Annotated in this window: 54 protein-coding genes (2 of these 54 only partly in view); 28 read left to right on the forward strand and 26 right to left on the reverse strand. The window is 48.8% G+C overall.

The window, feature by feature from the left end:
• Window positions 1–2,248: the 5' portion of a TonB-dependent receptor gene (locus tag AC2YIT_RS18645; protein WP_430845341.1), read on the reverse strand. Its footprint begins 1,106 nt before the window's first position; the window shows 2,248 of its 3,354 coding nt (coding positions 1–2,248); its start codon is at window positions 2,246–2,248; its stop codon lies off the left edge, out of view.
• A gap of 497 nt (window positions 2,249–2,745) precedes the next feature.
• On the opposite strand from AC2YIT_RS18645, the gene AC2YIT_RS18650 reads away from it, so the two are divergent.
• On the forward strand, window positions 2,746–3,522 hold the full coding sequence (locus AC2YIT_RS18650) for an alpha/beta fold hydrolase (RefSeq protein ID WP_487280146.1): 777 nt from the start codon (window positions 2,746–2,748) through the stop codon (window positions 3,520–3,522).
• Here the strand turns inward: AC2YIT_RS18650 and AC2YIT_RS18655 are convergent.
• The gene (locus AC2YIT_RS18655) at window positions 3,515–3,946 is read right to left on the reverse strand and encodes a hypothetical protein (protein WP_430845339.1); all 432 of its coding nucleotides are present in this window, start codon (window positions 3,944–3,946) and stop codon (window positions 3,515–3,517) included. The two genes, AC2YIT_RS18650 and AC2YIT_RS18655, sit on opposite strands and share 8 nt — an antisense overlap.
• A gap of 80 nt (window positions 3,947–4,026) precedes the next feature.
• On the opposite strand from AC2YIT_RS18655, the gene AC2YIT_RS18660 reads away from it, so the two are divergent.
• The 5 genes from AC2YIT_RS18660 (at window position 4,027) to AC2YIT_RS18680 (ending at window position 8,054) form a co-directional block, all read left to right on the forward strand.
• The gene (locus tag AC2YIT_RS18660; protein ID WP_487280147.1) at window positions 4,027–4,731 is read left to right on the forward strand and encodes an SAM-dependent methyltransferase; all 705 of its coding nucleotides are present in this window, start codon (window positions 4,027–4,029) and stop codon (window positions 4,729–4,731) included.
• Between the two features lie 90 nt (window positions 4,732–4,821).
• Complete coding sequence (locus AC2YIT_RS18665; protein ID WP_487280148.1) at window positions 4,822–5,517, forward strand: hypothetical protein; 696 nt, start codon at window positions 4,822–4,824, stop codon at window positions 5,515–5,517.
• A gap of 50 nt (window positions 5,518–5,567) precedes the next feature.
• Complete coding sequence (locus tag AC2YIT_RS18670; protein WP_487280149.1) at window positions 5,568–6,206, forward strand: MBL fold metallo-hydrolase; 639 nt, start codon at window positions 5,568–5,570, stop codon at window positions 6,204–6,206.
• A 5-nt stretch (window positions 6,207–6,211) separates the two neighbouring features.
• Window positions 6,212–6,916, forward strand: coding sequence for a CDP-diacylglycerol--serine O-phosphatidyltransferase (pssA, locus tag AC2YIT_RS18675; RefSeq protein ID WP_487280150.1), 705 nt, complete (start codon window positions 6,212–6,214; stop codon window positions 6,914–6,916).
• Window positions 6,917–7,052: 136 nt separating this feature from the next.
• The gene (locus tag AC2YIT_RS18680; RefSeq protein ID WP_430845334.1) at window positions 7,053–8,054 is read left to right on the forward strand and encodes a 3-oxoacyl-ACP synthase III family protein; all 1,002 of its coding nucleotides are present in this window, start codon (window positions 7,053–7,055) and stop codon (window positions 8,052–8,054) included.
• A 9-nt stretch (window positions 8,055–8,063) separates the two neighbouring features.
• Here AC2YIT_RS18680 and AC2YIT_RS18685 read toward each other — a convergent pair whose 3' ends face one another.
• Entirely contained in the window at window positions 8,064–8,423 is a 360-nt protein-coding gene (locus AC2YIT_RS18685; protein WP_223401342.1) for a CoA-binding protein, read from the reverse strand.
• Between the two features lie 163 nt (window positions 8,424–8,586).
• On the opposite strand from AC2YIT_RS18685, the gene AC2YIT_RS18690 reads away from it, so the two are divergent.
• A complete protein-coding gene (locus AC2YIT_RS18690; protein WP_291199099.1) occupies window positions 8,587–9,159 on the forward strand; it encodes an NUMOD4 domain-containing protein in 573 nt (190 codons plus the stop codon).
• Between the two features lie 9 nt (window positions 9,160–9,168).
• Here the strand turns inward: AC2YIT_RS18690 and AC2YIT_RS18695 are convergent, their stop codons facing one another.
• On the reverse strand, window positions 9,169–9,468 hold the full coding sequence (locus tag AC2YIT_RS18695; protein ID WP_430845333.1) for a HesB/IscA family protein: 300 nt from the start codon (window positions 9,466–9,468) through the stop codon (window positions 9,169–9,171).
• Window positions 9,469–9,611: 143 nt separating this feature from the next.
• On the opposite strand from AC2YIT_RS18695, the gene AC2YIT_RS18700 reads away from it, so the two are divergent.
• Window positions 9,612–10,130, forward strand: a complete 519-nt coding sequence (locus tag AC2YIT_RS18700) for a DUF7935 family protein (RefSeq protein ID WP_487280151.1) — start codon at window positions 9,612–9,614, stop codon at window positions 10,128–10,130.
• A 130-nt stretch (window positions 10,131–10,260) separates the two neighbouring features.
• Window positions 10,261–12,669, forward strand: a complete 2,409-nt coding sequence (locus AC2YIT_RS18705; RefSeq protein ID WP_487280152.1) for an endonuclease MutS2 — start codon at window positions 10,261–10,263, stop codon at window positions 12,667–12,669.
• Window positions 12,670–12,742: 73 nt separating this feature from the next.
• On the opposite strand, the gene AC2YIT_RS18710 is transcribed toward AC2YIT_RS18705, so the two are convergent.
• A complete protein-coding gene (locus tag AC2YIT_RS18710) occupies window positions 12,743–13,978 on the reverse strand; it encodes an MFS transporter (RefSeq protein WP_487280153.1) in 1,236 nt (411 codons plus the stop codon).
• 241 nt (window positions 13,979–14,219) lie between these two features.
• Between AC2YIT_RS18710 and AC2YIT_RS18715 the strand changes: the two genes are divergently transcribed.
• From AC2YIT_RS18715 to AC2YIT_RS18735, 5 genes are all read left to right on the forward strand, one after another.
• Entirely contained in the window at window positions 14,220–15,347 is a 1,128-nt protein-coding gene (locus AC2YIT_RS18715) for a Gfo/Idh/MocA family protein (RefSeq protein ID WP_430845367.1), read from the forward strand.
• An 84-nt stretch (window positions 15,348–15,431) separates the two neighbouring features.
• Entirely contained in the window at window positions 15,432–16,577 is a 1,146-nt protein-coding gene (locus tag AC2YIT_RS18720; protein WP_487280154.1) for a Gfo/Idh/MocA family protein, read from the forward strand.
• 67 nt (window positions 16,578–16,644) lie between these two features.
• A complete protein-coding gene (locus tag AC2YIT_RS18725) occupies window positions 16,645–17,007 on the forward strand; it encodes a four helix bundle protein (protein WP_430845328.1) in 363 nt (120 codons plus the stop codon).
• 68 nt (window positions 17,008–17,075) lie between these two features.
• Complete coding sequence (locus AC2YIT_RS18730; protein ID WP_430845327.1) at window positions 17,076–18,128, forward strand: sugar phosphate isomerase/epimerase family protein; 1,053 nt, start codon at window positions 17,076–17,078, stop codon at window positions 18,126–18,128.
• An 84-nt stretch (window positions 18,129–18,212) separates the two neighbouring features.
• Window positions 18,213–21,620 carry a ThuA domain-containing protein gene (locus AC2YIT_RS18735; protein WP_487280155.1) on the forward strand — a complete coding sequence of 1,136 codons (3,408 nt, stop codon included), beginning with the start codon at window positions 18,213–18,215 and terminating at the stop codon, window positions 21,618–21,620.
• Between the two features lie 78 nt (window positions 21,621–21,698).
• On the opposite strand, the gene AC2YIT_RS18740 is transcribed toward AC2YIT_RS18735, so the two are convergent.
• From AC2YIT_RS18740 to AC2YIT_RS18765, 6 genes are all read right to left on the reverse strand, one after another.
• A complete protein-coding gene (locus AC2YIT_RS18740; protein WP_487280156.1) occupies window positions 21,699–23,300 on the reverse strand; it encodes a tail fiber domain-containing protein in 1,602 nt (533 codons plus the stop codon).
• A gap of 234 nt (window positions 23,301–23,534) precedes the next feature.
• On the reverse strand, window positions 23,535–24,956 hold the full coding sequence (locus tag AC2YIT_RS18745; RefSeq protein ID WP_430845323.1) for a tail fiber domain-containing protein: 1,422 nt from the start codon (window positions 24,954–24,956) through the stop codon (window positions 23,535–23,537).
• Between the two features lie 224 nt (window positions 24,957–25,180).
• A complete protein-coding gene (locus tag AC2YIT_RS18750) occupies window positions 25,181–25,981 on the reverse strand; it encodes a TIGR02757 family protein (protein ID WP_487280157.1) in 801 nt (266 codons plus the stop codon).
• On the reverse strand, window positions 25,968–26,180 hold the full coding sequence (locus AC2YIT_RS18755) for a hypothetical protein (RefSeq protein WP_353721444.1): 213 nt from the start codon (window positions 26,178–26,180) through the stop codon (window positions 25,968–25,970). The genes AC2YIT_RS18750 and AC2YIT_RS18755 overlap by 14 nt, the downstream gene beginning before the upstream one ends.
• 15 nt (window positions 26,181–26,195) lie before the next feature.
• Window positions 26,196–27,185: a LysM peptidoglycan-binding domain-containing protein gene (locus AC2YIT_RS18760; protein WP_487280158.1), complete on the reverse strand. Its 990-nt coding sequence runs from the start codon at window positions 27,183–27,185 to the stop codon at window positions 26,196–26,198.
• 3 nt (window positions 27,186–27,188) lie between these two features.
• Window positions 27,189–27,977 (reverse strand): DUF4905 domain-containing protein, encoded by a 789-nt coding sequence (locus AC2YIT_RS18765; protein WP_430845318.1) that lies wholly within the window; start codon window positions 27,975–27,977, stop codon window positions 27,189–27,191.
• A gap of 45 nt (window positions 27,978–28,022) precedes the next feature.
• Between AC2YIT_RS18765 and kdsB the strand changes: the two genes are divergently transcribed.
• Both kdsB and porX read left to right on the forward strand, forming a co-directional pair.
• Window positions 28,023–28,766: a 3-deoxy-manno-octulosonate cytidylyltransferase gene (gene kdsB, locus AC2YIT_RS18770; protein WP_430845366.1), complete on the forward strand. Its 744-nt coding sequence runs from the start codon at window positions 28,023–28,025 to the stop codon at window positions 28,764–28,766.
• 163 nt (window positions 28,767–28,929) lie between these two features.
• A complete protein-coding gene (porX, locus tag AC2YIT_RS18775) occupies window positions 28,930–30,495 on the forward strand; it encodes a T9SS response regulator signal transducer PorX (RefSeq protein WP_430845316.1) in 1,566 nt (521 codons plus the stop codon).
• 63 nt (window positions 30,496–30,558) lie between these two features.
• On the opposite strand, the gene AC2YIT_RS18780 is transcribed toward porX, so the two are convergent.
• Both AC2YIT_RS18780 and fsa read right to left on the reverse strand, forming a co-directional pair.
• Window positions 30,559–31,242 (reverse strand): cell division ATP-binding protein FtsE, encoded by a 684-nt coding sequence (locus AC2YIT_RS18780; RefSeq protein ID WP_487280159.1) that lies wholly within the window; start codon window positions 31,240–31,242, stop codon window positions 30,559–30,561.
• Between the two features lie 150 nt (window positions 31,243–31,392).
• Window positions 31,393–32,049: a fructose-6-phosphate aldolase gene (fsa, locus tag AC2YIT_RS18785; protein ID WP_430845312.1), complete on the reverse strand. Its 657-nt coding sequence runs from the start codon at window positions 32,047–32,049 to the stop codon at window positions 31,393–31,395.
• Window positions 32,050–32,336: 287 nt separating this feature from the next.
• On the opposite strand from fsa, the gene AC2YIT_RS18790 reads away from it, so the two are divergent.
• Complete coding sequence (locus AC2YIT_RS18790; RefSeq protein WP_487280160.1) at window positions 32,337–33,038, forward strand: tetratricopeptide repeat protein; 702 nt, start codon at window positions 32,337–32,339, stop codon at window positions 33,036–33,038.
• Between the two features lie 97 nt (window positions 33,039–33,135).
• The gene (locus tag AC2YIT_RS18795; protein WP_430845308.1) at window positions 33,136–33,465 is read left to right on the forward strand and encodes a transmembrane 220 family protein; all 330 of its coding nucleotides are present in this window, start codon (window positions 33,136–33,138) and stop codon (window positions 33,463–33,465) included.
• Here the strand turns inward: AC2YIT_RS18795 and AC2YIT_RS18800 are convergent, their stop codons facing one another.
• A complete protein-coding gene (locus AC2YIT_RS18800; protein WP_487280161.1) occupies window positions 33,466–34,233 on the reverse strand; it encodes a biotin--[acetyl-CoA-carboxylase] ligase in 768 nt (255 codons plus the stop codon).
• 45 nt (window positions 34,234–34,278) lie between these two features.
• On the opposite strand from AC2YIT_RS18800, the gene rsfS reads away from it, so the two are divergent.
• The 3 genes from rsfS (at window position 34,279) to AC2YIT_RS18815 (ending at window position 37,847) form a co-directional block, all read left to right on the forward strand.
• On the forward strand, window positions 34,279–34,662 hold the full coding sequence (gene rsfS / locus AC2YIT_RS18805) for a ribosome silencing factor (protein WP_015814482.1): 384 nt from the start codon (window positions 34,279–34,281) through the stop codon (window positions 34,660–34,662).
• 72 nt (window positions 34,663–34,734) lie between these two features.
• On the forward strand, window positions 34,735–36,792 hold the full coding sequence (gene ftsH / locus AC2YIT_RS18810; protein WP_430845303.1) for an ATP-dependent zinc metalloprotease FtsH: 2,058 nt from the start codon (window positions 34,735–34,737) through the stop codon (window positions 36,790–36,792).
• Window positions 36,793–36,899: 107 nt separating this feature from the next.
• Window positions 36,900–37,847: an aldose 1-epimerase gene (locus tag AC2YIT_RS18815; RefSeq protein ID WP_430845301.1), complete on the forward strand. Its 948-nt coding sequence runs from the start codon at window positions 36,900–36,902 to the stop codon at window positions 37,845–37,847.
• Here the strand turns inward: AC2YIT_RS18815 and AC2YIT_RS18820 are convergent.
• The 6 genes from AC2YIT_RS18820 to AC2YIT_RS18845 all read right to left on the reverse strand — a co-directional run bounded on the left by AC2YIT_RS18820 (window position 37,788) and on the right by AC2YIT_RS18845 (window position 43,289).
• A complete protein-coding gene (locus AC2YIT_RS18820; RefSeq protein WP_430845299.1) occupies window positions 37,788–38,969 on the reverse strand; it encodes a nucleotidyltransferase domain-containing protein in 1,182 nt (393 codons plus the stop codon). The two genes, AC2YIT_RS18815 and AC2YIT_RS18820, sit on opposite strands and share 60 nt — an antisense overlap.
• Before the next feature lies 1 nt (window position 38,970).
• Entirely contained in the window at window positions 38,971–39,888 is a 918-nt protein-coding gene (locus AC2YIT_RS18825) for a serine kinase (RefSeq protein WP_430845297.1), read from the reverse strand.
• A gap of 21 nt (window positions 39,889–39,909) precedes the next feature.
• Window positions 39,910–40,350, reverse strand: coding sequence for a lasso peptide biosynthesis B2 protein (locus tag AC2YIT_RS18830; RefSeq protein ID WP_487280162.1), 441 nt, complete (start codon window positions 40,348–40,350; stop codon window positions 39,910–39,912).
• A gap of 3 nt (window positions 40,351–40,353) precedes the next feature.
• Window positions 40,354–40,620, reverse strand: coding sequence for a PqqD family protein (locus AC2YIT_RS18835; RefSeq protein ID WP_487280163.1), 267 nt, complete (start codon window positions 40,618–40,620; stop codon window positions 40,354–40,356).
• A gap of 62 nt (window positions 40,621–40,682) precedes the next feature.
• Complete coding sequence (amaB, locus tag AC2YIT_RS18840; protein ID WP_487280164.1) at window positions 40,683–42,221, reverse strand: L-piperidine-6-carboxylate dehydrogenase; 1,539 nt, start codon at window positions 42,219–42,221, stop codon at window positions 40,683–40,685.
• A gap of 6 nt (window positions 42,222–42,227) precedes the next feature.
• The gene (locus tag AC2YIT_RS18845; protein ID WP_487280165.1) at window positions 42,228–43,289 is read right to left on the reverse strand and encodes a saccharopine dehydrogenase family protein; all 1,062 of its coding nucleotides are present in this window, start codon (window positions 43,287–43,289) and stop codon (window positions 42,228–42,230) included.
• A 112-nt stretch (window positions 43,290–43,401) separates the two neighbouring features.
• Here AC2YIT_RS18845 and AC2YIT_RS18850 point away from each other — a divergent pair, with 112 nt between their 5' ends.
• Window positions 43,402–44,616, forward strand: a complete 1,215-nt coding sequence (locus AC2YIT_RS18850) for a BaiN/RdsA family NAD(P)/FAD-dependent oxidoreductase (RefSeq protein WP_487280166.1) — start codon at window positions 43,402–43,404, stop codon at window positions 44,614–44,616.
• Here AC2YIT_RS18850 and uvrC read toward each other — a convergent pair.
• Genes uvrC through porW form a run of 4 tightly spaced genes read right to left on the reverse strand, consistent with a single transcriptional unit; the run spans window position 44,613 to window position 52,105 of the window.
• Window positions 44,613–46,424 (reverse strand): excinuclease ABC subunit UvrC, encoded by a 1,812-nt coding sequence (gene uvrC / locus AC2YIT_RS18855; protein ID WP_430845287.1) that lies wholly within the window; start codon window positions 46,422–46,424, stop codon window positions 44,613–44,615. The two genes, AC2YIT_RS18850 and uvrC, sit on opposite strands and share 4 nt — an antisense overlap.
• Before the next feature lie 16 nt (window positions 46,425–46,440).
• Window positions 46,441–47,583: a glycerate kinase gene (locus AC2YIT_RS18860; RefSeq protein ID WP_487280167.1), complete on the reverse strand. Its 1,143-nt coding sequence runs from the start codon at window positions 47,581–47,583 to the stop codon at window positions 46,441–46,443.
• A gap of 19 nt (window positions 47,584–47,602) precedes the next feature.
• Window positions 47,603–49,900 (reverse strand): transglycosylase domain-containing protein, encoded by a 2,298-nt coding sequence (locus AC2YIT_RS18865; RefSeq protein ID WP_487280168.1) that lies wholly within the window; start codon window positions 49,898–49,900, stop codon window positions 47,603–47,605.
• 51 nt (window positions 49,901–49,951) lie between these two features.
• The gene (gene porW, locus AC2YIT_RS18870) at window positions 49,952–52,105 is read right to left on the reverse strand and encodes a type IX secretion system periplasmic lipoprotein PorW/SprE (RefSeq protein WP_487280169.1); all 2,154 of its coding nucleotides are present in this window, start codon (window positions 52,103–52,105) and stop codon (window positions 49,952–49,954) included.
• Between the two features lie 178 nt (window positions 52,106–52,283).
• Here porW and AC2YIT_RS18875 point away from each other — a divergent pair, with 178 nt between their 5' ends.
• The 6 genes from AC2YIT_RS18875 (at window position 52,284) to atpH (ending at window position 55,528) form a co-directional block, all read left to right on the forward strand.
• Entirely contained in the window at window positions 52,284–52,511 is a 228-nt protein-coding gene (locus AC2YIT_RS18875; RefSeq protein WP_487280170.1) for an AtpZ/AtpI family protein, read from the forward strand.
• A gap of 23 nt (window positions 52,512–52,534) precedes the next feature.
• Window positions 52,535–52,894 carry a hypothetical protein gene (locus AC2YIT_RS18880; RefSeq protein ID WP_430845279.1) on the forward strand — a complete coding sequence of 120 codons (360 nt, stop codon included), beginning with the start codon at window positions 52,535–52,537 and terminating at the stop codon, window positions 52,892–52,894.
• A gap of 24 nt (window positions 52,895–52,918) precedes the next feature.
• A complete protein-coding gene (gene atpB, locus AC2YIT_RS18885) occupies window positions 52,919–54,013 on the forward strand; it encodes a F0F1 ATP synthase subunit A (protein ID WP_430845277.1) in 1,095 nt (364 codons plus the stop codon).
• Window positions 54,014–54,057: 44 nt separating this feature from the next.
• Window positions 54,058–54,321: an ATP synthase F0 subunit C gene (atpE, locus tag AC2YIT_RS18890; protein WP_090150806.1), complete on the forward strand. Its 264-nt coding sequence runs from the start codon at window positions 54,058–54,060 to the stop codon at window positions 54,319–54,321.
• 152 nt (window positions 54,322–54,473) lie between these two features.
• Window positions 54,474–54,968, forward strand: a complete 495-nt coding sequence (atpF, locus tag AC2YIT_RS18895; RefSeq protein ID WP_430845275.1) for a F0F1 ATP synthase subunit B — start codon at window positions 54,474–54,476, stop codon at window positions 54,966–54,968.
• Window positions 54,969–54,991: 23 nt separating this feature from the next.
• Window positions 54,992–55,528: an ATP synthase F1 subunit delta gene (gene atpH / locus AC2YIT_RS18900; RefSeq protein ID WP_223401308.1), complete on the forward strand. Its 537-nt coding sequence runs from the start codon at window positions 54,992–54,994 to the stop codon at window positions 55,526–55,528.
• A gap of 59 nt (window positions 55,529–55,587) precedes the next feature.
• Here atpH and AC2YIT_RS18905 read toward each other — a convergent pair whose 3' ends face one another.
• The gene (locus tag AC2YIT_RS18905; protein WP_487280171.1) at window positions 55,588–56,475 is read right to left on the reverse strand and encodes a sugar phosphate isomerase/epimerase family protein; all 888 of its coding nucleotides are present in this window, start codon (window positions 56,473–56,475) and stop codon (window positions 55,588–55,590) included.
• Window positions 56,476–56,506: 31 nt separating this feature from the next.
• A protein-coding gene (locus tag AC2YIT_RS18910) for a carboxylesterase family protein (protein WP_487280172.1) crosses the window boundary here: on the reverse strand, window positions 56,507–57,671 show its 3' portion. 527 nt of this gene lie beyond the right edge of the window; 1,165 of the gene's 1,692 nt are visible here — the last part of the coding sequence; its start codon lies off the right edge, out of view; the stop codon is at window positions 56,507–56,509.

Consider the following 57,671-nt stretch of genomic DNA (forward strand, 5'->3'; position numbering starts at 1 on the left):
TGTTGCTTTTCCAGATTTGCGGGAATTTCAGGTCTTCATCCGATGCATTCACCTGGTAGCCTTTAAGTGGTGTTGTAGTGTTCGTCGGATTGTAGCGCGATGGATCGAGTGTGAAAGGATATGCGGTAGTATTGTTTCCTACAATCGTTGCAGAGTTCACCCCATTATTACCCAACTGGTTCGAAATCAACACATAAGGAATACGGGAAAGGAACAAACCGGTTCCACCGCGGACCTGTGTGGTACGGTCGCCTTTTACGTCCCAGTTGAAGCCTACCCGTGGCGAAAGGTAAATGCGTGATTTTGGAACATTACCTGTATTCACATTGTAAGGGTCACCATTCGGCGATCTGAATACAATGGTATCCACTACAGCATTGTAATACTGTTTGGAAGTGTTAGGCATATTGATGTAGTCCGCGCGAAGGCCGGCAGTCAGCTTGAAGTTTGGCGTGACCTGGAACTCATCCTGCGCATACAAGCTGATCGTTTGCGTTTTGAATGTCTGCCATGGAGCAGCGCCGCCTGGAAGCAATGAGTAGCGGTAGTTGAAACGAACTACGGTGTCAGGAGCGGTCGTCAGGTTAGGATTAGCCAGGTATGCATTCGCTGCATTCTTGAAATCCTGGATAGATTTGAATACCCAAACACCATTTGAAGTCGGGAAAAACAAGTTGTTCGACTTGAAGTGCTCGTATGACGCGCCTACTGTGAATGTATGCTTTCCTGCGAAATAAGTCAGGTTGTCTGTAATGTTGAAAGTCGCGTAATCCAGACGGTTGTTAGGTGTAAATGGATCCGAACCGATAGTGGTGTAAGTCGATCCGTCTTTCTGGATTTCGATCGTCGGGAAGATCGGTGCTTTGTATTTACGGTCTTCGATTTGCTTGTTGAAGGTACCGATCAGGTTGTTGGCAAATTTACCGCCGAAGTTCGAGTTCAACTCCGCTACGAATGAACGGGTGTTGTCCTGGATAATATAGCCGGTGTTTTGCGGGGAAATCGCCGAAAGCGAGTTTGTCCGGTTACCGAAACCTGCCGTGTTGGAGCTGTTCGACTGGCTGATCAGCACGTCCGAATCCGAATCGTGGTGCGAGTAACGCAATGTCAGCTTGTGCTTGTCGCTGATGTTATAATCGATGCGACCGAGGAATTTCTTGCTTTTGTTCTCATTATTAAAGCCGTCCAATGCACCCACATTGTAGTTGAACTTCTCTTGCATAAAAGAAGCCAGGTCCTGCATATCCGCCAATGTGGTGCGGGAAACGTTTCCACCCGATTGGCCGCGGTTCAGAACGAAGTCCAAAGCAGGGCTTGAACGTTTTACAAACTCGCCATTTACGAAGAAGAACAATTTGTTCTTGATAATCGGACCGCCCAGACGGAAACCGGTTGTTTTTTCGTTGAATTCGGCAACCTTGAATTCAGTACCGTCGATTTTCTTTCCTGCCAGGCTCTTGTTCTTAAAGAAGTGGAAAACCGAACCCGAGAATTCGTTAGTACCTGAACGAGTTACAGCATTGATACCCGCACCCGCGAAGCCCGACTGGCGTACGTCATAAGGAGCGATGTTGATCTGTACCTCTTCGATTGCGTCCAGGGAGATCGCCGTTGAACCCGTACGACCACCTGCCTGCGCTTCGTTACCGAGACCGAAACCGTTGTTGAACACGGAACCGTCGATGGTGAAGTTGTTATAGCGGCTGTCCTGCCCGCCGAATGAGCGGCCATTGCTGTAAGCATTGTACTTGGTGATGTCGTTCAGCGTACGTCCGAGCGTAGGCAGGCTCGTAATGAGGCCTTTGTTGAAAGTAGTGGCGGCACCGGTACGGTCGGAGCTGAAAATGTCGCTTCCCGCACCGGTAACAATCACTTCTGCAAGGTCTGTGCTGCCATCTTTCAGTTCGAAGTTGACGTTGGCAGCGGTACCGAGGTTAGCGAAAATGTTTTCCTGAGATTGTTCATTAAATCCTACAAAAGAAACGGTCACTTTATAAGGACCTCCCACGCGCACCGCGGGGATCGTGTAAAGCCCTTGCTCGTTAGTTACCGAGCCATATTTTGTTCCTGACGGTTCGTGGACCGCTACGACCGTGGCGCCTGGGAGCACCTCGCCTTTGCCGTCTGCAACACGTCCCGTAATCGCTGATGAAGTAACCTGGGCTTGTGCTGTCGGCCCCAATAGAGAGAATAGAAATGCGGTAACCGCGAGGCACACCGCCCGGAAGAGTAAACTTTTCCCGTTCATAAATTTGGTGATTTGGTTTGTAAGAATACTAGCGGATTCATTCAAGGAGGATGAATAATTGATGCAAAATAATAGCTTTTTATATTCACAAACAAAAGGCTAAATCCTACTAAAATGCAATACTAGTCTTCATAACTCTCTGATCTATTGAAATAATGCAGATTCCTGCACCAATACTTCAATATTTTTCATTTTATCAAATCATTAACAAATCCGGAGAAGGGCCAAAGGCTTTTGAAGAGCGGATTGGAGACAGAAAAAAGATTTTTTATCTAGGAAACCAGCAATTATTGTACCATGAGATAACCCGCGTTTAACAAATTGTTAAATTTTAGAAAGGCCGGATTTTTTTTTCCATACCGGAATTCCTTGCAACCTTTGTATGATTATGGCTGTCGGCCTTCGGCCTTCGGCTTTCAGCTTTCGGCTGTTTGCCTGTTGAAATAAATAGCTGACAGCCGAAAGCCGACAGCCGAAGTACTACATTGAACTAAACTATGCAACTCAATTTCAAACAAATAGGTGAAACGGGCAAACCTCTGATCATCCTCCATGGCGTTTTCGGTTTTCTCGACAACTGGCTTACCATTGGAAAAACGCTTTCAGAACAAGGTTACCGCGTTTACCTCGTCGACCAGCGCAATCACGGACGCTCCCCGCACGAAGGCCCGCTCAACTTTCCGACGCTTGCGGCTGATTTAAAGGAGTTTCTCGACCAGCAAAATATCGAATCTCCGATCCTGATCGGGCATTCGATGGGTGGAAAAACGGTAATGGAATATGCAGTGACCTATCCCGGGACATTCGATGCCCTGGTGGTCGTCGACATCGGGCCCAAAGCCTACCCCATTCACCATACCAAGATCCTGAAAGGCCTGAATGCGATACCGATTGATGAGATCGAAAGCCGCAACCAGGCCGATGAAATACTGAGTGAATACGAGCCGCTACTGGGCGTGCGGCAGTTTTTGCTGAAAAACCTTTACAGAAAGGACGAGGGCGGGTTCGCATGGCGCTTCAACTTGCCGTTGCTCACGACCGACATGGCCAATGTCGGCGCACAAATTAAATCCAATGCGCCGGTAGAGACACCGACGCTATTTATGCGGGGAAGCAATTCCAATTATATTCTGGATGAAGATCTGGAAGGTATCCTCGACCTGTTTCCCAATGCACAACTGAAAACGATCGAGGGCGCAGGGCACTGGGTGCAGGCTGAGCAGCCGAAAGCGTTTGTCAGCACCTTGCTGGAATTTCTAAATAGCGCTATCTGACGTATTTCATCCTGGGCGAGTTGCACGTGCCTATAATAAGCTGATCATCACTGATCGATATTTCCCAGGTGGGGCAGGTAATGCAGTTCAGCAGTTCGCATTGGGGATTATTGGGCAACGCGGTTGCGGGTTTCACATCGAGGAGGGTACCATTGATAATCATCGTGGCGGGTGCGCAGCATCGGGGCGTTCCGTTGGCGTTGAGCACCACACCGTCAGCACGAAATATCAACGAATCAGATTTGGCAGCTTCAATCGGCTCCCAGGTACTTTTATTATCGAGTGAAGATCTTTCCACTTCGATAGAATGCCAAATGCCTGACACCGTCGTGAAAGCGGAATTAGGCGAAAGGTCATTGAAGCTATCCTTTTTACAAGACAATAACCACACCAGGACCAGGGGTATGTATAATAGTCTTTTCATACTTATTAAATAATTTTATTTACTCCGTAGATTCACAATCAGGACTTTTGGTTGGAAAGGATTGAAAAATTGAGACACCTATGAACGATTCCGGGATTTCCCTGTACTTAATCCCCACAATACTGGCGGAAGGCACCCAAAACGACGCGCTCGCTCCCCAGGTCAGGGATGCCGTGCAGCATCTGGATGTTTTCTTCGTGGAAAATATCCGCACTGCCCGGCGCTTCATCAGCAGCCTGAAACTTGGCAAAGTAATCGACGAGCTGACATTCATCGAATTGAACAAGGATACGCCCGAAACGGAAACCGTTGCATCACTGCGAACCCTTTCAAAAAGCGCCGGTGTTATATCGGAAGCGGGTTGCCCGGGCGTAGCCGACCCCGGTGCAGTGGCAGTCCGCATTGCGCACGAGTTGGGGATACGAGTAGTGCCGCTGGTTGGGCCGTCGTCCATTCTGCTGGCTTTGATGGCTTCCGGGATGAGCGGGCAATCGTTCGCATTTCACGGTTACCTACCCATTGATAAAGTGCAACGCAAGAAGGCATTGCAAACTCTTGAAAGAAACGCAAGGCAATTTCAGCAGACGCAGATATTCATGGAAACCCCTTTCCGTAACAACCAGCTGCTGGAAGCGGTGATCGAAGCTTGCTCGCCCGACCTGGCATTATGCATCGCCGCCAACGTCACCGCACCGGACGAGCTGATCAAGACCATGTCCGTCAGGAAATGGAAGGCACAAAAGCCTGATCTGCATAAAATTCCAGCTATTTTCCTCATCGGATAGGCTTTTGGTGAACACTCTTTTAATTTTGCCAGTTACAACGCAGAAAGATTTTCCCGGGTCTTTCGTTCTTTTTGCAAACTGTTATTCATCTTGAAAAAATATATTCTGATAGCCATCCTGGCCGTAGCCGGACTCTGGGGTTGTAATGAAGACAGCCTAGATGCGAACATTACCGTCGATTCCAATTTCCAGTCAGGAACGGCAGGGGAAAATGGCTGGACGGCCGAATATGCAGGATATGCATCAACCGCCGACTCTTCCCAACTGGATACGGTAGCTGCTACGGCGCTGCTCCCAAGGGGCCTCGACACTACGCAATATGGTTTCCGGATCCTGTCGAGGTATTCGAAAGGCAATATGTTCAGTTATATCAAAAAGCGTGTAACGGGTTTTAAACCTAACAAGCCTTATGAAATGACACTTCAAGTCGACCTGGCAACCAAGTATACCGCAAGCGCCATTGTCGACAAGGTGACGTTCAAATCGGGGGTATCCACAAATGAGCCTGTGACTAAGAAACTGACTTCCGGTATATACGCGTTCAATCTGGACAAAGGTACTGGCACACAAGTGGGCAAGGATGTGCTGCTCAGCGGGAGCATTGCAAGTACTAACCCCGACACCCGGTATTATACATTATTAAGGTATTCCAATGACGGGCAGCCCGTTACTGTAACCACCAACAACCAGGGCGAGCTATGGTTTTATGCGGGAACCGATTCGGATTACAAGGATACCACCATATTTTACTTCGACCGCATTATAGCACGGTTCAAAGAACTGTAAAGTGTTTTGTAAATTCGCGCCCATTCATTAACCCACATATCCCTACCGGAATGGTACAGGTACAGACATTTGTCTTCAATCCGTTTTCTGAAAATACCTATCTCCTATACGACGAAACAGGCGAGGCGATCATCGTCGATCCGGGCTGCTACGACCGATCGGAAGTAAATGAGCTCACGGATTTTGTGCAACAACACGGTCTGAAACCCGTGCAGATCGTGAACACCCACGCGCATATCGACCATGTGTTGGGCATCGCAGCGCTCAAAAGAAAGTATGGCATCCCATTTGTGCTACATAAGCTGGATGAGCCGCTTTTGAAGGCAGTCAAGACTTATGCTTCCAATTATGGTTTTTCAGCATTTGAAGAGCCGGAGATCGACGGTTTTATCAAGGAGGGCGAAACCATTGAATTTGGCAATACATCCCTGAAAATCATATTCGTACCCGGCCACGCGCCTGGCCACGTCGCGTTGGTGAACGATGCCGGAAAATTCGTCATCGGCGGCGATGTGCTGTTCCGCATGAGTATCGGACGTACCGACCTTCCTGGCGGCGACCATGCTACACTGCTGCGGAGTATCCGGGAGCAAATGTTTACATTACCCGACAATTATACCGTGTACGCCGGCCATATGGAGCCCACCACCATTGGTTTTGAGAAAAGAAACAATCCCTTCTTCAAATAGCGCCTATGATCCGTCGCAACATCCCCAATGCCCTCACCTGCGGCAATTTGCTTTGCGGCTGCATTGGCGTGGTGGAAGCATTCCACAACAACCTGCTGCTTTCCTGCGTACTCATTGGCGTCGCATTGATATTCGACTTTCTGGACGGTTTTATCGCCCGTTTATTGAGAGTCACCTCCCCTATCGGCCGCGACCTCGACTCGCTGGCCGACGTAGTTACATTCGGTGTACTACCGTCGATTATTATGTATCAGCTGCTCATGCAGAGCATTCCCGACTTGTTCGGTATCTGGAAGGCCTATGCCGCATTCATCATCGCGATTTTCTCGGCGATCCGCCTGGCGAAGTTCAACAATGATCCACGCCAGTCCGATTCCTTCATAGGAGTGCCCACGCCTGCCAATGCGATGCTCATCGCTTCTTTGCCTTTGATTGTCCATACAGAGAGCGAGATGTGGAAGAACATCATTATCAATACGAATAACCTGCTCATATTAAGTGCGGTAATGTCGTACGCGCTGGTTATGGAACTTCCGCTGATAGCGCTCAAATTCAAAAATTTCGGATGGCAGGGCAATGAGGCACGTTTCATTTTGATCGGCGCCACCGTGATGCTGCTGGCTACGTTAAAATTCCTCGCTATCCCGGCGATACTGGTCGTCTACGTGCTTCTTTCGATAGCCGCTAACGTCAGGAAAAAGCAGGCGTGAATTGGTACCGAAGACTTTTTTTTGCATTTTTGCGGTCTTTACCGGCAACGTATGTTGCTTATTATTATCATTTTAGCATTAAATACCGTTCTTATCTACCTTTAACCCTCGGTAGTTTTGAACCATCCCCAATAGCATGGCATTCTCCCGCATTACAGGTTTAGGCTTTTACGTTCCCGACAATATCATCACCAACGATGACCTTACCCAATGGATGGAAACTTCCGATGAATGGATCCGCGAGCGGACGGGCATTCAGGAGCGTCGGTATTTCGAATACGGGAAAGATACCAATTACAGCATGGCAGCCGCAGCGTCCCGACAGGCGTTGGACAGGGCCGGACTTACGCCGAATGACATAGATGTGATCGTGTACGCTACTATCACTCCCGATTACTTTTTCCCGGGCTCCGCGTTTCTGATGCAGCGCGAACTGGGTATGGACGGAAAGCCGGTGATCGATATCCGCGAACAATGCTCGGGATTTGTGTATGCACTTTCTATTGCCGATCAATTCATCAAATCGGGGATGTACAAAACAGCATTGGTGGTCGGTTCGGAAATTCAGTCGTCGTGGATCGACAAGAGCACGGCGGGGCGTAATACAGCGGTTATTTTTGGGGACGGAGCCGGAGCTGCGGTGGTTTCCGCCACGGATGATCCCCAACATTGTATATTATCTACACACCTGCATGCCGACGGCCGGTTTGCTGAAGAGCTCTTTGTGAAAGATCCAGGCAGCAGCCGAGAAGGTCGTCCGGTGAGCCCGGAGGTGATCGAAGCAGGCGGGCATAATGTATATATGAATGGTAATGCCGTTTTCAAACATGCGATCGTACGTTTTGGCGAGGTGATCCAGGAGGCTTTGGAGGCTAATGGCTATACGGCCGGCGATATTGATCTACTGGTTCCGCACCAGGCGAATATCCGGATCAGCGATTACGTTCGCCAGCAACTTGGGCTCGCCGAATCACAGGTTATCAATAACTTACAACGTTACGGGAACACCACGGCTGCCTCTATTCCCATTGCTTTAACGGAAGCATGGGAAACCGGCAAAGTGAAAGAAGGCGACCTGATTTGCCTTGCAGCATTCGGGAGTGGATTTACATGGGCGTCGGCGCTGATCAGATGGTAAGGTACCCGGCTAGAATTGTCCGGTCGACAGCATTACCAAAGTGCACCCCTCTATTGGTATGATATTTTTATCGATTAAAATATCCTTAAATTCAGGATTCTCTGTACCAGGGTTGAAGATAACGCGTTTAGGATTTAGAGAAACGATGTAATCGTAGTATTCAGGTTGGTGGCTCGGATTGATATACAATGTGACGGTATCTACGTCTTTCCAGTCAGTTTTGTCTGTGTTGATTTCCTCTCCTAATGCAAAACCTTTCCTGCGTCCGATGAGTAAAATGGGATGACCATAGTGCCTGAGTTTCTGTGCCGCCAGGTAAGCGTATCTGGAAGGATTGGAAGTCGCTCCTATGATGAGTGTACGTTTCATGCCAAAATCAATTTAATAAACAAATAATGGCTGCAAAGCGGTATCCGCAACAGCCACACACACTTTTGAAACACCAAAAGATCGTTCCCGATTCCCGGTAAGGGGCCGGAAGGCATGATCAACCATACAACGTTAAGAAACTATAATAATAGCTTTTATCAAAATGAATGAATCAAATGTAAGCCGGAGCTTCTGGAATGAAAAGTGGGCAAAAATTATATTCGACGAGATCGAGAACGCTCCCCATTACGAAGTATCCAACTATGGCAGGTTGAAAAGTTTCCAGAACAACCCAAAGGAAGGCGTTGTAATTAAGGGATCTGTCATTCAGGGATATAGATCATTGAATATCCGCGTAGCGGGTGGCAAGACCATCAACCGCTATGTACACAAACTTGTTGCCGAGCATTTCGTGGAAAAACCGGACGCCGATCATAACTTCGTGATCCATCTGGACTTCGATAAGCAGAATAACCATTACGAGAACCTGAAATGGGTTACAAAAGCGGAAATGATCGACCATAACCGTGAGAACCCCGCATTCATCAACCGGGTGATCCCCCGCCGTACCAAAAATTACAAGCTGACGGAAAGCAAGGTGCGGATTATCAAGAAGCTTTTGAAAAACGATAATAACCGCTTAAAAATGATCGCAAAACAATTTGGAATTACGCATACCCAGCTCAATCGCATCCGGTCAGGCGAGAACTGGAAGCATGTAACCGTTGAAGATTGATCAAAGCACTTATTTGAGTTTTTCAGCGGCGGAAACCGTATAACCGCTGCCGTTCGCCCCCTCTTCAAAGTCCACCGACACGCCGATCACGTACATTAGATGGCGCTTGTCTATCAATACCTTAATTCCCTCGATAAGGTATGTCTGGTCATGCTCTGTGGCTGTGTCGAACCCAAGCAGAAAAGATCCGCTGCACGCACCCCCTCTTAACCCTACCCGGAGCCCATAAGTGTCGGGGATTTTGTTGGCTTCCAATGTCGATCTGATTTCCAGCCTTGCTGCTTCGGTCAATTGAATCGGGTTATCCATTCCTGCTCGTTGTTCTTGATTGCGATAAATCAGTTAACGCAAACTGACGCTGTTCCATTCGCGTTTTGAAATAAATATCCGCCAAATGCGGCTAATCCTTTAATTTTGTGCCTCATTTTGGCACAAAATTACAATTTCACACCATGGAATATATTTGGATATTGACAATTCTGGTACTCGGGGGCGTCGTGACATTCGGCATGTACCTCACCATTACGACCGTCGCTAACAAGATATTTGAGAAACAGCGGTGGGATATCCGGAGCAAAAACATCGAAATCACATTGCCCCTGCGCTTGCAGGCGTACGAGCGAATGTGCCTGTTTCTGGAACGTATTACCCCTAATAACTTGTTGCTTCGATTGGTGCCTTCGGCGACAAGCGCGCTGGAACTGCAACAGATCATCCTGCACGAGATCCGGGAGGAATACAATCACAATGTGGCGCAGCAGCTCTATGTGAGTACCCATGCCTGGGAGCAAATCGTGAATGCGATGAATGAAACTGTGGCAATTGTGAATCAGGCTGCGGCAGAAGTCAGCGCTGAATCCCCCGCAGCCGACCTTGCCAAAAAAGTTTTTTCGCACGTGATCGAGAAAGAAGCTCAACCCTCGACGCACGCGTTGAAGGTTTTGAAGGAGGAGATCCGAAACGTTTTTTAGAACGGCAGTCGGCTACTCAGGATCCAAAAATATACATTAACTAACAGTGCTGACGGCTGATTTCCGACAGCCGATTGCCATTCAATTACAATGCTGACGGCCGATTGCCGACAGCCGATAGCCATTAAAAATGCTTTACCCCAATACATTAGAACAAAAACTGGGATTCGATAAGCTGAGAGAACGATTGAAGGAGCTTTGTATCAGCTCTTTGGGTCAGAGCTATGTCGAAAAAATCCGGTTTTCTGAAAATTTCGGCATGGTCGAGAAGCTCGTGAGCCAAACCGCCGAAATGCAGCGCATTCTCGAACTGGGTGAGAATTTTCCTTCCCAGAACTACATTGACGCGACGCCTTATTTAAAGCGCGCTTCTATTGAAGGAATGCTGCTCACGCAGCCCGAGTTTTCGGACCTGAAAGTCTCATTGCTGACGATCCGCCTCTGCCTGCGCTTTTTCGAAAGCCAGGAGGCAGATGCATTTCCTATTTTGGGGGAATATGCCAAAACGATCAAAGTTGAAAAGGCCGTTACCGACGCTATCGACCGCATTATCGATGATCGCGGGCAAATCCGTGATTCGGCTTCGCCTGAACTCGCACGCATTCGCAAGCGACTGATCTCCGAACAGGCTGGTATCCGTAAAAAGCTCGATACCATTTTGAAATCGGCCAGGAGCAATGGATGGATTGGTGATGATGTCTCATTGACTGTCCGTAATGGCCGTATGGTAATTCCCGTGGCTGCCGAGCACAAACGGAAGCTACGCGGGTTTATTCACGACGAATCTGCGACAGGCCAGACCGTGTTCATTGAACCAACGGATGTTTTTGAATCCAATAATGAAATCCGCGAGCTCGAATATGAAGAGCGCCGGGAGATCAACCGCATTCTGCTCGAACTGACGGCCTATATTCGCCCGTTCGTACCTGATCTGCAAAAGGCCTACGGTTTCCTGGGGCTGATGGATTTCCTGCGTGCCAAAGCAAGATTAGCGGGTGAAATAGGGGCCATTAACCCGCCGTTTGAAAACCGCCAGTTCATCGACTGGCGCGAGGCGCGGCACCCTCTGCTGCATTTGTCGTTCCAAAAGCAAGGGAAAAAAGTAATCCCTCTCAACATCGAATTGCAGGAAAAACAGCGCATTCTGATCGTTTCCGGGCCTAATGCGGGTGGTAAGTCCGTCGCATTGAAAACCGTCGGGCTGATTCAGTATATGTTCCAATGCGGATTGCTGGTACCAATGCTCGAAGGCTCATCCATGGGCTTCTTCCAAAATATCTTCATCGATATCGGCGACGAACAATCATTGGAAAACGACTTAAGTACTTATAGCTCGCATTTGACCAACATGCGGCATTTTTTGTCGATGGCGAACAAAAGGACGTTGTTCCTGATCGACGAGTTCGGTACCGGAACGGAACCCGGTCTCGGCGGGGCCATCGCGGAAGCCATTCTCGAAAACCTGACCAAATCGGGCGCTTTCGGAATGATCAATACGCATTACACTAATTTGAAAGTGCTTGCGGATAAAACCGAGGGACTGGTAAATGGAGCCATGCGCTTTGATGGTGAGCATCTGGAACCGCTCTATCAGCTCGAAATCGGCCGTCCTGGCAGTTCGTTTGCATTTGAAATCGCCTCCAAAATCGGATTACCGAAGGCGGTGGTGGCCCGTGCGAAAGAGAAGTTAGGTACGCAGCAGGTAAACTTTGAAAAACTGTTGAAAGAACTCGATATCGAACGGCGCGTATTTGCGGAGAAAAACATTGAAATAGGGATTAAGGAGCGTAAACTGACGAAGCAGGTCGCTGATTATACTGCATTGAAGGAGAAGCTCGAAAACAACGAGAAGAAGATCGTCAATGAGGCCAAGCAGAAGGCAAAAAACCTGCTTTCGGACGCCAATCAGCTGATTGAAAACACCATCAGAGAAATAAAAGAGAATAAGGCTGAAAAGGAAAAGACCAAAACAGCACGGACAACGCTTGAAAATTTTGGCAAAAACAACCTGAAACTGGCGGAGGTAACCGAAGCGCAGCCCATAGAAGAAGAATACGAACCGGAAGGCGGCGACATTACGCCAGGCAGCTACGTGCGTATCAGCGGGCAAACGGCCATCGGGGAGGTACTTTCGATCAAAGGCAAGGACGCTGAAATTCGCATCGGCGACCTGAAATCGAATGTGAAACTGAACCGCCTCGAAAAAGTCTCACGCAAGGCTTACCGGGCCGCTACCGGTGAAAAAGGGCTGAAAACGACTTCCAAAGGCGTGGATATGAACGAGCGGATGCTCAATTTCAGTTTTAACCTCGATATGCGCGGCAAACGCGGTGAGGAAGCGCTGGGATTGGTCGATCAGTTTATGGACAATGCCATCATGCTCGGCTATGATGAGCTACGCATTGTGCATGGCAAGGGTGATGGCATCCTGCGTACGCTCGTGCGCAACCACCTGCGCGGTTACAAGCAGGTAGCGGGTATGTACGACGAGCACGCAGACCGCGGCGGTGCGGGCGTGACGATCGTGAAGCTCAGATAATGTCTTCTGAAATACCACTAATGCAAAACGGGCGCCTTATAAGCGCCCGTTTTGCATTGATATATCAGCCAAATCAGTGAACTGCTGCCGAAGAAGTGGTTACCGTTTTACGTCCTTTCATCCAGAAATACAGGATACCGAACGCGACGATCAGCACCGCCGGGAACATCACCATCGTGCTTAATGTGGCCTGGCCCGCCGCCAGTTCCATTTCATCACCGCTAAGGCCCTGCGCGATCTTTTCAGCCTTGGCATCGTCCAGCCATTTACCGATCACCGGTTGCCAGATAGCTGTCGAGAACATTCCGATACCACCGACAATCGACATCCCTAACGCGCCGCTCAAAGGCACGTTTTGCGCCACGAAACCAATCATGGTCGGCCAGAACAACGCCACACCCATTGCGAAGATCACAGCTGCCGCATAAGCCGCAGGACCAGTGACTGTGCTGAACAAGTAAATACCCGCTGCTGCGAGGATTGATGAGCCCCACAGGATACCGGTTTGGCCAATTGCAGCCACAATCGGGTGTGCGAAGAAACGTGTGATCGCCATCAAACCTGTCACCAATGCGAGGATCAGCATCGGGCTTGCACCGCTTTTGCTCATGATCAAGCCTGTCCATTGTTGTGGACCGAATTCACTGATTGCAGTGAAGGCCATACAAACGAAGATGAAGAGGAACAATGGTGTGAACATCGCCTTCACGTTTTCACCGAGTGAAGTTACACCGTCCACGTGTGGTTTAGGGAATGTTTGTCCCCAGAAAAGAAATGCATAGATCACAGTCGGGATAAGGATCACCCAGATCTGCGCCTGCCAGCCGAGGTTGGCGTCAGTCATGAATTTCGAGATCAACGAACCGACTACGATACCACCGGGGAACCACATATGGAAGCGGTTGAGCATTTTGCTCATCTGCAAACCTTCGTAAGAATCAGCGATCATAGGGTTACAAGCAGCTTCGGTACAGCCATTACCTACTCCGATCAGGAACGTGGAGATCAGAAGACCGGTGTAACCGCCCGAGTAAATCGTCATGATAATACCAATCGCGTGACAAACGAACGCAACCTGCATGATCGTTTTCGGACCGATGGTGTGATACACGAGCCCTCCGATGATCATCGCGAGCGGGAACCCGAAGAACCACATCGAGTTGATAAAGCCCAGTTGTTCGGCCGTGAGGTTGAACTCGGTGCCCAGCTGGGGCAGAATCCCTGCACGGATACTGAATGAGAATGCAGTGGTTATGAGCGCAAAACAACTTGCATTGAAGAGCCTGCCGCTGTTAACTGATTGGGACATGTGACTAAATGGGTTTGATTATTTGAATTAGATGATTGATTTCGGGATACTATTTTTATTCAAAGATTTCACAAAAAAAACAAACTCCGGGGAATTCTACTGCATTTCGCTATTCCTTAGCAATGTTTTTTATGTCTTAAATTTATATTTGTAGGAAGTAAGAGTCTTTCCAAAGGCACTTTCTTATCTGTATAATTATTACAAAAACCTTAAACCAACTGGAATGTCAAGAAAGATCAGAATGGGCATGGTAGGCGGCTCCCTGGATGCATTTATTGGTGGGGTCCATCGCCGTGCAGCGATCATGGATGGAGAAATTGAGCTGGTTTGCGGAGTTTTCAGCTCCGATCCTGCCAAATCTAAGGAAACCGGAAAAGCGCTATATCTGCCTGAAAACAGGGTTTATAACGACTTTGAGGAGATGATCCTGAAAGAAAAGCAACTGCCGGAAGGGGAACGCATGGATTTTGTTTCCATTGTTACACCCAACCATATGCACGCTGCACCTACGAAGCTTGCGCTGGAAAATGGCTTCCACGTCGTATGTGATAAACCGATTACACTCAATACCGAAGAAGCAGAAGAGATAGTGGCTGTGGTTGAAAAAACCGGTCTGGTCTTCTGCCTCACGCATAACTACACCGGATACCCTATGGTAAAGGAGGCGCGCCAGATGATCGCCTCGGGCGCCATTGGAGAAGTCAGGAAGGTAATTGTGGAATATCCGCAGGGCTGGTTGGCCACACTGGTGGAAGTTACCGGCAACAAACAGGCTGCATGGCGTACCGATCCGAAGCGCTCGGGAGCTGCGGGAGGCCTGGGCGATATCGGTACCCACGCCGAAAACCTGGCCGAATACATCACCGGACTCAAAATAACCCAAGTTTGTGCCGACCTTACAATATTTGTGGAAGGCCGTTTGCTGGATGATGATGCCAATATTCTACTTCGCTTCAACAACGGCGCCAAAGGCATTCTACAAAACAGCCAGATCGCCAACGGTGAGGAAAATGACCTCAACATCCGTGTGTACGGCGAAACCGGCGGCCTGCAATGGAAGCAAATGGAGCCTAATACGCTGATTCACAAAACCAATCAGGGCACACGCATCATCCGTACGGGCGTGGGCACCCTGTCCAAAGCCGCGCAGGTGCACACCCGCATCCCGGCCGGTCACCCCGAGGGCTATTTCGAGGCCTTCGCCAATCTCTACCGCAACTTCGCCATTCATGTAAGGGCCTACTGGGAAGGCAAAAAGGCCGATCCGGTGTACGACTTCCCTACTGCACAGGATGGGCTTAGAGGTATGAAGTTCATCGACGCCGTCATTGCTTCGAACAAGACGGAGACGAAATGGACCGATTTCTGATCCTGAATACTCAATCAATTACTGTACATCTCAATTTAACCCGCGAGAGCGGACTGTTTTTCACCAATCATTCCATACCCATTTATGAACAAAATCAAAGTTGGCGTTGTCGGAACAGGCTTCATTGGCCCCGCACACATTGAAGCACTGAGACGTCTTCCTAATGTAGAAGTTGCCGCACTTTGCGAAGTGACCGCAGAACTGGCCAAGGAAAAAGCTGACGCGCTTGGCATTGCACGTTTCTACACGTTCGATGAACTGTTGAAACAGGATGACATTCAGGCTGTCCACATTTGTACGCCTAACTTCCTGCACTACTCACAGTCGAAAGCGGCATTGCTCGCCGGAAAACACGTGATTTGTGAAAAACCATTGGCAAAAGACCTCGCAGAAGCGGAAGAACTCGTAGAACTGGCTGCAAAAACAGGTCTCGTGAATGCCGTTCACTTCAACCTGCGTTACTACCCGCTGGCACGCCAGATGAAATCGATGCGCGAAAAAGGTGAACTGGGTGAGATTTATTCATTCATCGGTTCATATCTGCAAGACTGGCTGTTCTACAACACCGACTATAACTGGCGCCTCGAACCAGACAAATCCGGCGATTCACGCGCCATCGCCGACATCGGCTCCCACCTGATGGACATTCTCGAATACATTACTGGCCTCAAAACCGTTGCCGTGCTGGCCGATTTCAACACCGTTCACAAAACCCGCAAGAAGCCTTTGAAAGCCGTTGAGACTTACTCGGGTAAATTGCTGCAACCGGAAGATTACGCCGATGTGCCTATCAATACCGAAGACCACGCGAATGTATTGCTTCGTTTCGACAATGGAAACAAAGGGGTCATCACCGTTTCGCAGGTTTCGGCAGGTCGTAAAAACCGCATGTCACTGGAAATCTCCGGTTCTAAAAAGACATTCAGCTGGTGCTCTGAGTCCCCGAACGAAATGTGGATTGGCAACCGCGACAAAGCGAATGAAATCCTTATGCGCGACCCATCGCTCGTGAACGAGGACGTACGCTCAACGATTACCTTCCCAGGCGGCCACAACGAAGGCTTTCCGGATACCTCAAAACAAATGTTCAAGGAAGTTTACGCGGCAATCGCAGCCGGCAAACAGCCTGAAAACCCAACATTCCCAACGTTTGCGGATGGGTATCGGGAGTTGCTGATTTGCGAGAGAATTTTGGAAAGCAATAAGAAAGAGGCTTGGGTTAAAATCTAATTTTGAATGATTGAATGACTGAATGATTGAATGGGCGTCTGCGCTTTTTTGCTAGCACACTATGAATATGGCTGATGATAAAAAGGATTTTGTTTCTCAGTTGCAGGGGCGCACTAAGCAATTTGTATTGAGGAGCATTAGAGTCTTTAAAGCATTGCCACCGACAGAGGAGGCACGGGTTGTTGGAAAGCAGTTTCTACGATCAGCGTCGTCTATCGGAGCCAATTATCGAGCTGTGTGTAGGGCAAGAAGTCAGAATGAGTTCTTCGCGAAGATGAGCATAACGGTTGAAGAAGCGGATGAATCACTCTTCTGGATGGAGATAATGTCCGAAGCAGGTATTCTCCCCTCAGAAAAGCTGAAAGCTCTGATGGACGAAGCAGAAGAACTCATCAAGATCCTCTCCAAGGCCCGCAAAAACGCCAAATAACTACCCACAGTCATTCAATCATTTTTCATTCAGTCATTCAATCATTCAGTCATTCAATCATTTAAAACATGAAAACAATAAAAGGCCCCGGTATCTTCCTCGCCCAATTCCTTGGCGACGAAGCTCCGTTCAACTCACTGGATACCATTGCCGACTACATGGCCGGGCTAGGCTACAAGGGCCTCCAACTTCCTACCTGGGACCCGCGCGTGATCGACGTGAAGCAAGCTGCGGAATCGCAGACTTACGCCGACGAGCTGAAAGGCAAGCTCGCTGACAAAGGACTACAAATCACCGAATTGGCTTCGCACATTATCGGCCAGCTGGTAGCTTCGCACCCGGTTTATGACGATCTGTTCGATGGTTTCGCCGTACCGGAAGTTCGCAAGAACCCAAAAGCACGAGCGGAATGGGCTGTTGAGCATTTGAAACTAGTGGCGCAAGCCAGCCGCAGATTAGGGCTGAAGGCCTCCGCGACCTTCTCTGGAGCATTGGCATGGCCTTTCCTTTACCCCTGGCCTCAGCGCCCGGCGGGTTTGGTAGAAACCGCATTCAAAGAACTGGCTGCCCGCTGGAAGCCTATTCTGGACGTGTATGACGAAAACGGTGTGGACGTTGCGTACGAATTGCACCCAGGCGAGGACTTGTTCGACGGTACTACCTTCGAAATGTTTGTAGACTACCTCGGCGGCCATACCCGTGCAAATATCAACTATGACCCGAGCCACTTTGTGTTGCAGCAGTTGGATTACCTCCAATTCATCGATCTTTACCATGATCGCATTAAAGCATTCCACGTAAAAGATGCGGAATTCAACCCTAGCGGGAAGCAGGGTGTTTACAGCGGCTTTGCAGGCTGGGCTGATCGCGCCGGACGTTTCCGTTCGCTCGGAGATGGCCAAGTGGATTTCGGTGGAATCTTCTCCAAACTGTCGCAATATGATTACGACAGCTGGGCGGTCCTGGAATGGGAATGCTGCATTAAGTCGCCCGTACAAGGCGCGGCGGAAGGCGCACCGTTCATCGAAAGCCATATCATCGAAGTGACTACAAAAGCATTTGATGATTTTGCAGGAACCGGTGCAGACGAGGCATTTAACCGCAAGGTGCTCGGTTTATAATTGTCGATCTTACAAGTATATTGAAAACCTATCTTCCTTATGGAAGGTAGGTTTTTTCTACGTTAACCAATACCAACCAATCTAATGAATGAATCCCCTTTTCGAAAAGTTTTAAAACGTTTCAGGGTTGCCGGCGTGACGGCCCTGGCATGTTGCGGTCTGGTGGCTACGGCCCAGACGGTGACGCCGGAAAAGCGTGTGCTGGTATTCTCCAAAACCGCCGGCTTCCGGCACTCTTCTATCCCCGCAGGGAAAACAGCCATTTTAAAACTAGGTAAAGAAACTGGCTTTGCGGTAGACACTACTGAAAATGCGGCTGTTTTTACCAATAAAAATCTGCAAAAATACAGCGCAGTCATATTCCTGAACACCACCGGTAATGTACTGAACGACAAGCAGCAGGATGCATTTGAGCGCTACATCCAGGCGGGCGGCGGCTACGTGGGTATTCACGCGGCAACCGATACCGAATACGATTGGCGATGGTACAACAAACTCGCAGGCGCACAATTCCTGAGCCACCCAGGCAACCCGAATGTGCAGGAAGGCGAAGCGTTTGTAGTGAATGATCAGCACCCTTCGATGGATGGTTTTCCAAAAAAGTGGAAGATCAAGGACGAATTTTACGATTTCAAAAACTTTAATGAGAAAGTGAACGTCCTTGTGAAGATCGATGAAAAGACTTACAAGGATGGCAAAATGGGCGACAACCACCCGATGTCGTGGTACCACGAGTTCGATGGGGGCCGTGCATTTTACACGAACTTCGGGCATGAAGATGCTACTTATACCAATCCAGTTTTTGTAAAACACCTGACCGGCGGGCTCAACTGGGCCATGGCGTCGAAGCTGGATTATTCCAAATCCCGCCCGGAAGAAAACCGCTTTACTAAAAAAGTATTGGCTTCCAAGCTCGACGAGCCGACCGAACTCGTCGTTCTCGATGACCAACGTGTACTTTTCACCGAAAGAAAGGGAAAGGTTAAACTCTACAATCCCAAAACCGGGAAGATTAAACTCGTGGGTGAAGTACCCGTTTATACCAAACAGGAATACGGGTTAATGGGCCTGAATATTGACCCTAACTTCAAAACCAACAAGCTGGTATACATGTACTATTCTCCCCCATCGTCGGAAAAAGATACCGCGCAGCATTTGTCGAGGTTCAAATATGACGATGTGAAGGACACGGTGCTGCTCAGTACGGAAGAAGTGCTTCTGACTGTACCAGTAAAACGCACAGACTGCTGCCATACTGGCGGTTCTATCGCCTGGGATGCGAAAGGTAACCTCTATCTGTCCACCGGCGACGATGTAAACCCGTTCCAATCCAATGGATATGGGCCTATTGATGAACGCCCGGGACGTGAAGGATGGGATGGCCAGCACACTTCTTCCAATACGAACTCATTGAGAGGAAAAGTATTGCGTATCAAACCCCGCTACGGCGACCGTCGTGCGAATATGCCGGGCGGTACCAACCTGTACGACATTCCCGAAGGCAACCTTTTCCCTCCCGGAACAGATAAGACCCGTCCGGAGATTTACGTAATGGGTACCCGCAACCCTTATCGTATTTCAGTGGATCAGCACACAGGCTATTTGTACTGGGGAGATGTAGGTCCCGACGCGTCTAACGACGATCCCAAGCGCGGACCGAGAGGTTATGACGAGGTGAACCAGGCCAGAAAGGCAGGTTATTTCGGTTATCCGCTGTTTATCGCTAACAACAGGCCGTATATCGATTTCAACTTCGCCGACAGCACTTCCGGCAAGCCGTTCGATCCTTTGAAACCGATCAATAACTCGCCGCATAACACCGGTTTACAGGAATTGCCGCCTGCTCAGCCTGCGTTCATTTATTACCCATATGCCGATTCACCGGAATTTGGGGCGATTGTTGGCAAAGGAGGGCGTAATGCTATGGCTGGCCCGGTATATTATGCTGCTGATTATGAGGATAGCAAGGTTAAATTCCCTTCCTATTACAATGGCAAATTCTTCGCCTACGATTGGATCCGCGATTACATTAACATCGTGACCATGAACGAGAAGGGCGATCTGCAAAGCATCGAGCGTTTCATGCCGGGCACCAAGTTCAGCCACCCGATCGACATGCAGTTTGCGAAAGACGGTTCATTGTATACTTTGGAATACGGCCCCAACTGGTTCGCACAGAACGACGAAGCCAGCCTGTCACACATTACCTTCAATGCAGGTAACCGCGTGCCGGTGGCTGTCGCTAGCGCTACTAATACCACCGGAGCTACTCCTTTGAAAGTAAATTTCTCTTCCAAAGGCTCGCTGGATTATGACGGCGATCCGATTAAATATGAATGGTCATTTGGCAAAGGTCTGCCAAAAAGCACACTGGCTAACCCAAGCTTCACGTACGCTAAGGCAGGTGAATACACCGCAACTTTGAAAGTGACCGACAATGCGGGCAACTCCAACACCTCGGACGTGGTCGTACGCGTGGGCAATGCTATTCCAAAAGTGGATGTGACTATCAAAGGCAATAAGACATTTTACTGGAACGATAAGCCCGTAAACTATGAAGTTTCAGTTTCAGATAAGGAAGACGGCAGCCTGGCCAACAAAAAGATTCCGGAAGACGAGGTAACGCTGACCATCAACTACCTCGAAGGTTTCGACAAAACGCAACTCGCACAAGGCCACCAGGCAAACAGCGGCTTCGAAACCGGTAGGCGAATGATCGAACTAAGCGATTGTAAAGCCTGCCACTCGATTGATAAAAAGTCAATCGGCCCCGCTTACCGCGAGGTCGCGAAAAAGTACGCCAGAGAGCGCAATTCTTTGAAAACGCTTACAGACAAGGTTTTGAAGGGCGGTAGCGGCGTGTGGGGCGAGCAGGCAATGCCCGGCCACCCGCAACACAAGCCAGAGGAAATCGAGGAAATGGTGAAATATATTCTGGACCTCAATAATCAAAAAGCTGTTGACAAAAAGCCGTTGAAGAGCTCTTATATAACCGAGGCTAAGAAAAAGCAGGGTTCATACATCTTCACAGCCAGCTATACCGACAAAGGTAACGGCAACATGGGTCCATTGACAGGCTCGAAAACCGTAGCATTGCGCCCCGCGACCCTAATGGCAAACATGGCCGACACCACCAAAAACACCTTCAAATACAAAGGTGACAATGGCAATGAAATGGTGATCGGCATGAAAGATGGCGGTTTCATCGCTTTTGATGATATCGACTTGAGCGAAATTTCAAAATTGGCTGTTGCGGTTGGAAGTAATGCGGCTCGCTCTGCCGGAGGAACGCTGGAAGTCCGCCTCGATGGCGTTGCGGGAACCAAAATCGGTGAAGGTAAAGTAGATAAGTCGGAAACGATCAGCATTCCGGTGAAAGTGCCAGCCGATGGCAAACTGCACAATGTCTATTTTGTATTTAAAAATGCAGAAGCGGGTAGCAAACCCTTGTTCTCGATTGAATCGGTGCGATTCGAGAATGCTGCATTGTAAAACTGATTTTCAGTAGAAATGGTAAAAGCGGGTTTCCTCTCGGGAGCCCGCTTTTGCTTTTAATGCAATTATAGTGTCTTATTTCTGAACCACCATTTTCTTCACGCCATTGCTCTTTCCATCCGTTACCAGATCATAAAGAAAAACGCCATTCTGAAAATCTCCTGCCGAAATCGTCAGCTGGCCTTCACCCCGCTCCTTCACCGGATAGGAATTCACTTTCATACCGTTTACTGCATACACATCCACTCTTGCCTCCTTCACCGAGTGCGGAATAAAGTATTTGATCGCTGAACTTCCGGAAAATCCGTTCGGCACATTTTGTTCGAGAACTACGCCATTCGCATTCGGCTCCATTCGCGCTGCACTACCATTCAGAGGTTTCGCGGTATTAGAAGCCACGATCCGCTCCAACTGTTCGAGCCGCTTCGACAAATCGGTCACCTGTGCATTCATTTCTTTCAGTTCGACATCTTTTTGCTCGATTACCTGCTGCTGCTCTTTCACGGAATTGATCAGAATGTAGGTTACAGCATTCGCGTCGTAATCCAGGTATTCCGTTTTATTTCCTAATGAATCCTGATAAGCAAATGTTCCGATGGTATATGGGGCAATTTTTTGCATTTCCTGGGCGATGACGCCTACGAACTTCTTGTCGCCGGTTTCAATTCCGGCCTGCCCGTTGTATTGGAACCAGACGGGACGGATTTGTTTCAACAAATCGAGGCCGTCTGTGAAGTTGGAAATGCTCTTTTTGAGACGGCTATCGGAGGCTACGATCCAATCCGGCGATCCGGCTTTGGCAGCGGCGTCGGTGCTGAGGTGGAGTTGGAAGGACGGTGCAGAATAGCCTATACCTACTTTGGCGCTATTGCCTAGTACAACACTGTTGCTAGCCGTCACCAACGCATTCGCCCCTATCGCCGTGGCATTGGTAAGTGTGGCATTTCCCCCGCTCTGATAGCCCAAATAAGTATTGTTGCTTCCAGTAGTATTGAAAATTCCTGCTTGATAACCAAAAAAAGAATTACTGTTTCCGATAGTAGTTCCATATCCGGCTTTACGCCCAAAAAAAGCGTTGCCAGTACCGCTTGTCGCATTAAAGCCCGCATGTGTTCCGATAAAGGTATTATAAGAACCTAGCTTGACCTTAAATCCGGTTCCCTTTCCAAAAAATGCGTTCTCATTTCCTGTATTTTCAGGTCCTGCATTGTAACCAACAATCGTATTGTCATCGCCTTGATGACCAGCATAAAGTCCCATGTACGTGTTCCAATTTCCATATATGTTCCCATCGCCAGCTCCGAATCCTATAAAAGTGTTGGAATGCCCTTTCGTATTTTGCCCAGCGGTGTATCCGATAAATGTATTTATTTGCCCTGTGGAGTTCTCACCAGCCCGCGCGCCGATCATTGTGTTATAGTTAGAATTCGTCACTTTCCCCGCGTTAAATCCAACGTAGGTATTCTGATAGCCAATAGTTCCATCCCTCCCTGCCTCATGGCCTATGTAAGTATTTTCTTTCCCCACATTCATTTTTCCGGCATCGACGCCAAAGAAAGCATGGCCTACTCCTTGCGTCCCTGCACCTTGCCCGTAATGAGTACCTTGCGCTTGTACTTGTGAAAGCGTGTGAATCCCAAGTAACAATACTCCTGCCGTTCTGTACCATTTTTTCATGATCAATAATGTTTTAAATGATTGAGGATTTACCTCGATTGATTTTGTAACTAGTACAAAACTGGCTGGAAGCTCCGGGAGAACGGAAAAGCAATGACGCAGCGGATACTCAGGGTTAGTTATCGGAGGTCTGTGCATCAGGCATGCCCCGTTATTCGATCATACTATTGTTCATTAGGAAACAAAAAGAGAGCTTCGTTACCAAAGCCCTCTTGATTCTGCTAATCATATCTCCTATTCTACTACCATCTTCTTTGCCCCCAAACTCTTACCATCCATAATCAGGTCATAGACGTGCACCCCGCTCCGGTATTTATCTGCTGAAATCACCAATTCACCTGCCCCACGCTCTAATATCGTATGAGAGCTCACTTTTACTCCCGCCACTGTGTAAATATCGATTACGGCTGTGTTTACAGATTGCGGAATGAAATACTTAATGGAAGTCTTATTCGAAAAGCCGTTGGGAACATTTTGCTCCAAACTGCCAGCCTCTTTTCCAGCGCTGTTGAAACCCCCTGGCGTAGCGCTCACTAAGCGCTCCAACCTTTCAAGCCGACTTTCCAGATTCTGTATTTGGGCTTCCTTATCCTCGATAATGCGCTGCTGCTCCTTCACGGAGTTGATTAGAATATAAGTAACCGCATTGGCATCATAATCCAGGTATTCTGTTTTGTTGCCCAGCGAATCTTGGTATACAAATGTACCAACCGTGTAAGGCGCTATTTTCTGCATTTCCTGCGCGATGATGCCTACGAACTTCGTATCGCCGGTTTCAATGCCCGCTTTGCCATTGTACTGAAACCACACGGGTTTGATTTGTTTTAATTGATTCAAGCCATCTGTAAACTCCGTTACATTCCTCTTAAGTCTTGAATCTGACACTACCGACCAAGCCGAGGACCCTGCCTTAGCTGCAATGCTTTTGCTTAGTTGTAGTTGATAGAACGGGGCAGAATAGCCGATACCGACATTGGCATTATTTCCCAAAACCAGGCAATGACTGCCCGTGACCATTGCTGATGCTCCGACGGCAGTCGCATTTACCAAACCGGCATTACCTCCCGCGGCATAACCCAAATAAGTGTTCTTTTCGCCGTTTGTATTACTTAGGCCTGCCCCATGGCCGAGGAAAGTATTAAAGTTTCCGGTTTCATTGCTGGTCCCGGCCTTGGCTCCCATAAAGACGTTGTAGCTTCCAGCTTCATTCATCAATCCGCTTTCATTCCCCAAAAAGCAATTTTGTGTGCCTTTTGATTTCTGGCCAGCCCAGCGTCCAATGCCTACATTAAGACTACCGGACGTGAACATTCCTGCTTGATAACCCATGTAGATGTTGCCATCCCCATTAGTATGATTCTGCCCAGCGGAGCTTCCAATAAAGATATTCGAAGAACTGTTCTCAGCCTTTTCACCGCTAAAACTCCCCAAATAAACATTCCCAAAGTCCGTAACGCCCTTCGTTCCCGATCCATAGCCGATGTAAGTATTGTATAACCCATTAGCTCCATTTGATTTACCGGCGTAGGTGCCGATGAATACGTGTCCTCCCCCAACTGTACCAACCCCTTCTCCAAAGTGTGTTTGAGCATTTGCATAAGGCAAGTAGAGGGCTCCTGCGAACAACGTAATTACCATTTTGTAACTGTTTTTCATAATCGTGCATGTTTAAATTGAATGAAATGGTCTTCAAATCGCTTTTTGACAGCACAAGTTTGAAAGGGAAATTTTGAATTAAGAATTGGTTGTACCAGCGGAACAATGACGTTACTTAGCGGATTTAGAGCATTTTTTGCCTTGAATTAATTACAAAGTACCCATGATAAATTGACAAAATACTTTGGTTTAAACCCTAATTATCTGGAAGTCAAAAAGCTTTTCTAATTGGCAAACCCCTCAATCCCCAATCCAAACAATGCAAAGTCATACTTCACAGGATCATTGGGATCAAGAAGCCGCAGCGATGCAGTAAGCTCGGTGGCAGTCTGCCAGTCGGTAACAGGGCGTTTGATGAGACCCAGGATGCGCGCTACGCGGTCGACGTGGACATCGCAGGGGCAAACGAGTTGCGCAGGGCGGATGGTGTTCCAAATGCCAAAGTCGACGCCGTGGCTGTCCTTACGTACCATCCAGCGCAAGAACATGTTCAGGCGCTTGCATGAGGATTTCCGGGCTGGCGTAGCAATGTGCTTGCGTGTACGTGCGGGGAAGATTTCGGAGTTCGAAAACAGGTCGTGGAAGCCAATTAGCGCGTTTTCGATCGTAATGTCGGTCGGCTTCAAATGACTGCTGAATGCGTACTCCAGTGAGTCGTGGATTTTGTAGTACTCCTGAAAAAAATGCAGGAAATAGAGGGTATCGGTAGCGTTGAAAGTACGGTGTTTGAAATGCAGGAACGGTTTCAGGTCGTTCTCGTGATGATTGCGCACGAAGTCGTAGGGCGCATTGTCCATTAATGCGGCCAGTTCCAGGCATTTGTTGATAATGGTTTTGCGCTGGCCCCAGGCAAGTACTGCCGCCCAGAAACCCATGATTTCAATGTCCTGCTTTGCCGAAAACCTGTGCGGGATACTGATCGGGTCGAAGGCAATGAAATCGGATTTGTTGTATTGCGCTACCTTTTTATCGAGCAGCTCGGCAACATACTCAGGCGGATATGCGGTGGAATCAATGTCTGGCATGACTACCTCCGAACAGGTAGGCCAGCACGCGTGAGATACCTGAAAAAATCATTACAATACCCGAAAAAAGGAATGTGAATACGGCGATAAACGGGTACAGAAGCGTAAACATAACACTCCAAACCTTGTACCCGGGCGTGTTTTTGAGCGCTTCCCGTTCTTCTTCTCTTTTAGAACGAAACTGTGGTGCGTGTTTCATAATATGTCTCCGTAGTTATTCAAGGTAACTCACTACGGCCCTGAATCGTTTGCTATTGGGGGAAACTTTTTCAAATGCGCGTGACGACAGTTTGATCACGATGTCGTCGTTTACGCTGGTGTCGGGAATGCGGCCGATAATGCGGACGATGATTTTCTCCTGGTTGTATTCATTCAAAACCTCCACCAGCGAGCCGATCGGCGCGGTACGGTGCAAGCCCAGGAATTTGCTGGTACTTTCGTCCGTTTCAATCACTTCTGCAAGGCCCGATTCCGACTTTTTCTTGCTTTTCACCACTTTCGGCGGAGCTACTTCCTCCACGGGCTTCACCACTTTTTCCGGAACCGCCGTTTTGGCTTTCACAGAATCTTTCACAACCGTTGTTGCCACTTTCGCAGGCGGTGCTGCCACCGGTGCAGCCGCTTTTTCTATTCCTTTCTCGCTTACAATCAGTTCTTGGCCATCTTTAAGGTTATCGTCTGTCAAATTGTTCCATTTACGCAGATCAGCCATCAGCACGCCGTATTTCACAGCCACACGATACAATGTCTGGCCGGGTTCTACTTTGTGAATGCCATTGGCGGGAAGTGCTGCGGCCGAAGATGCCGACGGCGCAGAAGTACTGGTAGCTACCGAAGGTATATCAGCAACAGGCTTGGTTTCCTTCACCTCCGCTTTCACTAATTCCTTTTTGTCTTCTTTCTTTTCGTCTTTTTTGGCCTCTTTCTTGGTGACCTTAGGCGTGTAAGGCACCCTGATCGTCTGCCCCGATTGGATTTGGTCGCTCATGCCTGGATTGGCTTCGCGCAAGGCGTGAATGGTGGTTCCGTATTGCCGCACGACGGCGAACATCGTCTGGCCCTGGTTAACCTTATGTATAATGAAGATCTTCCCTCCTACCTTTTCAACCCCCACAGAGTCAACAGCATTCAATCCCTCAGCCCGGGCACTTGTCAAACCTGTCATCAATCCCGCCAAAAGGGCCAGGCAAAAAATATATTTCATTTATTATGAAAGCGTTAAACTCGAAAACTCGTTGCTATTTTTTAGATAAACCAGTGTGGACGCTTTCAGCATCATTGTCGAGCGGCCTATTCCTTCCCGCTCTTCCGATAGTTTCTCGTGTAAGACCTGCTGCTTCTGATCGGTCACTATGAGGAGGTATTGCACTGTTTTATCTTGCTCGTAAATATAATAAGAAAAGATTATATAGGGTCTTTTCTCCAAATAATCAATGGCTGCGGAGTTGTGACCGCCGGTTGCGTTGCTAATAAATTGCGCGAGCCGCCCGAAGTATGTATTCCCTTCGATGTAACGAACGGGTTCGGTTAAAATTATTTCGTACGCCGGTTCCGGCAGTTCCGTATTTAATGGTAGCAGCTCGCCCGTAGCGGCATTGCAATGCAGATGTTTAAATAAATCGCCCTGCTTGGTAGCCACTTCCAGCAAGCCGTTTCCTGCATTACTGACCAGTAAGTGGTTAGGTAAAATCCATGACAACAATCCGGTTTCCGCATTCACGGCAAGGAGGTCCGTCGGTTCGGGAATCTCGGGATAGCGGTAATTGTGTAAAAAAATATGGCCATCGGAAAAAGCCATCAGGGACGTCCACCAATCCGTACCTTCCACCTGCCGCTGCCATTTTACGGCGAAGTTATGGATATCGATCACTGCAAACGAGACTTCACGTCTTTCAGGGTTACGTAACTCGATGGCCCACAGAGAACTACCTGGATCGGCATCGGGCATTACCCGCCAGATGTTTTCCGAAAACCGGAACGAAAAAAGATTTTGCAATTTTTTACCTTTATTTTGAATTCCAATTTAACTGATAACGACCTCGTGCGCATTCTAGGAATAATACCCGCCCGCTACGCTTCTACCCGGTTCCCTGCCAAAGCTTTGGTGGATATCGGAGGGAAAAGCATGATCCAGCGGGTCTACGAACAAGCTTCCAAAGCTACTCAACTCGATCAGGTTATCGTAGCCACGGACGATGAAAGGATACTGAACCACGTCAGCGAATTCGGCGGAACTGCGGTAATGACCTCACAGGACCATCAAAGCGGCACCGACCGCTGCTTTGAAGCACTGAGCAAAACAGACGGCCAATACGATTACGTCGTCAACATCCAGGGCGACGAACCTTTTATCAGCCCGGAGCCGATTGATCACCTCGCCTCCGTCCTGAATGGTGAAACCGAGCTGGCCACGTTGGTGAAGGTGATCGACAATGACGACATTCTCTTTAACGTGAATGTGCCAAAGGCGGTTCTGAATAAGCGAGATGAAGTGATGTATTTCAGCCGACAAACGATCCCTTACCTGCGTAATGCGCAGAGCCAGGAGGAGTTTCTGAAATCCCATGTTTTTTATAAACACATTGGCATTTACGCATACAGAACCGATGTTCTGGCCGAGATTACCAAACTTCCCGTTTCCTCGCTGGAAAAAGCCGAGGCCCTTGAACAATTGCGCTGGCTCGAAAACGGTTACGCGATCAAGGCGGTAGTCACATCAGATGATTCGCATGGCGTGGACACACCCGATGACCTCGACCGGGTCACCCGAAAATTTTTGTCTTAACAAGCCTTTGTGGAATACATTTTTTACAAGGAAGGTTAACGTATAAGGATTAGCCGTATATTTCTTAAAAAACGTTAAAACCGTTTTACGTATACGACCAGCTTCTTCCGATGCGTTAGCCTTTTATTGTTTTAAACTAATTACCATTTGAAAAAAGAGCCTTATGCAATATAACATCCTTTGGGCCGATGACGAAATAGATCTTCTCAAACCACATATCATGTTCCTCACCAATAAAGGTTACAACGTTACGCCCGTAAACAGCGGCGCGGATGCGCTGGACCGTATTGAGAATGACCGGTTTGACATAGTCTTCCTCGACGAAATGATGCCGGGCATGACCGGTCTCGAAACGCTCGCGCAGATTAAGCAACAGCAGCCGAACCTGCCGGTAGTGATGATCACGAAGAGCGAAGAGGAACACATTATGGAGGATGCCATCGGTTCCAAAATCGATGATTACCTCATCAAGCCACTGAATCCCAACCAGATATTACTTTCGGTTAAGAAAATTCTGGACAACAAACGTCTGGTGACCGAAAAGACTACTCTCAGCTATCAGCAGGAATTTCGCAGCCTGGCCATGCAATACCAGGACCGCATTGGGCACGAGGAATGGGCGGATATTTACAAGAAACTCATTTACTGGGAGCTGGAACTTGAAAGCTCCGACGACCAGGGAATGGCCGAAGTTTTCAGCATGCAGAAAAGCGAGGCGAATGCCAATTTCTGCAAATTCATTGAGGATGAGTACGAAGAGTGGCTCAACGACCCGCGTTCGGATAAGCCGATCCTCTCGCATCAGTTGATGAAACAAAAGGTATTCCCGCATTTGAAAGGATCGAGCGAGCCGGTATTTTTCCTCCTGATCGACAACTTCCGCTATGACCAATGGAAAATGATCCAGCCGATTTTGCAGGAGTATTTCAATATCGAGGAGGAATCGTCGTATTACTCCATTTTGCCAACCACGACAGGTTACGCACGTAACGCGATCTTCTCCGGCCTCATGCCCAGCGAAATGGAGCGTAAGCACCCGCAATGGTGGGTAAGTGACGAAAACACCCCGGAAGGCGAGGAAGGCCTGAACAACCACGAGCAGGATTTTCTTCAAAAACAACTGGAAATGAACCATTTGAATATCAAATTTTCATATTCCAAAATCCTGAACACCAACCAGGGCAAAGCACTGGTAGATACATTCAACAATCTGCTGACCAACCAGCTGAATGTGATTGTCTACAACTTTGTGGATATGCTTTCCCACGCGCGCACGGATGTGCAGATGATCAAGGAGCTCGCGCCCGACGAAGCGGCTTACCGCTCGATTACCCGCTCCTGGTTCCAGCATTCGCCACTGTTGGATTTCATTCGTAAAGTAGCCGAGAAGAAAGGCCGGCTGATCCTTACCACCGACCACGGTATGATCCGTGTGCAGAAACCCGTGAAAATCATCGGCTACCGCGAAACGAATACGAACCTCCGTTACAAACACGGCAAAAATCTCGGCTTCGACGACAATCATTTGATGGTATGCCGCAAGCCGGAGCGCATTTTCCTACCCAAACCGCACGTTTCGACGTCGTACGTCTTTACCAAAGAAGATTATTTCTTCGCGTATCCGAATAACTACAACCAATACGTAAACCTTTACCGTGACACTTTCCAGCACGGCGGCGTATCTCTCGAAGAGATGATCATACCGATCATCGATATGAAGGCAAAATAGGAGTTTAAATATGCAAAAAGGGCGTCTGAGTGGATCAGACGCCCTTTTTGCATATTTAATATCTTATTCGCTTACTGTAACCCCGCCATTCTCGCATTTGATCACGCGGGCGGGGAAGCGCTTGAGAAAATCGTGGTTGTGTGTTGCCATTAGTATCGCGGTTCCCGCATTGTTGATCGTGCGGAAAACCTGCATGATCTGGTCGCCTACCTCCGGGTCAAGATTACCGGTTGGCTCATCGGCGATCAGGATTTGGGGCTCGTTGAGCATCGCACGGGCAATTACCACGCGCTGCTGCTCACCGCCCGATAGCTGGTGGGGCATTCTTTTCTGTGCCGTCCCCAAACCTACCTGCATGAGTACTTCGGCAATGCGTTTGGATATTTTGCCTTTGTCTTCCCAGCCCGTCGCGCGCAGCACGAACGAAAGGTTATCCTCGACAGAGCGGTCGGAAAGCAATTGAAAATCCTGAAAAACAATGCCTATGCGGCGGCGAAGGAAAGGAATATCGGCCCTTTTGATATTGTGAAGCTCATACCCGGCCACTTTGGCAGAACCGGTATGCAGCCATAAATCGGCGTATAGTGTTTTCAAAAGCGAACTCTTACCACTACCGGTGCGACCGATGAGGTAAACAAATTCACCTTTATTGATCTCGAAATGAACGTCGTTCAAAACAGGCCTCTCACCCTGATAAATATCTGCCCTTTCCAGTTTGATTATTGGCTCCGTCGAATCGGTGGTCATATGATTGTGCTAAATGAAAAATGTGGAGCGGGATGCTCGAAATGAATAGTGTGGTGTATTCGGCCGTGTCACGCTGAGCGGAGTCGAAGCGTCGAGGCGTCTCCGCCCTTATCCTTCGACTTCGCTCAGGATGACTTAAACGTCCATCAATTACGAATTTCCCTTTTTGTAGTCAGAAAGGAATTTCTCAAGACCGATATCGGTCAATGGGTGTTTCAGCAATGCTTCGATAGCGCTCAACGGGCCGGTCATAACATCAGCACCAACTTCCGCGCACTGGATGATGTGCATTGGGTGACGAACTGAGGCTGCCAGCACTTGCGTATCGAAACCGTAATTTCTGTAAATAGTCAGGATTTGCTCGATAAGGCCGATACCGTCTGTTGAGATGTCGTCCAGGCGGCCTACGAACGGAGAAACGTAAGTTGCACCGGCTTTCGCAGCTACGAGCGCCTGGCCGGGAGAGAAGATCAGCGTACAGTTGGTACGGATGCCTTTTCCTGAAAAATATTTCAAAGCTTTGATACCTTCTTTGATCATCGGAATTTTCACGACGATTTTCTCGTCGATCTCAACCAGCTCTTCGCCTTCGCGAACCATTCCTTCGAAATCAACCGAGATCACTTCCGCGCTTACATCACCATCCACGATATCGCAGATAGCCTTATAGTGACGCATTATATTATCCTTACCTGTAATTCCTTCTTTCGCCATCAAAGATGGGTTGGTGGTAACACCGTCTAATACACCAAGCGCCTGCGCTTCCCGAATTTCGTTCAGGTTCGCAGTATCAATGAAAAATTTCATATTGAAAATTTATTGGTTAGAATATTCCACAAAAGTAGAAAACCCTGAACAAAACCAAAAAGAAAGAAAGACGGAATAACCTGAGGCGAAGAAATAAAAAAAGGCAAACCGAGAATCTCACCGCATCGACCACCTACCCTTGCTTCCGTCAGGACCTGGGGGATTCGGAAGGAGCTGGTAGTTCCGATTTGCCGGGTGCAAAGATAAGGACATTTTATTCACAAAAAGAAAACATTCGTGTAACGTTTCCGCTTACTTTTGTGCGAATCAACTAGAAATGAACCAGTATGCCTCGATTATTTTTTTTATTTTTTCTGATTTTCCTCTACTCCTGCTCCCCATCTTCCGAAGCATTTTTCCAAAAAGGCAAAGAGCTCATGCAACAGGGCAAGACGCGCGAAGCCATTGAGTTCATCAACAAAGCGATTGAAAAAAATACCGCCAATGCCGACGCGTTCAATCTTCGCGGTGTGGCCTACTACGAGCTGAAAGAGAACGACAATGCATTATTGGACTTCGCCCAGGCCATTAAACTGCAACCCGGCTCTTACCGCCCCTATTTCAACCGCGCATTGCTCTATACGGACGAAAACAAACTCGATTCCGCATTTGCTGACTACAACAAATCGGCCGAACTCGCACCCGATACCGCCGACATTTTCCTCAACCGCGGCCAATTACTCGTGCTCATGGACAAAACGCCGGACGCTATTAAGGACTTCGAAAAAGCAACCCAACTCGACGCCAATAACAAACAAGCCTGGTACAACCTCGGCAATACCTACTACCGGACGCAGGATTTCAAAAAAGCGACATTGGCATTTCGCCAAACGGTGAAACTCGACGGACAATACGGAAAGGCATTTTACGGCCTGGGCCTCGCACAGTACAACGATGGCGAAAAAGACTTGGGATGCACCAGCCTGAAACAGGCTATGAACCTGGGATATAGCGATGCCGCGAACGCACTGGCGCAATTTTGTCAGTAAAAGATATGTTAAAAAGATAGCACCGACGGTTAATATGTGAGCGGTGACGCCTTTTTAACATAGTCTTTCATTTTCTTATTTCTTAACCCACTTTGTCATGAGACTTTTAAAGATATTTTTCGGGATCCTTTTCGTGATCTTCGCCTATTTGCAGCTCAATGACCCGGATTCCGGCACCTGGATTGCGATTTACAGCTTCGCGGCCCTCGCCTGCTTCATGAGCATCCGGGAGCTTTGGCCTTCATGGGTGTTTTATGTACTTGCAGCAGGTTACCTGGTTGGAGCAATCCTGCAATGGCCGCCAGAATTCGAGGGCATTTTCTTTGGTGAAACTGCTATGAGAAGCCTCAACATCGAGCTCGCACGCGAGTCGCTCGGATTAGGCATTTGTGCAGTGGTGATGGCCGTTATCGGCAAATGGGGCTGATCAATCCCTGACCCATTCGATTTCCTTCAAACCAAATTCCAATTCTTCCGGCTCGGTAGCTAATTTAACCCGCAACTTCCCAAGTTCGGTCACATTGGTTACCGAGCCATTTGTTATATTCCCTTTGTACAGGAACCTCACATCTTGCTGATAACCATACAAATGACTCAGATATTCAGCGCGGATCGCATCGTGCTGGTTTCCTGACCTCAACCGGACATAATAGGCATCCAGGCATTTGAGCAGCTTGTGAAATTCCTCTGTTAACACAAATGTCGACCCGGTTTCACAGAAAAGTGAGGTGGCATGGCTATTCCCGAATTGCGACTGATTGATATTGACGCCGATACCTACAATCGAATGCGCATATCGCATTCCCTGAAGCGAGTTTTCAATCAATACGCCGCAGGATTTCCGGTTGTTCATGTAAATGTCATTGGGCCATTTGACTTTGGTGTCGGGCACGTAGCTGCCCAGGTATGCGCGTATTCCCAGTGCCGTGATCTGGCTAATCAGAAATTGGTCCTGAATACGCAGAAAAGTGGGTTTGAGTATGACAGAAAATGTAAGATTTTCGCCCGCATTAGCATTCCAGACGGTCCCGCGCTGGCCTCTTCCCTTCACCTGATTATCGGTAATGACAACCGTTCCTTCCTCAAACAGCCCCGCATATACTATTTCAGCCGCTATGTCGTTGGTGGAATGACAAGTTGGCAGATATATAACTTTTTTACCAATTATTAGCGTGTCCTGTGTAGAGTTGTACAATTTTTTTGTTTTACTTTAGGGTTTTAGAAAAGGAAACAACAACGCATGAAAGAACGCAAAAATAAAGAACTATCCTCAAAAGATCTCACCGAACTGGTTGTGAAGGGCATGACAGAAAAGAAGGGTTTGGACATTGCCATATTAGACCTCAGAAAAGTAAAAAATTCAATAACTGACTTTTTCGTGATTTGCTCGGGGAACTCCGACACTCAAATAGATGCTTTGGCCAACTCGGTCGAAGAAGAAGTTTATAAAATATCCAAAACAGAACCCTGGCAAAAAGAAGGAAAGGCGAATGGAGAATGGATTTTGATTGATTATGTCGACGTGGTCGCGCATATTTTCAACAAAGAACGCCGCAAACATTACGATCTGGAAGAACTTTGGGGAGATGCAGAGGTGACATACCTGGAAGACTCCATGGTATAAAGGCCCGCCGGGCGAACATAAGGCCTGCCGGGATTGTTGTTTAATATATTTCCTCTTAATTAAAACGAACGAATGTCTGAAAACGATAACAAAAGGGGGCCACTCAACCCTAAAAGTCCTCAGAAGGGATATCAAGGTTGGATAATAGCCGCTCTGATCGCTACTATACTCGGAATCACGTACCTTAACCGCACATCGACAATCCGCGAAACCACTCAGAAGCGTTTCGAAAAAATGATGGCTGACAAGGAAGTGGAGCGTGTCACCATTGTGAATGACAAATCAGTGGAAGTTACGCTCAAACCCGAGGCGCTCAAACTCGACAAATACAGGGTTGTTGCAAAGGAAAATAACTATTTCGGCGGGGAAAGTGCTTCCCATTACCAGTTTCAGGTAACATCGGCGGAGACCTTCAAGAAGGATTTCGACAAGATGCAGGAAGGCGTGCCTGACGACGACAAGGTACCCTTTGTGGTAGACACCCGCAACGATTGGACCAGCTTCCTCGGAACTTGGGGCTTTTTCATTGTCATGATCCTGGTGATGTACTTCATCCTCGGCAGAATGTCGGGTGGTGTAGGTCCAGGTGGTCAGATCTTTAATATCGGCCGCTCCCGCGCGACGCTTTTTGATGCGGAAAACAAGGTTAAAATCACATTTAACGATGTAGCCGGCCTCGATGAAGCGAAAGAAGAGATCAAGGAAATTGTAGAATATCTCCAAAGCCCGGACAAATTCAAGAAACTGGGTGCTAAAATCCCCAAAGGCGCATTGCTCGTGGGCCCTCCGGGAACCGGTAAAACATTGCTGGCGAAGGCTGTTGCGGGTGAAGCGGGCGTGCCATTCTTCTCGCTTTCAGGCTCCGATTTCGTAGAAATGTTCGTGGGTGTGGGAGCAGCGCGTGTGCGTGACTTGTTCAAGCAAGCGAAAGAAAAAGCGCCTTGTATCATCTTTATCGATGAGATTGACGCCGTAGGTCGTTCACGTGGCCGTGGTGCGATGCCCGGTTCCAACGACGAACGGGAGAATACCCTGAACTCCCTGCTCGTGGAAATGGACGGTTTCGCAACCGACTCCGGTATTATCATCGTAGCAGCTACCAACCGCCCCGATGTCCTCGACCCTGCGTTGCTGCGTCCAGGACGTTTCGACCGCCAGATTTCGGTTGACAAACCAGACGTGATCGGTCGTGAGGCGATTTTCAAAGTGCATTTGAAGCCATTGAAACTAGCTACCGACGTTAATATCCAGAAACTTTCGTCCCAAACTCCTGGCTTTGCCGGTGCTGAAATCGCGAACGTTTGTAACGAAGCCGCATTGATCGCCGCCCGCCGCAACCGGGAGGAAGTAACGATGCAGGATTTCCAGGATGCTATGGACCGCGTAATCGGTGGTTTGGAAAAGAAAAACAAACTGATTTCACCGGAAGAAAAGCAAATCGTGGCATACCACGAGGCGGGCCACGCCGTAGCGGGGTGGTTCCTCGAACACGCCGATCCTTTGGTGAAAGTGTCGATCGTACCGCGTGGTGTGGCGGCATTGGGTTACGCACAGTATCTCCCGCGCGAGCAGTATCTGTACCGTACCGAGCAGCTGTTCGATGAAATGTGTATGACATTGGGCGGTCGTGCTGCGGAAGATGTAGTGTTCGGAAAGATCTCTACCGGCGCATTGAGCGATCTGGAACGCGTCACAAAAGTAGCGTATAGCATGGTAACCATGTACGGTATGAACGAGCGCATCGGTAACATTTCGTTCTACGATTCTAAACAAACTGATTACGCATTCACCAAACCTTACTCCGAATCCACGTCACAGGCAATTGATGAAGAAGTAAGAAAACTGGTGGACGAGGCGTACCAGTTTGTAAAAAATTTGTTGGTCGAAAAACGGGATGCATTGGAAGTACTGGCGAAAGAGCTTCTTGAAAAAGAAATCCTGTTCCAGGCCGACCTCGAAAAGCTGATCGGCAAACGTCCTTACGAAAAGGAAACAAGCTACCAGGCTTATATCAACCGCCGTTCGAACGAGGAAGCTGCGATCCACGAAGAAGTGGTAAAACAGACGCTCGAAAAAGACCGTAAAGAAGAAGAAATGGCGGAAGCTGAAAAAAGCGCCGATAATGAATAGGCACTTTTAAGTGAATAAAAACCAGATAGCCGGACAATTCAACCTGTCCGGCTATTATTTTTACAACATATAGTAATAAACCGTTTGACCCTAAACCTTCAAAGCATATGGCTTTTGAAATCTTCAAACAGCAGTTCGGCGACCTTACCGAATACGTGATCCATGAAACAACCACTGAGAACCGCTGCGTAGTCGTTCCGGAACTGGGCGGCATTGTCCGTCAGCTTTCGTTACGGAAAGGCCTCACGCTTTTTTCGGTACTGAAAACACCTCCTACCCCGTCGGCATTGGTAGCCGATACCAAAAGCGCCAGCGAGCTGCTGTTTCCATTCGCGAGCCGCATTCCGGCAGGGAAATACAAGTTTTTGGGCAAAGAATACCAGCTGCACAAGAATGAGGACGGAGGCCTGAACGCCATTCACGGGCTTGTGCGTAAAAAACACTTCCACCTCGATGAACAAGTCATTCACGAGGATTACGCGTCCATTCAGCTATCTTACACCATCGATAATGCGGAAGGTTACCCATTCCAGGTGCATTTTTCTGTCCGCTACACATTACATGCGGATGGCCGTTTCGAGCTGAAATATGAGGCAAAAAACAATGGGCAGTCACCTTGCCCGGCGATGTTTGGCTGGCACCCTTACTGGATGCTGGGCAACGAGGATGTCGAAGCCTGGAAGATTAATATTCCTTCGAAACGCCTGGTAACTTTTAATGAAAGCCTGATTCCCGTCGGTACTGAGCCGTTCGACATGGCCATGCCTGCATTGCTGCACCGGAAGGAATTCGATAATTGCTTCATCGTAGACTCCGTTGGCGGACGCGCGGTTACCGAGTTGATTTCGAAGAATCAGAATGTGACCCTGCGTATCGAGCAGGAGACCGGGGAAGGGAAGTTCAACTACCTGGTCGTGTACACGCCTCCTGCACGGGACTGCGTGGCTATCGAGGCGCTCACAGCGAATGTAGACGCATTTAATACCGGCGAAGGTCTAAATATCCTGGCGCCCGGACACAGCGTTGACGGCACGATCACGGTCAGCCTCATCTGACGGTCCGCTACGGTACCAGCTGATCTTGTGCCACAAAAGTCTCCAATGGGTCAAATACCCCAAATGTGCCGCGACAATGGAAAGTTTATCCGACCATTTGTCGCGGTACTTTATATTATACAGAAAAATACGCCAGGTTTTAGTCTTCAACGACGGCCGCTCATTCTCCCAATGGGTCAATATATCCTTTAAAAAGCGCTCCGAAGGGTAATATTTCACCGGGCTCGCATATTTGACATAATCCCTGCCACTGAGATACCCGGCCACGCCCAGCGATTCCAGCAACAGTTTATGGAAGCCCTTTGCTTTGGTGATCTTATTAATGTATGGCCAATCCATCGAATCCGCCGATTTATCGAGCAGTCTTTGCAAGTCCGCCATGTATTTCAGCTTGTCCCATTGCTCGACGCCACCGTGGTGGATCACCATCATGATCAGCTGGATTTCCATTCCGGGAACCAGTACAGGTTTCCCCATCATATTGAACGCTACCAGGTTCCCGGCCAATTCATCCCATGTAAAATTGTAGCAATAGCGTGGATAGGTACAATTCCATTGTATTTCCAATGACTGCAATACGTGCTCTGCTATGGGCGTCAGCGGAAGTTGGTAATCGGTATTCAGGTAATCTTCGACAACAGCCTTCTCTTTCAGCAAATAATGGCGGTACTTATCTGCGGCGAAGCCTTCGTTGAGAAGAATATCCAGACTTTTGGAAACATCTTCTCTACCAATAAAATAATCGATGTCACCAAATTCCCGCAAGACAGGCTTTTCATAAAGCATCCAGGCCCACAATGCTCCTTTCATTGGGAAAGCGTGTACCCCGTCATCAATCAGTCGATTATACAACCGGACGCAAATCCCGAGGAAAGCCATATTGGTCACTGCCTGCCCGAGCGTGAATTCCCGCAGCATTCTGAGAACACTATCGGGAAGCGTCAACGCCTTCGCCTGCACATATTCAAATGCCAGCGGCCGGATCTGATGCCAGCTCACAAGGGCCGAAAATCTTTGCGGATCAAAAGGTTTGTCTTCGACTTCGAATGACTGATGCCCCGACGGCAATACCGCCGCCTCGATCAGATATGCGAGTTCACGGGAAACTTTGGGCCGTTGCATCCTATTCCGCAATTAATTGTTCACGGATACTCGCTTCCACCCACTTTTCCAAGTTATCAAACCCCTCAGGTCTCCTTTTACGAAGCAGCTCGGCTGACCGGGCACATTGAATGCTTTGAAAAAAGTGTTTTTTGAGATTATCGCCACTCATAAGCTCTGTTGCCAGCGGAAAGTTGCGTAGCAATTCGCCGGGTATTTCAGCCAGATTCATTTGTTGAACAGCGGGCTTATTTCTGGCTTTGTGCAGGAAGAATACCTTTTTTAACGGAACTGGTTGCGCCGGAAAGCGATCCCGGGGATGATAAGCAAATTTCTTAACGCCCTCACTGACGGGTTCGAGGTCGGATTCGGCATATTGCAAACCACTGACTGTCTTTTCCCAGATTTTGAGCTGTGGATAGGCTGGGACAATTAACGGCTTTCCGGTTTCATCAAATGTAATGGCGGTGAGATCGTCACTCAGCAACCTGCAACCAGCTTTAATAAACGCCGCTGCCGTACTCGACTTCCCGGCGCCGGGCATACCTATGAAACACCAGGCGTCATCGCCTACCTCAACCGCACTGGCGTGAAGTAAAAAATACCCTTTTTGAAACAAAATAAGTCCTAATGCTTCACTCACGGTAAACAGGCTGATCAAATTAGGCTCCGAAGCCACAGGAGAAACAAGCAGTTCATGGCCGCCGGAAGCCTTGAAAGATGCTACACCAGCCCAATCCAGAAACAGCGCCTGCTGTTCATCCTGGCCGAAAAATGCCCTGATACCCCGTCTGTAAATGGTCGTTGGCCGCATGGAAGGGAGTTCCACGGCACCCTGGCGGATATAAACATCTGCAATTGAATGCGGGTTACCTTCGGCCAGTTCGGGCAGGGAAATTTCTGAATGGATATGGAGCCCGAAGGCGGTGTAATGGTGCATGTGTGTAAAGTACAAATTAAATCATTCCCAAACCCAGAACCGTTTGTAGGAAACAGTGTCGGGCCAACGCCCGATGATAATGTTGCCGTTTTGCTCTACCCAGGCATGTGCCTCAAACCGCTTGGCGGGGTTGATCTCAATTCCTATTTCCAGGGTCAATGCCGGTGAATTACGAAGCAGGTACTTGGCGGCAAGGGCACGCGGTAGGCACAAAAATTCAAATGGCAGCAGGTTCGCCGCTGTATCCACCGCCCAAACAGTCTGTTCCATAGTTTCCCGTGTGGTTTCCTGAACCCGGCTCGGGCGACTGAGCCTGTGGTACCATTTTCTGAATAGCGGAAAAGGAAGTAAAAGAAGTCCGGCCTTGATCCACACCAGACACCATACAGCCCGCAGGAATATCCATTTCTCCCGCCCGGACAAGCTCCGCCATTTCCCTATCAGCTTACCGATCTTACCCAAAATCTATTTGATTATTTCAACCAGTCTCTCGGATATCAAATCCTTCAACAACCCGTCGATGTCGCGCTTGGCAGTGTCTACATCGACGTCATACTCGCTGATGACCACATCACACAACGCTTCGATCGTCTGCGGCCCTTTCTCTAATGTATCCCAGATCAATACCCCCACTTCATCCAGACCATAATAAGCTCCTTTGCTGTGGTTGAGAATGACTGTTTCCCCTGCAACTTTGGACGATATCTGTTCTGATGTAAGCTGGTATTTCATTCTGAAAAATTAAATCTGAAAGTATAATGTGCAACCGAATTGTACAAAGTTAGGCATTTTAATCACTCAATCTCAAACTTTATTCCCTGCGCCAACGGCAATGCGGTGCCGTAATTGATCGTATTAGTTTGACGTCGCATATAAGCCTTCCAGGCATCAGAACCCGATTCACGCCCGCCGCCGGTCTCTTTTTCACCGCCAAACGCGCCCCCGATCTCCGCACCGGATGTACCGATATTTACGTTGGCAATGCCGCAGTCGGAGCCTCCGAATGACAGGAAACGCTCGGCATCACGCAGGTCGTTGGTAAAAATCGCGGAAGAAAGTCCCTGCGGCACATCGTTTTGCAACGCGATGGCTTCGTCGGCATCGCTATAACGGATCAGGTACAGGATCGGCGCGAATGTTTCGTGCTGGACGATCTCCCAATGGTTTTCGACCTCCGCAATACACGGCGAAACATAACAACCCGACGCATACTGATCTCCTCCCGGTACGCCCGGCGCTACCACAAATGAGCCTCCCGCCTGTTTGATCTGTTCTACGGCATGCTGATATTGTGCTACGGCCTGCTTGTCGATCAAAGGTCCCACGTGAATACCCGGATCCAGCGGGTTGCCGATTTTCAACTGGCCATATGCCTTTGCCAAACGGTTCTTTACTTCCTCAAATATCGAGTCATGCACAATTAACCGGCGCGTCGATGTACATCGCTGGCCCGCTGTACCGACCGCCCCAAAAACAATCGCCGGGATCGCAACCTTCAAATCGGCCGTGGGAGTTACGATAATCGCGTTATTCCCGCCCAGTTCGAGCAGGGATTTCCCCAATCGCCTCGCCACCGCCTCTCCTACCGAGCGGCCCATCGGGATGCTGCCGGTAGCCGATACCAGCGCGATCCGCGGATCGTTCGAGAGCCATTCCCCCACTTCGCGTCCGCCGGAAACAATGCATGACACGCCTTCCGGCACCTCGTTGTCTTTCAGGACGCCCCGTATAATGTGCTGGCAGGCGATGGCTGTCAGCGGCGTTTTTTCCGAAGGCTTCCACACGCATACATTCCCACATACCCAGGCGACCATCGAATTCCATGACCACACGGCCACCGGAAAATTGAATGCCGAAATGATCCCGACCACACCCAATGGATGCCATTGCTCGTACATGCGGTGCTGCGGGCGCTCGCTATGCATGGTAAGGCCGTAAAGTTGGCGGGAAAGACCGGTAGCAAAGTCGCAGATATCAATCATCTCCTGGACCTCCCCCAGCCCCTCCTGTAAGCTTTTCCCCATTTCGTAGCTGACAAGCGTGCCCAATTCCTGTTTGTATTCACGAAGCTTCACACCCATTTGCCGCACAATTTCGCCGCGTTTGGGGGCCGGTATACTTCGCCAGGTTTTGAATGCTAGCGAGGCTGTTTCCACCGCGCGGTCGTAATCCTCACGCGAGGCTTGCTTTACCGCTCCTATTTTGCGGCCATCCACCGGAGAAAAAGATTCCAGCAACGCACCGCCGCCTTCCCAGCTCAGCTGTCCGGTAGTTACGCCGTGGTTAATGCCCTCGATGCCTAGTTTTTCAAGAATTAAATCGATCCCTTTCATACTTTTTCAGCCTATATTCTTAAAAAACTGTCCATTCATTGTCTTGAAAAAATCATCGAGCACAATGTCTTCCTGCCGGATAAACCCGGTTCCGGGCAGTACGCCATCAGCCACCATTTCCACCACCGACGCAATGGAGGCTGCCGTGGTCCAGGAAATGGCCCGCCAATGCTGGCCGTCAATCTGAATAGGATGATAAGCCTGATAAAATTCTTCTCTTTCGAGGTGATTGCCTTTCCAGCCCTCCACCACGGCATACACATACACTACGTCCTGCTGCACGGGGGGTTTAGCCTCAGTCAGGATTTCCTCCACCAATGCGCGTTTATCTTTCAGGCACAGTTCGTATAACACGAAACGCATCAGATTGCAATGCCCCGGGTAACGAATAGTCTTGTAGTTCAAAGTATCCACCTTCCCTTCCAGGGTCTCACACATAGTGGCGAGGCCCCCCGAAGTACTGAATGCTTCGAATTCCTGGCCTTCGATATTGATCATTTCAATACCTTCGAGCGATGGCACCATCTTACGGACCCCGTTGTGGATGACCTCGGCGTCGTTCAGATATTCGTTCACCACGCCCGCGGGCGACCACGTGAAGGAGTATCCCATCTGCCCGTTCGGATAGCGTGGTAATGCGCCTACGCGAAGCTCGATATCCCGGATTTTGGTAAAACGCCTGGCCAGGTCCATTCCTACAATGCCGATAAAGCCTGGTGCAAGGCCGCATTGGGGTGCAAGCACGCTACGACTATCTTTGGCCATTTCACGGATGGCTGCAGTGGTAGGGACGTCTTCGGTGAGGTCGAAATAATGGATGCCCGCCTTGTGCGCACGTTGCGCGATGGGTAGGTTAAGGTTGTAAGGCATACAGGACACCACCGCGTCGAAACCGGCCAATACCTTATCCAGAAATGCGCCGTCGTTCACATCACCGGCCATGACATCGAAAGGCAATTGCACTGCGGGCTCGGTCTTGTCGACCCCGGTAACCTGAAAGCGTTTACTCAGCAAAGTCGCTACCAGCGAGCCTACTTTTCCTAATCCGATCACAAGTACTCTTTGCATGTATAGTTTAAAATGGTTTTAGTTGAAATTTTTGAAGCTATTTTGAAAGATAGAAAAAGAAATTGCAGTTTTTAAAACTTGCATGTCATTTTTGTAGGACAAATCAGCCATTATGACAATCACCATTGTGGGCGGCGGCGCTTCGGGTTTCATGGCAGCAATTACGGCAGCGGAGACGTTTCCGGACGCCTGCATTACCATTCTTGAAAAAAGCAGGACAGTCCTTAACAAGGTCCGTATTTCCGGTGGCGGAAGGTGCAATGTGACGCACCGGCCCCACGAGCTGCGCCATTTCATCAAAAATTACCCGCGAGGCGAAAAGTTACTTCGCAAGCTCTTGCCTCATTTCGATGCAGATGCCACTGTGGCGTGGTTTGAGAAAAGGGGTGTTCATCTCAAAACCGAAGCCGACGGGCGCATGTTTCCCACTTCCGATTCGTCGCATACCATTATCGAATGCCTCATTAAAACAGCCCGTAACCTGAATATAGAGATCAGGACGAGCGTGCATGTAGATTCCTTTGAGAAAACGGGGGACGCATTCCAGTTGAAGCTTGTCAACGGAGAACCCATTCTAACCGATCGGCTGTTGATCGCAACCGGGGGTTATCCGAGAGCAGAAAGTTTCGACTGGCTGGAAGAACACCGGCACGTGATCGTACCACCGCTGCCTTCATTGTTTACATTTAATACGCCTGATAACTACCTGCTACCGCTAGCTGGTGTAGCCGTAAAAGATGCATGGGTCAAAATATCAGGCACCAAACATGAATGGCGCGGGCCGTTGCTAATCACGCACTGGGGTTTCAGCGGGCCGGCAGTGCTGAAACTCTCGGCCTGGGGCGCGCGCGACCTTGCCGAAAAAAATTACCATTTTACCTGTCGCATCAACTGGCTACCGGAAATGAAGGAACAGGAGGTCCGCGACTTTTTACTCGCCGAAAAAAACAATACTGCCAAACAGCAGATCGCCTCGCACGCCCGATTCGGCTTACCTTCGCGGCTTTGGAAAGCATTTACCGAAAAAGCGGAAATCCCCGACACATTGCGCTGGGGAGATGCGAGCCATAAAGTACTGAACCGAATGACCGAGCTACTCACCAACAGCCAATATGAAGTGAAGGGCAAAACCACATTTAAAGAGGAATTCGTCACCTGCGGTGGCATTGCATTGGCAGATATCGACCCGGAAACATTACAAAGCCGTTCCCTACCCGGCCTCTTCTTTGCCGGGGAAGTGATGGACGTCGACGGCATTACCGGTGGTTTCAACTTCCAGAATGCCTGGACGACCGGTTATATTGTGGGAAAAAATATTGGTCTTTAATCCCCCGCCATGGTGTCGAAATAGGCCCTTACCTTTTTCGCCCGGTCGAGACCGATCAGATCTGTGAGCGTTTCGATTGAACTCTCGCGTATAGCACGCACGGAGCCGAAATGCTTCAAAAGCTTCGTAGCCGTCACCTTCCCGACGCCCACAACGCCTTCCAGCTCGCTTACCAGGCTCGCTTTGCTGCGCTTATCGCGGTGGAACGTGATTGCAAACCGGTGTGCTTCGTCGCGGATCTGCTGGATCAGTTTCAGCGATTCGGACCGTTTATCGATATATAACGGAAGCGGGTCTTCCGGGAAATAAATTTCTTCCAGTCTTTTGGCAATACCAATAATAGGCACCTGCCCGTAAATGCCCAGGCTTTTCAATGCATCACAGGCTGCACCCAACTGCCCCTTGCCACCATCTATCACGATCAGGTCGGGCAATGGCTGTTCTTCCGCGATCAGTCGGAGATAGCGGCGGCTCACGATCTCGTTCATCGAAGCAAAGTCGTTCGGCCCTATTACAGTTTTGATATTGAAATGGCGGTAATCCTTTTTTGACGGCTTTCCATCCTTGAAACACACCATCGACGCCACCGGATTGGTACCCTGAATATTTGAGTTGTCAAAACACTCGATATGCCTCGGAAGCGTTTTGATCTGCAAATCAGCTTTGAGACGGATCAGTACCCGGTCCTTTTTGGAGGTGGTAGCAGACGCTTCCACTTCGCGGCGCTCGGTCCTCTCCCTTCTGAAATACATCACATTTTTCATGGACATATCCAGCAGCTTCTTCTTGTCGCCGATTTGCGGAACGGTCACTTCGAGCCGCATGTCGAGATCCGGTTTCAGATTTGAAACCAATTCCTTCGCCTCCGAACCGTACGTCGACCGCATTTCCACAATCATCATCGAAAGGATTTCCATATCGCTTTCGTCGAGCTTTTTCTTCACTTCCAGCGTCTGTGTCGCCACCATGTAACCCTCTTTTATTTTCATAAAATTGAGGTACGCGGCTTCCTCGTCAGACACGATTGTGAGCACATCGATATTACCAATACGAGGGTTGATCACCGTAGCCTTGCTCTGGAAGTTAGACAAATGCTCAATTTTCGTCTTCCACGCATGCGCTTTTTCAAACGCCATTTGCTCCGCGGCTTCGAGCATTTTCTCCTTGAAATACTGCTGCGGCGATGACAAATTACCTTTCAATATATTATGTACCTGCTCAATCTCCGCATTGTATTCATCTTCGGCTTGCAGACCTTCGCACGGCCCTTTGCAGTTGCCAATATGGTATTCCAGGCAAACCTTGAATTTTTTGGCCTCGATATTCGACTTCGTCAGTGGCAGCTGGCACGAGCGGATCTGGTATAATGCCTTGAACATGTCGAGCAGCGTGTGCATCGAGCGTAAATTGGCAAACGGGCCATAAAAGGTACCTTTGGTACGGTCCATATTCCGCGTCGGGAATACCCGTGGGAATGGCTCGTCGGTAACGCAAATGAACGGATAAGTCTTATCGTCTTTAAGCAGAATGTTGAATTTGGGCTGCAATTGCTTGATCAGCTGGTTTTCCAGCAACAGTGCATCCCATTCGCTCAAAACGATGGTAAATTCGATCCGGCGGATCTGGCTCACGAGCCGTTTGGTCTTACGGTCGTGTTGGTTGTTTTTCAAAAAATAGCTCGAAACCCGGTTTCGCAGGCTTTTCGCTTTTCCTACATATATCACCTCACCAGTTTCGTCGAAATACCGGTACACACCGGGATCGAGAGGAATTTTGGCGAGTTCTTCTTTATAATTGAATTCAGACATTGATTGAGATTTAGGACTAAACGGCGCCCCTGTTGAAGAAAAACAACCGCATCAATTGAAAAGTTGCGTCGCTCACAAGCTGGAATGCTTCACTTTGTGCGGCATTCAAATCCATAGGCCTGTTCAAAACGGAAACGGCGTAGGTAATACCCACGGCCCGGGCCTGTTCCGGCGTAATCTGCAAAGTGCCGCAAACAACGGCGAGCGGCACATGATGGCTCGTGCAAAGTCCGGCCAACCCTTTTACTACTTTCCCAGCCAGCGTTTGCTCATCCACTTTTCCTTCCCCTGTGATCACCAAATCCGCATTGGCAACGAGCGAAGCAATATTGCACTGCTCCATCACAATGCTGATACCGTCTTTCAGCTCAGCATTCAAAAACCACATGCACCCCGCGCCAAGGCCTCCCGCTGCACCTGCGCCCGGTACGAGGCTCACGTCCCGCCTGAATGCACGCGTGGCTACCTGTGTAAGGTTCTCCAGTCCCTTGTCCAGCTGCACCACCATTTCCGGGTCAGCACCCTTCTGCGGGCCGTATACAAATGCGGCACCTTCCTTGCCAAACAACGGGTTGGTCACATCACAAGCCACTACCACCGAAACCAACGCAAGCCGGGGATCCGCATTATGCGTATCGATCGACGCGATTTTCGCAAGCGATTCGCCGTTTGGCAGCAATGTATGCCCCTCCGCATCTTTGAATGCGTAACCAAGTGCCTCCGCCATCCCGATGCCTCCGTCGGTAGTAGCGCTCCCGCCGATTCCGAGAATGATCTTTTTCACACCGCGGTCCAATGCATCGACAATGAGCTGCCCCGTTCCAAATGTGCTCGTCCGAAGCGGGTTGCGTTCTTCTCTTTTCAGCAGTCCGAGGCCCGAAGCGGCAGCCATTTCGATAAATGCGACCTGATGATCCTGCGAAAGTCCGTAAGTGGCTTTGATTGGCCGGTTCAGCGGATCCATCACGGTTACCGTCACTTCGAATCCACTGGCTTGTTGCGTCAATATCTTCGAAGTCCCTTCTCCTCCGTCGGCTAACGGTATCGCCGTTACTTTCGCGTTGGGATATGCCTTTACAATGCCATTGATAACGGCATCGCAAACTTCCGCAGCTTCCAGCGAACCGCGAAACTTGTCAGGGGCAACTAGGATATTCACGGGCAGGGATTTAATAGGATCAGAACAGAACGCCTTCGTCGTCAGATCGTGACGGCGGAATGTAAGTATCGGTACTGTCGGTCGCTACCCCACCGCATTCACGGACGTAATTTTCGGGTTTGTTGAATGGCATCTTACGATATTGTACCAATGTAGGATCAGCATATACCTTTTGCATAAACAATCCCCAGGCCGGCATCGCAATGCGGCCGCCCTGCCCGTAAGCAATGGTACGGAAGTGGATGCTTCGATCTTCGCCGCCTACCCAGATGCCCGATACGAGGTTTTGCGTCATGCCCATAAACCAACCGTCCGAATAATTCGAAGTAGTACCGGTTTTGGCTGCGATCTCATTCCCTTCGGTAACGCCGTACTGCCGCAACCGGCCGGCAGTCCCTCCCGGATCCTCGACCGCACCACGCATCAGATACAACATATTATAAGCCATGTTGGCACTGATCTCCTGGTTCTGCTTCTGGAAAAATTCCTGCAATACATTGCCGTAACGATCTTCAATGCGCAGGATCGTCATCGGTTCCGTTCTGTGGCCGCCGTTTGCAAATGCGCAATAGGCGCCTACCATTTCATATACCGAAACATCACTGATGCCCAGACAGAGCGAAGGTACCTCCTGTAATTTGGAGGTAATCCCTAACTTATGCGCATATTCCACCACCGCCTTCGGCTTTACCATTTTCATCAGGTAGGCACTCACGGTATTCACCGATTTTCCCAATGCCTGTCGCAGCGACAGCGATTGATAAGAGTACTTGTTATTGGAGTTCTTGGGCGACCATCCCCCAGGTACACCGTCGGAAAGCCCGAAATAAACCGGCTGATCGGTCACATGGTCACATGGCGTGAGAAAGTTCTTATCCAATGCCGAAACATATACAAACGGCTTGAAAGTAGACCCCGGCTGCCGCGACCCCTGCTTTACGTGGTCATATTTGAAGTATTTGAAATTAATACCTCCTACCCACGCCTTCACGTGCCCGTTACGCGGGTCCATGGACATCATACCTGCACGCAGGAAGCGTTTGTAATAAGCAATGGAATCGAGCGGGCTCATGGTCACTTCTTTCTCTCCGTTCCAGGTAAAAACCTTCATTTTGTAAGGCTTCTTCATGATCCTCCATGCTTCCTCTTCGCCCAGGTCTCTTTTCAGCGATATGAAATGCGGGGAGCGCTTTGCTGCGGTGGTAATGAAGCCGGGGATTTCCTTGCCGTTATCGAAGGTCCATGGGTTACGGCCTTTCCAGTGCTCATCAAACAGCTTTTGCTGAACTTTCATGTGCTCAGTCAATGCTGCTTCCTGGTAGCGCTGCATGCGCGAGTCGATGGTCGTATAAATGCGCAGCCCGCTTGTATAAAGATCGAGATCCGTATCGTGTTCCTCGTTGTAGAGCTTCACCCAGCTTTTGAGGTACCCGCGCATCGACTCGCGGAAGTAGGGTGCCAAGCCGGTATTATGACTATCGACCGTAAAATTCAGCCCCAGAGACTTTTCTTTATATTTCTCAAAATCCTCTTCGCGGATGTAATCATATTTATACATCTGAGCCAGAACTGTATTTCTTCTGTTCAATGCATTAGTCGGGAAGCGCAGCGGGTTAAACAACGTCGGGTTTTGCAACATCCCCACGAGCAATGCAGCTTCGGTGACGTTCAGGTCCCAGGGCTCCTTATCGAAATAAGTTTTGGAAGCTACTTTAATACCATAAGTATTGTTACCAAAAGAAACCGTATTGAGGTACATCTGCATGATTTCCTGCTTGGTATACTTTCTCTCCAATACCACTGCCAGGACCCATTCCTTTGTTTTGGCTATGACAATACGGACTACCGGTATTTTACCGAGCAGCCCCTCATATTCTTCCGAACGGGTATTGAAAAGGTTTTTGGCGACTTGCTGCGTGAGCGTACTGCCGCCCCCGGAGCTGGAACTTCCCGAGACGACGCCTTTGAATACCCTTAACAAACTCCGTGGATCGATACCCGAGTGGTTAACAAAACGGGCATCCTCGGTAGCTACAAGTGCATCGATAAGATTAGGGGATATTTGTGCGATATCGATGGGCGTCCTGTTTTCGAAGAAATATTTACCCAACGATTTGCCGTCCTCGCTGATGAGCTCCGATGCCAGTTCGCTTTTAGGGTTTTCGAGTGTTTTCAGGTCCGGCATGCCACCGAACAACCACAAAAAATTAAAACTGACGGCAACGATGTAGAATATGATCAGACCCAGTCCCAGGCCAACTATCCGCCAGAGACGAACAATGGTGCGCCGATACTTTCCGGGTTGCAATTCAATCATAGATGTGGGGTGATAGGTTACTGGAAAAGGCAAATATACAATTTCAGCCTATTATCTCTTGCCCATGGAGAGGGAATTGAATTCCTGCATTTCTTTCAGACGGGGCAGGTAAATGCTGGTAGGATACAGCCGCATGAACTCGGTAATAGCTTGCGCGTAGGCTTCCTTACCTCTCACTTTACCGATCAAAAATACGCGCAGCAATGCGAACTTGTCCTCCATGGAACTGCCTTTGTAGGACGGCAGGTTTTTCTCGATATCTTCCAGCGCTTTCGTGTAATTACCATCTGCGTAGAGCTTGTACATGGCTTCGTACTCCTTCGTCGCATTGCCGGAAGTGCCTCCGGTATCGGTCGTTTTATTGACGAGGCGGGCATAAGTCGATGTAGGATATTCGCTTAACAACTTCGATTTCCAGGATTCTTTCTGAGCGGCATTATCCTCATTGCTCAGAAAAAGCAGGTAATAGATTTCGTCTTTATATTGCGTTTTAGGATACTCCGCCAGCACCCGCTCGAACGCCGCAATAGCTCGATTGGATTCTTTAAGATCAAATCGATAGATCTTGCCCAGATTGTAGAGCGCATCCTCCTTTTTCTTTTGCGAAGCTGCAAATGCCGTATCCGACAACGGAACGTCCTTTTTCAACATTGCATGTATCTGGTCCCACTGCGGCGTGCCTTTTTTCAATCCGGTACTTTCCGGCGCTGCCTGCGCAACAGCGGTGCTATCCGTACCGCCCGCACTATTGTTGCCTGCAAGCGTACGCAGAGGACGGCTGCTCCGGCGCCAGTCGTCTTCCAGCGGGCGGTTACCCCAGGTCCTTTTAAAGTCGATCTTGCCCTTGTTGACCAATGCAGGGTCGAACAGCTCGAAGCGACGTTCTCCGCCCGCGACCAACGGATTTCCTCCGCCTTGCTGCAGACTCGCGTTCTGTGCCGCGATTTGCGCTTTTCTTGCCTTTTCCTCCTCTTCGAGGCGCTTCTTCTCTCTCGCTTCGATGATCTGGTCAATCTTATTATCCAATTGTGCGGGGTTCATTTTAGCCAGCCTCTGGAGGCTGTCCTCGACCGAAACAATGGTGTATTGCGTCACAAAATTGTCGAGTGCACGTTTCCTGTCGGCCACGAGGCGGTATTCAGGCGCCTCCTGCGGCAGAATGGCCAACGCACTGTCGTAATAGGCCTTGGACATTTCAAAATTTTCGAGCGCTTCGTATTCTATCCTCGCCAGTTGCAGATAAGTGTAGGCTTTTTGCTGCATATTTCCTTTGGACGCCGCTGCCGCTTTCTGCAAATAGCTTACCGCTTCCGGGATCTGCTTTTTGTGTTCAGCCAGTAAACCCATCGTGAAATACACATGGTCTTTCAGGTCGTCATTTTTCCGATCACGGAGCATTTTATCAAAACCTACATTGGTAAGGTCACGCTTCGGATCCAGCACCACCTCGTTTTGCAGGGAATTCATATTGGAATAAAAGCCGAGGTCGTAGTTTGGCTTGTTCCTGTTTACACTTTTATAATGCCGGTTAGCCAATGCATACTGTCCAAGACGGTCGTACATCTGAGCTGCTGCGAAATGAATGCGGGCCGTTTCCGTTGATTTCTTTAAAAGCGGGAATGTCTCTTCCAGGATCGCAACGGAAGTCAGGTATTCGCCGTTTTGCTGATGCAAATAAGCTTTGGTGAGGTAAAAATCACGTTGAGATACTTTGCTCAGTGGCTGTTGGCTTAAATATTCGGCCACACCCAGCGCATTGGAGTAATCCTTATGCTCTATATAGGCCCGCATCAGCAGGATCAGGGCATTATTTTTGTCGTTCTCGTCGCGTCCGTTAGCATATACGTAGCGCAATGCTTCCAGGCCATCCGCCCATTGCCCAAGATACAACCGCGATTTGCCCAAAAGTATATAGCTGTTGTCGATCCATTTACTGTTCTGATGCTTCTCAGCTACAATTGAGGCTTTTTTAATCGCATCCTGCAACTTTGGCTTTACCGGCTGGGCGAGAATCGAGTCCATCGGAAGCAGTATCGGGAGCAGCTGGTTATAGTTTTCTTTATACGCCTTCTTCATTTCAAACTCCGCTTCTGCCATATCCTGCTCCGCCATAAAATAGGCATTATAACGCGCTGCTACGTTGTGAAAAGTGATGGCACCGGGCCGCGAGCTATACTGAGAACAGGCAGCCGCAACGATAATCATGACAAGTAGCGGTAATGTGCGTCGGATATGGGAGGTAAAACGGTCGATCACGAAATTGACTTTATGGGGTGTTCGTCTTTCTGTCAGGTTGCAAACCTAAAACGGTATTTTCAATAAAACCGTATCGAAGATAATGCCATTTGCAAAATTTGAAGCAATTTTACCTTTATATTCTACCATGATGGAAGATCCGAAAAAGACCGTGGACAAAAGCACGTCGACACGCTTCCTGAAATACTCGGGAATGGCGACGCAAATGCTGGGCACTATCCTGGCATTCACCTGGGGCGGCTACAAGCTCGACGAGTGGCAGCAAAATAAGGTACCAGTGTGGACGCTCGTGCTCTCGCTTGTCTCCATTGCCGCCTCGCTCTACCTTTTGATAAGAAGTTTTACCAAACGATAATTGCTCCTCCCCGACGCACGCGTATGCTACGTACCCTGATCGCTACTATTTCGCTCGGAATTGTATTTTTCCTTGCTCAAAGATTCCACGCCGATTCTTTCCTGCATCCCTATATTTGGTACATTCTCATATTCTTTTTCGGGCTCGCATTTCTCGTCCACCGGCTCATGGAGTTCGGAATGCGGAACAAGCGTGAGAAATTTGTCACATTTTACATTTCCAGCATTGTTGCGAGGATCATTCTGAGCATCATTTTCATCGGCTTGTTTTTGTATAATGGGCTAACTGATTCATTCCTATTCGTTATCAACTTTTTTGCACTCTATTTATTTTATACATGCTTTGAAATATATGGTTTGTATCGTAACTTGCGCCGCGATTGACAAAGCATAGTATTTCAAGCATTTATGTATACCCATCTGAGACGGTTTTTTACTATCGCCCTTATAGCGGCAACATGCGTTTTTAACCTCCCGGCCCGTGCCGACGAACCTACTCAGCACGAGACTGACAAGGTCGCTCAGGCTGTGAACGAGGAAGAGCATAAAATTGAACATAAGCTTGAAGAGCACGAAGAGGAGTTCAAGATCGGCGAGATGATCATGCACCACATTGCCGACTCTCACGAGTGGGAGTTCTCTCACGGCGTATCGATCCCACTTCCTGTAATTCTCTATTCGGAAGACCGCGGCTTGGAGGTTTTCCTATCGTCTAAGTTCCACAACGAACACCACGAATACAACGGTTACCACCTGGTACATGGTGAATCCGAACAAATCGTGCCTGTTGACGAATCCCGTAAAATCTACGACTTTTCGATCACCAAGAACGTCGCTTCGATGCTATTAAGCGCGGTGATCCTGATCCTCGTTTTCACAAGCGTTGCAGGCTGGTACAAAAACAGCAAGGGCAAAGCGCCGAAAGGTTTCGCATCTGCGATGGAGGTAATCATCCTTTTCATTCGCGACGAAGTGGTAAAGCCAAACGTAGGACCGAAATACGAAAAATACCTACCATATTTGCTCACGTTGTTCTTCTTCATTCTGATCAACAACATCATGGGTCTGCTTCCTGGGTCGGCTAACCTTACCGGTAACATCGCCGTAACCATGACATTGGCAGTGCTGACATTCATTATCGTTCACCTGAACGCGAATGGCAACTACTACAAACACCTTTTGAGCCCTCCGGGAGTACCTGCTCCACTGTTGCTCATTATGATCCCGGTTGAGATCGTAGGGGTGTTCATGAAGCCGTTCTCTTTGATGGTCCGGTTGTTTGCCAACATCACAGCAGGTCACATTATCCTGTTGAGCTTGTTCGGGCTGATCTTTATTTTCCAAAGCTTCGTGATCGCCCCGGTAATCTCTCTGTTCGCATTGTTCCTGAACTTCATCGAGATTATGGTAGCGTTCATCCAGGCGTTCATCTTCACACTATTATCGTCTATGTACATCGGAAGCGCCATTGAAGAGCATGGCCACGCCGACCACGGACACTGATTCGAATCTCTTTTTTATTAATTTATATTTTAAACAAACAAATTATGTTCGCTCAAATTTTGCTTCAAGCTGCTGAACAAGGTGGTGCAGGTCTTGCAGTTTTCGGTGCTGCTATCGGCGCAGGTCTTGCTGCTATCGGTGCGGGTCTTGGTATTGGTAAAATCGGTGGTAGCGCTGTTGAAGGTATCGCCCGTCAACCAGAAGCTGCTGGTGCCATCCAAACTGCTATGTTGATCATCGCGGCTCTGATCGAAGCGGTAGCGCTTTTCGCAGCGGTAATCTGTCTGCTTATCTCTTTCAAGCTTTAACAGAGCTTCCCGAAAGGGGAACATTGCCCCGGCGCGCTAGGCCTGGACGCGATGCCAAAACATTCTCGTGGGAGCATTAGGCTTCCACGAAATTTTAATAATAAGAAGAGAGAAGATTTAGATCGTTCTTACACTCAAAAACTCATTTAACTATGTCATTGCTTACTCCAAACCCAGGCCTTATTTTCTGGATGCTGGTAGTATTTTTGCTGGTAGTGTTTATCCTGTCCAAATTCGCATGGAAACCTATCCTCAAAGGTTTGAAAGACCGTGAAAACGAAATTCAGGGCGCGCTGGACCTCGCAGAAAAAACACGTGCTGAAATGGCACAATTGAAGTCGGACAACGAGAAACTGATCGCAGAAGCAAACGCAATCCGTGACCAGATCCTTCGTGACGCAAAAGACGCTGCCGACAGAACCATTGCGGAGTCGAAAGACAAAGCGGCTGTTGAAGCACAAAAAATCATCGAAAGCGCACGCGAAACGATCCGCAACGAACAAGCGGTAGCCGTGAGCAAAATCAAGAAAGAAGTGGCTACGCTTTCATTGGAAATCGCTGAAAAAGTATTGCACCGTGAATTGGAAGACAAAGGAGCTCAGGAAAAACTGATCGCCGACCTTGCTTCATCTGCGCGTCTTAACTAACCAGCATTTAAAATCTCATTCCGATGTCAGTAAGTATTGTAGCATCCAGATATGCAAAATCGCTGATCGAGCTCGCAAAAGAACAAAACGTTCTGGACACGGTTTATCAGGATATGCTGCTGTTCAAAGAAACAGCGGACCAGAACCGCGGCCTGATGCTTGCATTGAAAAGCCCGGTGGTGCGTCACGAGAAGAAATCAGGGATTTTGAAAGGCCTTTTCAAAGAGCGCGTAAGCCCGGTTTCATTCGCGATATTCGATATTATCACCAAGAAAAACCGGGAGGCTATCCTCGACGAAATCGCGGTGGAATTCATTAAAGCCTATAATGTTTACAAGGGAATTGAAAAAGCGACGGTGGTAACCCCTACCCCGCTCACCGACGAACTTCGTAAGCAATTCACCGATATTGTTGCCAAAGCAACCGGAAAAACGGTTCAACTTGCCGAGAAAGTAGATAATGCTCTGATCGGCGGGTATGTGTTGACAGTGGGCGACCGCCAGATCGACGCTTCGCTGCGCAGCCGTTTGAACGAACTTAAATTACAGTTAGTAAACTGAAATTTTTATCTGCATAATTTGGAAGACCCGGCTGCTATGCGGCCGGGTCTTTTTTTATGCTATACTTTCATTTTCACTACATTCTTGTAGCTCGTCTCAATGGCTTGTACCGGCGGTACTTTCGCTACGTCCTGCTCCACGAAGAAATGCGTCATGCCTGCCAGTTTACGGTTCGCAAATATTTTAGCGAAATCGATGGAGCCGGTTCCTACCTCTGCAAATGAGCCGTCCTTCTTGTCGATATCTTTCACGTGCCACAATGGGAAACGGCCCGGATATTTCTTAAACAATGCCACAGGATCCATACCTGCTTTTACGGCCCAGTACAAATCCAGTTCGAGCTTCACGAGTTTCGGATCGGTTTTGCCAGCGATGTAATCGTAAGGCAACTCACCACCGATTTTCTTGAATTCGAAATCGTGGTTATGATAACCGAACTGCAGGCCTGCCTTCTTGGCTACTTCGCCTGATTTGTTGAACAAATCGACATAGCTTTTATACTGATCGATCGTCTTGCGCTCGGACTCGGTCAGGTAGGCGCAGTTTACATACTGCTGGCCCAGTTCTGCCGCATCGTCGACCGCTTTTTGCCAGCTGTTACTCAATGTGCCTTTGGCTGTTTTGTTCTCCACACCGGCGCCGTAATGGCCGCTTACGGGGTTCAAGCCCAGGTCGCCGAGGATCTTCTTGAACTCTTTGGGCGTTTTACCGAAGAATTTACCGTCTGAATAGCCGTAAAGTTCCACTTCCTTATAACCGATCGCCGAGACCTTTTTCAGCGTGCCCAGGAGGTCTTTCGATATTTCGTTACGAAGCGTGTACAATTGCAAACCGATTGGCGAAGGGGCTTTCACGTCCAGGCTCAATTTGGAGAGCATGGGGGTAGCCAGCATGAATGCACCGGCTTTCAGGAACGATTTCCGGGAAATCTTTTCGTTGTAATCCATTGGTTAAGATTCGAAAAATTAAAAAATAAAACTACGGGGTAATATCAACGGCGCCGGAGGCGGAAAGCTTGCGCTTCGTATCGTCGTCCAGTTTCCACTCTTGCGTGAAATAGTTATCGATCAGCAGGTTGGCGGATGAATCTTTAAAAAAAATAATGTCTTTAAATTCCGGAAGCTTACGATGCATCACCGATACGAATGGGAAACCCTCGTCTTTCACCCCGGTCCACCAGGGCAACCCCGAACTCACAGCTACATAATGGCCTTCCATTGGCAGTATATAAAACAGCCCATGCGCTGTGTCGCCTTTCTTTAAATGCACCGGGAGCATATCAGCGTGTTTTGCGATCAACGCGTTCGTTTCCTTCGTACCAAACAGTATGAGGTTGGCGCTTTCGATATCGCTTGGGCGCACTTCTTTATCAGCCAGCACGCGCGGGAAGAACATGATTCGCCCCAAAAACTCACCCCGGTACTGCGACCAGCTCGCAGCCTGCGTAGCAATGTCTACGCGTTTTTTCAACTCTTCGGGTGAAGGATTATCCGCCGTCCCGTACACATACACATGACGCGAAGCAAATGCGGCATATATCGGCCCCTCAGCACCTTTTTTCTTGCCTGTGTAAATGGACATGATCGTCGCACCCTCCACAGCCCATTTGCCACTCGCCGGCTCGCGGAACAAGGTTACCACACTGTCTGTCTTCGTATTCACATTCGAGCCATCGATTTTCAATGCCAATGCAGCGCCCGGTTTGAATTTGGAGTGGCCTTTGAGATTTAAGGTAAACTTTTCAAGATTTTGCGTTTTGATGTCCAATGTATTCTCCTTCGTAAACTTCGCATCAATCTCTGCCAGCTTTCCGACAGCCATTCGGTTCAACGTTACCCAAAACGCCTTATCATATTTGTATTGCTTACTCACAAACCGCACGCGATCCGGGTGTGGGTTACGTTTATAGTCGTCGAACCACTGGAAAATGTATTCATTGTCATAGGCATTCACCCAGCTGTCGTGCTTTACATCCACAAACTCCTTATAACTTACTTCCGTGCCCAGGTCCTGCAAAGTCGATACCCATTTCTGCGTTCCTGCTACGGGTACCACCGGATCCGCATCGCCATGGAAGAAATGGATAGGAAAGTTGGTCGCATTAGGCGCGAGGTCGAATGTGCCCGCGGGCGGCGCGGGGCAC

Source organism: Dyadobacter sp. SRI_021 (genome assembly GCF_057586235.1).

What these genes read in the sequence shown, in the direction of transcription:
- AC2YIT_RS18650 (WP_487280146.1), top strand. Translation starts at nt 2,746, where the DNA reads ATGCAACTCAATTTCAAACAAATAGGTGAAACGGGCAAACCTCTGATC.
- AC2YIT_RS18655 (WP_430845339.1), bottom strand. Translation starts at nt 3,946, where the DNA reads ATGAAAAGACTATTATACATACCCCTGGTCCTGGTGTGGTTATTGTCT.
- AC2YIT_RS18660 (WP_487280147.1), top strand. Translation starts at nt 4,027, where the DNA reads ATGAACGATTCCGGGATTTCCCTGTACTTAATCCCCACAATACTGGCG.
- AC2YIT_RS18670 (WP_487280149.1), top strand. Translation starts at nt 5,568, where the DNA reads ATGGTACAGGTACAGACATTTGTCTTCAATCCGTTTTCTGAAAATACC.
- pssA (WP_487280150.1), top strand. Translation starts at nt 6,212, where the DNA reads ATGATCCGTCGCAACATCCCCAATGCCCTCACCTGCGGCAATTTGCTT.
- AC2YIT_RS18680 (WP_430845334.1), top strand. Translation starts at nt 7,053, where the DNA reads ATGGCATTCTCCCGCATTACAGGTTTAGGCTTTTACGTTCCCGACAAT.
- AC2YIT_RS18685 (WP_223401342.1), bottom strand. Translation starts at nt 8,423, where the DNA reads ATGAAACGTACACTCATCATAGGAGCGACTTCCAATCCTTCCAGATAC.
- AC2YIT_RS18690 (WP_291199099.1), top strand. Translation starts at nt 8,587, where the DNA reads ATGAATGAATCAAATGTAAGCCGGAGCTTCTGGAATGAAAAGTGGGCA.
- AC2YIT_RS18695 (WP_430845333.1), bottom strand. Translation starts at nt 9,468, where the DNA reads ATGGATAACCCGATTCAATTGACCGAAGCAGCAAGGCTGGAAATCAGA.
- AC2YIT_RS18700 (WP_487280151.1), top strand. Translation starts at nt 9,612, where the DNA reads ATGGAATATATTTGGATATTGACAATTCTGGTACTCGGGGGCGTCGTG.
- AC2YIT_RS18705 (WP_487280152.1), top strand. Translation starts at nt 10,261, where the DNA reads ATGCTTTACCCCAATACATTAGAACAAAAACTGGGATTCGATAAGCTG.
- AC2YIT_RS18710 (WP_487280153.1), bottom strand. Translation starts at nt 13,978, where the DNA reads ATGTCCCAATCAGTTAACAGCGGCAGGCTCTTCAATGCAAGTTGTTTT.
- AC2YIT_RS18715 (WP_430845367.1), top strand. Translation starts at nt 14,220, where the DNA reads ATGGGCATGGTAGGCGGCTCCCTGGATGCATTTATTGGTGGGGTCCAT.
- AC2YIT_RS18720 (WP_487280154.1), top strand. Translation starts at nt 15,432, where the DNA reads ATGAACAAAATCAAAGTTGGCGTTGTCGGAACAGGCTTCATTGGCCCC.
- AC2YIT_RS18725 (WP_430845328.1), top strand. Translation starts at nt 16,645, where the DNA reads ATGGCTGATGATAAAAAGGATTTTGTTTCTCAGTTGCAGGGGCGCACT.
- AC2YIT_RS18730 (WP_430845327.1), top strand. Translation starts at nt 17,076, where the DNA reads ATGAAAACAATAAAAGGCCCCGGTATCTTCCTCGCCCAATTCCTTGGC.
- AC2YIT_RS18735 (WP_487280155.1), top strand. Translation starts at nt 18,213, where the DNA reads ATGAATGAATCCCCTTTTCGAAAAGTTTTAAAACGTTTCAGGGTTGCC.
- AC2YIT_RS18740 (WP_487280156.1), bottom strand. Translation starts at nt 23,300, where the DNA reads ATGAAAAAATGGTACAGAACGGCAGGAGTATTGTTACTTGGGATTCAC.
- AC2YIT_RS18745 (WP_430845323.1), bottom strand. Translation starts at nt 24,956, where the DNA reads ATGAAAAACAGTTACAAAATGGTAATTACGTTGTTCGCAGGAGCCCTC.
- AC2YIT_RS18750 (WP_487280157.1), bottom strand. Translation starts at nt 25,981, where the DNA reads ATGCCAGACATTGATTCCACCGCATATCCGCCTGAGTATGTTGCCGAG.
- AC2YIT_RS18755 (WP_353721444.1), bottom strand. Translation starts at nt 26,180, where the DNA reads ATGAAACACGCACCACAGTTTCGTTCTAAAAGAGAAGAAGAACGGGAA.
- AC2YIT_RS18760 (WP_487280158.1), bottom strand. Translation starts at nt 27,185, where the DNA reads ATGAAATATATTTTTTGCCTGGCCCTTTTGGCGGGATTGATGACAGGT.
- porX (WP_430845316.1), top strand. Translation starts at nt 28,930, where the DNA reads ATGCAATATAACATCCTTTGGGCCGATGACGAAATAGATCTTCTCAAA.
- AC2YIT_RS18780 (WP_487280159.1), bottom strand. Translation starts at nt 31,242, where the DNA reads ATGACCACCGATTCGACGGAGCCAATAATCAAACTGGAAAGGGCAGAT.
- fsa (WP_430845312.1), bottom strand. Translation starts at nt 32,049, where the DNA reads ATGAAATTTTTCATTGATACTGCGAACCTGAACGAAATTCGGGAAGCG.
- AC2YIT_RS18790 (WP_487280160.1), top strand. Translation starts at nt 32,337, where the DNA reads ATGCCTCGATTATTTTTTTTATTTTTTCTGATTTTCCTCTACTCCTGC.
- AC2YIT_RS18795 (WP_430845308.1), top strand. Translation starts at nt 33,136, where the DNA reads ATGAGACTTTTAAAGATATTTTTCGGGATCCTTTTCGTGATCTTCGCC.
- rsfS (WP_015814482.1), top strand. Translation starts at nt 34,279, where the DNA reads ATGAAAGAACGCAAAAATAAAGAACTATCCTCAAAAGATCTCACCGAA.
- ftsH (WP_430845303.1), top strand. Translation starts at nt 34,735, where the DNA reads ATGTCTGAAAACGATAACAAAAGGGGGCCACTCAACCCTAAAAGTCCT.
- AC2YIT_RS18815 (WP_430845301.1), top strand. Translation starts at nt 36,900, where the DNA reads ATGGCTTTTGAAATCTTCAAACAGCAGTTCGGCGACCTTACCGAATAC.
- AC2YIT_RS18820 (WP_430845299.1), bottom strand. Translation starts at nt 38,969, where the DNA reads ATGCAACGGCCCAAAGTTTCCCGTGAACTCGCATATCTGATCGAGGCG.
- AC2YIT_RS18825 (WP_430845297.1), bottom strand. Translation starts at nt 39,888, where the DNA reads ATGCACCATTACACCGCCTTCGGGCTCCATATCCATTCAGAAATTTCC.
- AC2YIT_RS18835 (WP_487280163.1), bottom strand. Translation starts at nt 40,620, where the DNA reads ATGAAATACCAGCTTACATCAGAACAGATATCGTCCAAAGTTGCAGGG.
- amaB (WP_487280164.1), bottom strand. Translation starts at nt 42,221, where the DNA reads ATGAAAGGGATCGATTTAATTCTTGAAAAACTAGGCATCGAGGGCATT.
- AC2YIT_RS18845 (WP_487280165.1), bottom strand. Translation starts at nt 43,289, where the DNA reads ATGCAAAGAGTACTTGTGATCGGATTAGGAAAAGTAGGCTCGCTGGTA.
- AC2YIT_RS18850 (WP_487280166.1), top strand. Translation starts at nt 43,402, where the DNA reads ATGACAATCACCATTGTGGGCGGCGGCGCTTCGGGTTTCATGGCAGCA.
- uvrC (WP_430845287.1), bottom strand. Translation starts at nt 46,424, where the DNA reads ATGTCTGAATTCAATTATAAAGAAGAACTCGCCAAAATTCCTCTCGAT.
- AC2YIT_RS18865 (WP_487280168.1), bottom strand. Translation starts at nt 49,900, where the DNA reads ATGATTGAATTGCAACCCGGAAAGTATCGGCGCACCATTGTTCGTCTC.
- porW (WP_487280169.1), bottom strand. Translation starts at nt 52,105, where the DNA reads ATGATTATCGTTGCGGCTGCCTGTTCTCAGTATAGCTCGCGGCCCGGT.
- AC2YIT_RS18875 (WP_487280170.1), top strand. Translation starts at nt 52,284, where the DNA reads ATGATGGAAGATCCGAAAAAGACCGTGGACAAAAGCACGTCGACACGC.
- AC2YIT_RS18880 (WP_430845279.1), top strand. Translation starts at nt 52,535, where the DNA reads ATGCTACGTACCCTGATCGCTACTATTTCGCTCGGAATTGTATTTTTC.
- atpB (WP_430845277.1), top strand. Translation starts at nt 52,919, where the DNA reads ATGTATACCCATCTGAGACGGTTTTTTACTATCGCCCTTATAGCGGCA.
- atpE (WP_090150806.1), top strand. Translation starts at nt 54,058, where the DNA reads ATGTTCGCTCAAATTTTGCTTCAAGCTGCTGAACAAGGTGGTGCAGGT.
- atpF (WP_430845275.1), top strand. Translation starts at nt 54,474, where the DNA reads ATGTCATTGCTTACTCCAAACCCAGGCCTTATTTTCTGGATGCTGGTA.
- atpH (WP_223401308.1), top strand. Translation starts at nt 54,992, where the DNA reads ATGTCAGTAAGTATTGTAGCATCCAGATATGCAAAATCGCTGATCGAG.
- AC2YIT_RS18905 (WP_487280171.1), bottom strand. Translation starts at nt 56,475, where the DNA reads ATGGATTACAACGAAAAGATTTCCCGGAAATCGTTCCTGAAAGCCGGT.